The organism is Acidaminobacter hydrogenoformans DSM 2784 (assembly GCF_900103005.1).
GTDB lineage: Bacteria > Bacillota > Clostridia > Peptostreptococcales > Acidaminobacteraceae > Acidaminobacter > Acidaminobacter hydrogenoformans.
The window spans coordinates 55890-99851 of the sequence record NZ_FMWL01000009.1; the positions used below are offsets into that span (position 1 = coordinate 55890).

A 43962-nucleotide genomic window follows, 5' to 3' on the forward strand; every position below is an offset into this window, starting at 1 on the left:
AATATTGACGACGCCTTGTTCAGCAAGCCATCTGGCAGCATCTTCGCTGATACCAGTGTAGCGTGTTTGGAATTCGTCCCCGCCATAATATCCCAGAGCAGGTTTGAGAATTGCTTCTCCCGCCGGCTTACCATAATAACGTTCATGGTGGCCAGTATACATAAGAACAATGTCTCCTTTTCGAATATCTAGTCCTGCTTTTTTAACTGCGTTATCAAGGTCTTCAATTTCTATATAACGAGTCTCAGGAACATGACTGACATCCAAACAAATTGCATCTCCCCAGAACGTTGACATTGGCATATTTTCAATAGTCTCACCATCCGGTCTATATTCCCAAACCGCATCACAGTGAGTACCACAGTGTTCGCTGATTAACAGATTTCGAGCAGAAAAACCGAGTCGGCTGCCAGTTGCAGCTTGGCTTTTTTCATGTGTTTGATTGGTAACAATAAAAGTCTTCTGATGGATTGGGTAAAGTGACATACCTTCAAAAATTTCCTGAGAGAGATCAATAATTTTCCATTTTTGATTATGGTTCATGTCATTTCCTCCTAGTTTTGTTTTATTTTATTGTTGAAAGAACACAGTAGTTATTGGCGTCAATTACGCCTTTATCTGTAATTTTCCATTTTGGACTCGTTGATAGAGATAGAAATGCAAGATGCATAAACGGCGCGTGTGCTTTACAGTGAAGTTCTTTCGATGCAAGCTCATGCAAGTAAATCATTTTTTCTGTTAGTTCAGAAGCACTCAATTCATCTGTAAGCAATCCAGCGATCGGCAGTGCCATTTCACCAATGACTTGGCTGTCCTTTACCAAAACTACGCCACCTTGAATTTCGATGACCCGATTAACTGCTGATGCCATATCTTCGTAATTCGTTCCTACTACTATGATGTTGTGGGTATCGTGTGAAACCGTTTCAGCAAATGCGCCATACTGCATTTTAAAACCATTTACAAAAGTCTTTCCAATATCCATCTGACCATGTCTGCCAACGACAGCTATTGGAAGAAGGTCATCTTCAAGCATTGGAGATACAAAACCATTTTCGACCATCATTTCAACTTCAAGCGCTTCACTAAGATTCTGATCAAGAATCAGACCTATACAACGTACAGTCGCTTTCGATCCCTCTGCTGCTACTTTGAGATCATCCGCCGTAATTGGCTTTCTCTTAACAGAATTCTTAACTGAATCAGGGTATATGTATGGCTTAAGGTCAAAAATAACTTTCCCTTTTTCTGCAATTTTCTGTCCTTTTAGGAATACTTGATCAACATTCATGTCTTCAAGCTTTCCATCTATAATAGCAATGTCAGCAAATTTTCCTGGTGCTAAAACGCCAATCTCAGTCAAACCTAACCACGTCGCAGGGTTAATCGTTGCCATTTGAATGGCTTCAACAGGTGAAACACCTTCTTTAATTGTCCTTCGTATGATGTCATTCATATGGCCAGTTTTTGCGATGTCTTCAGCAAGCATATCATCAGTTGCCAAAATCATACGTCTGGAGTCTACCTTTTCCTCAGTCAATGCTTTAATACATTCTGGCATATTTCTCTGAGTAGAACCCTCTCTCATAAGTACATGTACGCCGTACCGCAATTTTTCTACGCACTCTTCTTTTGTTGTAGTTTCATGGCATGAAATATCCGTGCCAGCGCATATTATGTGAGAAGCAAGATCCTCAGCAAATAGTTCTGGTGCATTACCATCAACACCTTTACCAATACTTCTTGCATAGACTGTAGATACAATAGTGTCTCTGACTACATTGTAATTATTATCGTAAACAAATCGCATTGCGCTGATGCCTTGTGTTTCACCTATACCAGTGACAGTTGGATAATTAAGTGTCTCTGGAAGATCTTTAGAGGTGATGTCATATCCTGCAGTTTCAAGGCCTGGTGAATCTGGCGTAAGTGCTGGCACTCTGCAGTAGACATGATGTGGCATTAATGCAGCTTCTTCAGCCATTGCTTTTATTCCAACAGGACCAAGAACATTTCCAATTTCATGAGGATCAGAGATTAAACAAGTTGTACCAGTCGGTAATGACAATCTTGAAAATTCTGTAATCGTAAGCATTGCGCTTTCAAAATGCATATGCGCATCAATAAACCCAGGGGTGATGAACTTACCAGTAATATCAACGACCTCAGTTTTTGGGCCAATAAGCTTATCGCAATTTCCAACCATCAAGATATATTCGCCTTGGATCCCTACATCGGCTGTATATATTTCTCTAGTAATAACATTTACAAACTTTCCGCCTTTGAGAACTTTATCAGCAAACTTACTGCTGTCCATAAGAACATCAACACAATTTTGTCTGTCTGCAACCAATTTTAACTCTTTCACACCTAACATGTTTTCCCGTCCTTTCGACATTGATATCAATGTAAAACAATCGTTCATTGAAGACAATTCTAAGATGTATTGCTCCTATTCTTCATATTTTGCCCTCCCTGATATATTGTAGTGTTCTGTAATCAATTAATATGCAAGACCAATGCCAACTATAAGATTGTAATTTGAATTTTCTAAAATCAAGCAATTGTAAAGAATGTGTTAAATTACGAATAATATATTTCTCAATTATGAAAACAAGAAAGCGGAAAACTTTTCCTAAGAAGAAAAGTTTTCCGCTTTTTATTCGATCTCATATTCTTTTAGTTTGTTTCGAATTGTTCGATCTGTGACGCCTAACTTAAGTGCTGTAAGTTTCTGGTTTTTATTAAAAGCTTCAAAGTTCTTTAATATGACACGCTTTTCAACTTCTTTTAGCGGTTCTCCAATAAAAATCGGGATCAAATTTTCATCATGTTGCCATCTGTATCTAATTTCACGCATATATGCAGGTAGGTCTTTCTCATCTAATACTGCATTTTCGGACAGCGCAACCGCTCTTTCCACAACATTTTCAAGCTCTCTAATATTCCCTTTAAACTCAAAATTTTGTACGCAATTCAAAAATTCTGCTGTCACTTTTGTTACTGATTTTGATAATTCTTGATTATACTTTTTTATAAAGTAATTTACCAGATCAGGAATGTCTTCTCTTCTATCCTTTAATGGGGGTAAATGAATGTTGATTACATTGAGCCTGTAGTATAAATCTTCCCTAAATGTTCCATCGCTAATACTTTTACTTAAATCTCTATTAGTTGCTGCAATTATTCTAACATCAATTTTTTTGCTGCGATTTGAACCAACCGGTGAAATTTCCTTTTCCTGTATTGCTCTCAACAGCTTGCTTTGTAAAAGAATATCCATTTCTCCAATTTCATCTAAGAATAAAGACCCGTGATCAGCAATCTCAAAAAGGCCTCTCTTTTGCTTAATCGCTCCTGAAAACGCTCCAGCCTCATGTCCAAAAAGCTCACTTTCAAGCAATGCAGATGGTATAGCTGAACAATTAATTGCAATAAATTTTTCGTCTTTTCTTTTTCCTTGATAATGAATTGCTTTTGCAATAACTTCTTTTCCGGTTCCGCTCTCTCCTGTAATCAAAATATTAGTATCAATATCTTTTACTTTTTCTACCGTTTGGAGTATCTTTTGCATTGCTCGCGACTTAAATACTGTACCTTCTAACTCGCATTTTTTCAGTTTTTGATTTAAATAATGAATCTCGGACAATAATTTATTATGTTCTATACCTTTTTCTATCGTTAGTTCTATTTCATCTAAATCAATAGGTTTTGTAATGTAATCGAATGCACCTTTCTTTATTGCATCGATAGATGATTTTATCGTCCCAAACGCGGTCATTATTATAACTACAACATGCTCATTAAGTGATTTTAACTCATAAAAGAGAGACATCCCATCACTTTTCCCAAGTCTCATATCAAGCAATACGACATCAAAATCATATTGTTTAAACAATTTTTTAGCGATTAGTTCATCGTTGGCAAATGAGCAGTCATATTTTCTCCTAAAAGCGAACTTTAAGGAATCACAAACCGCAATATCATCATCAATAATTAAAACTTTTCGCATTTAAGCTTCACAACCTTTAAAGTTTAAAATAACTTTAGTCCCATTCCCATTGCTCTCAATGACTATCGATCCGTTATTATCAGAGATTAATTGATACGTGATATACAACCCAAGACCTGTACCTGTTTCTTTTTTTGTAAAAAACGGATCAAAAATATTATTTAAATCATCCTTGGATATTCCTATGCCATCGTCTTCGATAGTTATTCTTACAAAACTGCCAATGTAATTGGCTGAAATATAAATGCTGCCCTCATTATCAATAGCTTCAATGGCATTGTTGACAATATTCATCATAATCTGCCAAAGCTGTTTCTCATCCACATAGATTTTTACATTTTTTTCAATATATAACATAAATTCAATATTATACTTTCTATTTTTTTGACAGTCTAAGAGTGAAGTGAAAAAACTCGATAATTCAACACATTGAAAATGTGGAAGTCTTGGCGATGAATACGTTAACAATTCTTTGAGTATGTTATCAATGATAGAAACTTGATTTGGAACGTGCTTTAGCAATGAAGTTCTAAATTCCGGATCATCGATATTTTGGGGTAACAGATCAACAAAATTCTTTATACTTGTCAAAGGGTTCCTAATCTCATGTGCAACATTCAGTATCAATCTACCCAACGATTGCATTTTATCATATGTTTTTAATGCTTCTTCGGATTTCTTTTCAATTGTAACATCTCTTAAATTAATAATAATTCCTGTATTATTGTTGCCACTATCTAATAACGGACTGATGTTTATTTTTAGCCATTTTTTTTCATCAAAGTAATCATTAAATAAGATATCATTATGATAAACGTTTGAACTGTCATCAAGTGTTTTTTGAATAATGTCACCATCGATGAAGTTTATCAATTCCGATTCATAAAACGATTTAAAAATAGTTCTGTATTTGTTAATTCTAAGAAGTGAACAGGCTGAATTATTAATGGCTTTTATTACGCCAAGGCTATCTAAGCAAATAATGCCAGTACCTGTCGTTTCAATTATTTGGTTATCTATAAAATCGATTTGCTCTCCAAACCAATTATCATAAATTCTTTGATAAGTGCCGTCTTCTCTAATCTTTTGAATGCCATCATTAAATAATTTTAATAGATCTCGTCTATTTTTTCGAAACCCAAGTCCAAACTTTGTAATATTTATTGGTGCACCAACTGATTTTATCATTGATGCAGTTCCGGCATCCTTAGCATAATAAAGTATTACCATTCTATTTCCAGCAATTGCATCAACTTCTTGATTGATTAACATCTCCAGCGCGATCTTTTGATTTCGAACTTTTACAATATGGATTGGATGATTAATATTAGATTTCTTAATGATGATATCATAGCTAATGTCATTTTCTTGGACAGCAATTTTTTTTCTGTATAAGTCATTAATTACATTAATATCTGCCCTATTAGATAAAGTATACACAGAGTGAAAAACAGTTACATATTCCTTTGAGAATACAAAATCTTCTTTTCTCTCATTTGAAATCGACATACCCTGAATAGCTAAAAATTCATTTCTTTTAATGCGTTGAATTGCTTCTGTCCATTCCATCAGATTAAAAACGACTTCAAAATTCATTGCCTTTGCTATACTTTTAGTTATTTCAATGCTAAAGCCTTTGCAATTACCATCTTTATCATAATACTCAAAAGGAGGATAGTTTAAATCCCCACAGATTTCGATCGTTCGCAATGTTACTCACCTCAATCAATTAAACTTATAATTTCAACATATGTATTACAAATGTCATGTTTTCAACAATTGTATTATACCCTCTTTTTATTAATTCTCAAATGATTTAGACTACGTTAAACTGGTTCAAACAAAAGCTCAATTCGCTAAAAACAACACCTGACTTCATAACAAAATGCTCAAACCAGTCCACTTTTGTTAATTCTTTATCGCGTAGTAACACCTCAATCCTGTAGTGTAGTCCGGGATATGGTGTTTTTTCTTTTTCCAAATTATTTTCTTACATTTTCTTTGACTTCTTATTATTAAATTCATATTCAAGATTAATTTAGAATATCAAAATTAAAATACGCATTATTAAAAAATCTACAGTAAAAATTTTCAATCCAGGGTTCAAAAACCTCCCAAAATTGTCACGGTATATGAGAGATGAAATTTTCTCAACAAAAATCGTTCTTTGACAATTTCATAATAGAACTCCGGATCCCTTTGATGCATGGACCGAAAGGAAAAGCCAGGCGACTGGTACGCGACGACCTTCCAAAGTGAAGCGAGCGGTTAATACCCAGGTCCCAGGTTGATTGTGGCAGATCAGCCGGCCAAGACCTCATGCATCAGATCATGATACTTCCGTACAGTCACAGCCCGAGCGTGATCAAACCGTCCCCGGCAATGAGTACGGCCCGCCATCAGAATGGGGGGAGGTGAAAAACCTATGAAAGCGCCCGCCAGCGCTTGTCCGGCAGTTCGAAGAACCCAACTCGAAATAGCAGCAGCCCCACTGACAACGTCCTCATCCATAATGAGGCTCATGTGGTCAGTGGGGCTGCTTCAAACACTTGATGTCAAGGCTGTGGAATGGGGATTTTAAGACCCTCGACAACATTGAGACTGCCTACCGCTTTGTGCTACGCTCTCCTTAAGCAAAAAAGAGATCCTATGAAGCACGCTCACCTGATGCACTAAAGCCTGAAGATACCAGACCGCCGAATGATCTGCTTTTCGACGGCCTGGTATCCTCAGGATCTGATCCTGAGATTAAACTGTGTTTCGACACAATGTAACTGATGGTTTGCCCATTTGACACATCGACAAACTTCCCACACCAAAAAAGCGTGCTTATAATCATTATAAGCACCTCACTCGGAGGTGATTGTACATGGAAAATATCAAGAGTTTATCCCAAAATACAGTCGAAGCGGCTCAGCCTCACAGCACAATCGCGACAGCGAAAACAAAATCCTATCAGGATTTCATCAATGTGCTCTCGAAAATTATCGAAAAGCATGGCAACGAAGTGCTGAATGAGATAAACCGTGCTGAATAAATGGCTGTATTCATGTCATTGATGTTTTCCAATATTTATTGGAGGTTTGACCATGAATAGGAGCGGGAAAAAATGTGTGCTTTATCCCCGGGTTAGTACTGAAATGCAAGTGGATGGCTACAGCCTGGATGGACAGAAAAACAGCCTAAAACGTTTTGCTGAAAGAGAAGAAATGGACATCGTCAATATTTACGAAGATGCTGGCAAATCCGGCAAATCCATTGACGGCAGACCTGCCTTTAAGCAAATGCTGGCTGATATTGAAAATAGCTTAGAGCTTGATTATATCCTGGTGTACAAACTGTCCCGCTTTGGCAGAAATGCCGCTGATATTTTAACTTCCCTGGAGCACGTTCAGTCTTTTGGGGTCAATTTGATCTGTATAGAGGAAGGTATAGATTCCTCACAAACAAGTGGAAAGCTTTTGATCTCTGTACTCTCTGCCGTTGCTGAAATTGAACGCGAAAATATCATTGAGCAGACCATGAACGATCGAAAGGAAAAAGCGCGTCAAGGCGGCTGGAACGGTGGTTTTGCCCCTTATGGCTACTTTCTCAAAGATAAGCAGCTTTTTATTAACGAGGATGAAGCTGAAGCTGTTCGCATGATCTTTGAAAAGTTTCTAAAAGACAATATGGGTTTTACCAAAATTGCCAGATATCTAAACTTACAGGGGATTCAGAAGATACAACGAAACAACGGCACGCTCTCGCTGTGGAGTACACATTTTGTTAAAGCGATCATTGATAACCCTGTCTATTGTGGCAAAATCTCTTATGGCAGACGTGTCCGTGAAAAGGTAAAAGGAAGTAAGAACACCTATAAACAGATCCCGCAGGAAAATTACATCTTAGCGGAAGGTCAACATGAGGCCATTATTAGCGAAGAACTATGGAATGCAGCACATGAGAAAAGAGAACTGACAGGTGTTAAGTCCCAGTCTAAAATAGGCAGGGACAGAATCCACTTGCTAAGCGGCATTTTGAAGTGTCCGAATTGCGGCGGTCCAATGTATACTATCAAACGCGCTTGGACCAACAAAGATGGTACCTCGAAAGAAATTTATTATTATATTTGCAGCAGAAGGCGGGCAGCAAGAGGGAAAACCTGTGACTATAACGCACAGATCAGAAAGACAGACATTGAGCCCCTTGTCATTGATGCAATCCGCGAAATGATCACCAATCAGGATTTTGCTGTAGAAGTCAAATCGAGAATAGGAAAAGAAATAGACATCTCTACCTTAAACAGAGAACTGAAAAACTACGAATCCAAACTGAGAGAAGTGGAACTGAATAAATCCCGTCTTGAAAATGAAATAGACACACTGCCTGAGGACACGCGTTTCAGGGAACGTAAGCTACATGACATGACCCTCAGACTTGATGGACTCTATGACACCATAGTTGAACTTGAAGATCAAATTGAAGATGTAAATCTTCGTCGAAAAGCCGTAGAGCAAGAGGCGATCACTTTAGAAAACATCTATACCCTGCTGTCGAACTTCGACAAAGTGTACGACAAAATCAGCGATGAAGAGAAAAAATCTCTGATTTCTTCGCTCATCAAAGAAATAGAGATTTTTCCAAATAATACGGCTGAACAGCCTCTTAAATCTATAAAGTTCAATTTCCCTGTCTATAAAGATCCTGAAGATTTTGGTGATACAACTAGCGACAAAAGGACGCACGTCTCCACGTGCCCCGTCCCCCCAAAAAGATCCACCGGCTGCACCGCCACCAGCTCATAAGCCGCAGCCTCCAGTCCAGACTCTCCACCGCCGCACAGCACCTTCAGGTCCCGGGCCAGCGTGGAAGGCTTGCAGGACACATAAACAATCTTCTCAGGCTTCATATCCAGCAGCGTCCTCAGCACCTCTGGCTCACAGCCCTTCCGTGGAGGATCCAGCACGACCACATCAGGCCGCACGCCCTGCTCCGCCAGCCGCGGCATGACATCCTCCGCCCTCCCGGCAATGAACTCAACATGATCAAGGCCAGCCCGCTTGGCATTTTCGACCGCATCCTCAACCGCCGGTCTTACGCTTTCTATACCGTAAACCTTCTGAGCCTGCCTTGACAAGCTAAGGGAAATCGTCCCAATCCCGGAGTAAACGTCAAAGACGGTTTCACCACCGCTAAGCCCTGCAAACTCAACTGCTTTCTGATAGAGCACCCTGGTCTGTTCGGTGTTGACCTGGAAAAAAGACAGCGGACTGATCCCAAAATGGAACCCATCCAGCTCACCCAAAATCCGCTCGTTCCCATACAGCACTTTATTCTGAGGACCAAGTACCTGTCCCCCCGGCTTGGTGTTCGTGTTCAGCACAATGCTTTCAATCCCGGAAACTTCACCTCTCAGCCTTTCAACCAGCGCATCTGATCCCTGCAGGGTTTTCGAAGTCGCCACCAGCACCACCATCAGCCCGCCGGTCACATTAGAATGCCGGATCATCAGATGCCGCAGAATCCCCTCCTGGGTCTTCGGGTTATACGTAGAAACACCTGTTGATTCGGCCCAGTCCCGCACCACAGCAACGACCCTTGAATTTATCTCCGGCTGGATCAAGCAATCCGCAATATCGATTACTTCATGGGTACCGGCCTTAAAAAATCCAATCCGCACACGTCCGTTAACCCTTCGAATGTGATACTGCCCGTTATTGCGGTACCGAAAGGGCTCAGCCATCCCCAGCGTCAGTGGTACATCCACACCCTTAAACCCGCCAATCCGTTCCAGCGCGTCCTGAACCGTCACTCGCTTGGCCTCAAGCTGCCCCGGATAATCCAGGTGCTGAAGCTGGCAGCCGCCACACTCCGGAAAATACGGGCAAGGCGGCGAAACCCTCGAAGGCGACGCCGTCAGTACCCGGGTCAGACGGCCCCTGGCATAATTTTTCTTCTGCTCCACGAGCAGGCATTCCACCGTTTCCCCCGGTAAAACCCCAGGCACAAACACCGCCATGCCGTCGAGGCGGCCAATACCCTCGCCCTCCTCGCTGAGGGCCGTAATCATAAGCGTTTCAGGTTTTATCGAAATAGGATCCATAATTATTCCTCCAGTAGCATCATTTGGACTTTCCAGCCAAGGCACCATTAAATTGCCTTCATTCATAGGTGGCAATGCCTGTCATAATGAATTATAATGTAATTTGAGGCAAGTTCAAAGACTATGATCACAAGGAGGGATAGCGTGTCAAAATTTTTGTTTAATTTTGTCCTATTGACCGTCATGTTTTTTATACTGACCACTATGCCCGTTAATAAACAAATTCTCAATTTTAATTTCTCTTTTGAAGGCTTTACGGAGTGGGAGCAAGGCAAGATCCCGGAAGAAGAAGAGCCAGGGATAGTAGCCGATGGTCTCGGCGACGCCACCCTAACCACCAGCACCGCCTACCTCTTCCAGCCAGAATCCCTGGTCGTCCTCGTTGAAGGCACCGGCGAGGTGGTGGAAATGGCCTCTGACATAAGAAATCAAATGACGCTGACCATTTACGACAAGGATCGTCAGGTCGAGGTGCTGACCGGCGACCAAATTCCGTTCAAAGAGGACCGGCTGATCGACAAGTCCAAGGTGGAACTGGCGCTGGACATCCCGGCACTCGCCCTCGAGGCCGGCCACTATAAGCTTGAGCTCGGAAGCGAAAGCACCCATCTGGCAGCTGAAGCAAGCACAGTATCAGCTGAAATTTCCACTTTTGCAGGTAAGCGTTACATCCCGGCGCGTCAAGTGGCGAACACACGAAACGTCTCAATTCAGACCTATTACCCTGATCAAAACCTGATGCATCTGGTCCCGTTATCGCAAGAAACGGTTAACGACAAGGTTCTTCGAACTACCATGAATACCCTGACGTCACCACCGCCTGCGGGCCTTGGCCTGCTAAACGAAGCCTCCACATTCCGAGTACCGAATATTCAATATGCTCAGGGTACTTTAGACATGTATACCCGCTCTGCGGATCTGGCACCGTTTTCAACTGGCAGTACCCGCTCAATGCTGGCTGTCGAAGCGATCCGGCACACGTTTTTTAACGTAGATTATGTCCAGCGAATCAAGTTCCATATGGATGGCAAATCCACAGGTGCTTTTCTTCACGGTATGGATCTTGGAACCGTTTACGAGCGGGACAACACGCCAATGGCATGGCTGGGCGTCAGAACCAGTGGAGAACGGCTTCTCCTCGGTCCCGTCAAAGTCAATCCAGCCCAGTCAAATCCGGCTGAGGATGTACTGGCACTTCTCAAAAGCGGCATAGCTCAGGAAGGCAGCAGCGACGCGCTGATCGCGCCTCTGCCGTCAAACGTTATCGTGGTCAGTACCGCGCAAGACGGCGCGACCCTTAAAGTGGATCTTGGTATTGAAGGCGAGCTTTACGGCGGCGACCAGGCGCTCGCAGCATTTATGTTTGACGCGTTGACCCAGTCCCTGACCTCAATATCAGGTATTGACGCCGTCAGCTACACCATGGGTGGTGCGCCCATTACCAGCCTGAATGGCCTGAGTTTGACTGAAGTACAGAGGAAAAAAGCCTTGATTAACCCGCTGGAATAGCGGGTTTTTTTCATATTACCAGCTTTGGGCTTACTTCAAATAAAAAAAGTCCTCGCCAGTTTAATATCCAGCGCGGACCCTTTATCTTATCATAAATTTTAGACACCCGTCGCCACGTCTGCAGTCTCTTCGATCAATCGCTGACTTCCATTAACAAGCGAAGTCTGACCTTCCACTTCATACATAAGGCTGCAGATCATAGAAGTGAGTGGTGACACCATCACCAAACCAATACAGCCGACAAAGGTATGAAGAATTTCAGAGGCAATGGCTTTGGAGTTAAGGATATTCAACATAGGCGTGCCCTGAGCCATATAGACCATCATCACAGAAATGTAACTCCCCATATAAGCCAGGAGCAGCGTTGTCGTCTGGCTGCCCACGACAGATTTTCCTATCCTCAAACCCGACTTCATCAGCTCTGCCTTTGAAATGGCAGGGTTGCTCATGACAATTTCATCGAGCGCTGCGGATATATCGATGGCCAGATCCAGGATTGCCCCCGAACATGCCAGATAGATGCCCGCTTGAAAAATTCCGGTGAGGTCCAGCGACATAAAGCCCGCGTAGAGCAGGGATTCCGACCACTGCATCACGGTACCGTCAATCATGAAGTACTTTGTGAAAGCCACTGCCATAAACGCTGTCACCAGCGAGCAAGCGACAGCAGCCAAAATTGCTGCATAGGCTTTCTTCGTAAAACCCGCCACCAGTAACAGGGTTGACACCGTCAGAACGTTACCGATCACCAGTCCAACCAGCAGCGGATCATAGCCTTTGAGCATCAAAGGAATCAGGATTTTCCATATGCTGATCAACGCGAAAGCAAAGGACAAGATGGTTCGGACGCCTGTGAATCCAGAAAACAGCACCAGCAGACCCGCAAAAATTGCAATCAGAATCAGTTCTTTATTGATCCGGTAATGGTCAATGAGATTGGCGAAAATGATGTTGCCCTCCTGATCAAACTCCAATAGCGCCCATACCTCGTCACCTGTATTGAACATTTTATCAAATTCATTTCTTCCGGTGAGAAGATTGACGCCTTCGACCTGGATGCCCTTGTGGGTGCCGGATTCAATCTCAATAACGCCCCTTTGTTCACCTTGAGCAATCAGTCCAATATTATAAACGGTTGATTCGTCAGTTTCGAGCACTCTGGCCCTAACCCCTTCGGAATTAAAATAAATCTGCTTCTCGAAGCCGGTCGGCAGCGCCGCAACAATGCCTATGATCACCGTAAATAAGACGACGAAAATCAACTCTTTCTTATCCATTCTCTTTATAATGCCATACATAGTCTCACCTAAAATCCATTTTTTATGTTAAATCCCGTGATGCGCTCCAATTTGAAAGGTGTAAAAAGGGCTGGAAAAATTCCAGCCCTCTGCCATGGGCATAGACTATCTGCCTGATTTTATTTGGGTCACTTCTGCCAATTTATTGAAGATGTCCGTGTTGTCATAGGAACCATTAAACTTATACGCGCCTACACCGACTGCGTAAACACCGACTGGAACGCCAGTGTGGGAATAAGAGGTCCAGCCAACGCCAGCCTTGTTGTTGAGGATATGTGTAAGCGTCACTGAAAGCGGATCATATCCACCGTACATCAAGTACGCTTCGTCGCTTTCATCCCGGTCGTCTTCCGCAAGCATGGATTCTGCGAAAGCCGCTTGAAGCTTAGCGTACTCGCCTTCTGTCATTTCAAGCGCGTTGTCATCAATCGAAGCATCCGGTGCGAAAAGTCCGAAGTTCTCAGTGATCGCTGGCATGACGTCATCGAAGGTGAGACCATCGGCATCTTCTTCTTTCATCTCTTTGATCATGCTGTCAAATGCGACATAGGACATTTCCTGCTCTTCAAGAATATCGAATGCCGTGCTGTAGCCTGTAGCTGCATAGCCAATTGTCATGCCGCCCGTTTCGTGGTCACCAGTGACAATGATCAGCGTCTCCATTGGGTGCGCTTCAGCAAAGTCAATAGCTACCTGAATTGCGTCTTCAAAAGCAAGGACATCGCCGATGGTCGCTTTCGCATCATTCGCATGGCATGCCCAGTCTATTTTTCCGGACTCAGTCATCAGGAAGAAGCCATCTTTGTTATCCAGGACATCGATGCCTTTTCTCACAAAGTCCGCTAATTGAAGGTCGCCTTCTTCAGTGTCAATCGCATACGGCATCGCGCCGCTGTCCTGAAGTACAGGGCTGACTGCGTAAGCTGGGCTGGATTCGCTGTTAAGGGCTTCAATTTCTTCTTTGGTATCTGCGATCATAAAGCCTTTCTCTTCTAAAATAGTATAGGCGCTTTTTTGATCTTTCTCTTTGCCCGTCGCCTGGTTGATCGAGCCGCCGCCAAAGTAATCAAAGCCGGAATCTGCCATCTGAAGCGCGATGTCATAATAGTTATTTCTTGAAGCTGTATGTGCATAATAAGCTGCTGGCGTCGCGTGGTTGATCGTGACGTTGGAAACGACACCAATCTTCATGTTCTTTTGATCCTTTAAGAGCTCTGTGATCGTTGGTACAACAGTTTGCTTATCTACCGCCATACCAATGGTCCCGCTGTGGGTTTTCACGCCTGTAGAAAGGGAGGTCGCTGTGGAAGCAGAATCCGGACAAAAGGACGTGGAATCCTGTGTTGTCGCGACACCTGCGACTGGAAACTGTGAGAAGTTCAGCATGTCTGGGGCAACTTCGCCTTTTGTGTTATTACCTTCGCAAACCTGTGCTGCATTTGCCTGAACAAAGCTCAGACCATCACCAATAAACATGAATATGTACTTTGGCGCCTTACCAAGGTTTGACTTTTTGACCAACGTTTCGCTGACACTTGGCGCTTCTTTGGCTGCTGGGCTTAAATTGACTTCCGAGAAACCTGATACGGAAGTAATCAGCAGCGCCGAAAGAACGGTGAAAATAATTGCTTTGTTGGATGTGAACTTTTTCATATGATCCTCCTTTAAAATGATGTCTGCACCATCATCATAAAGTTTGAAGTTTAAGTTTATGAGTGATTAAAGTTAAGAACCAGTAAATTTTGGCATTTGCATTTAGATTGATTCATTGTGAAATTGTAGATTAGCATCTTGACTATCATGTGTGAGTTTCTTATTTCCAGGGGTGACATTGTTATGTTAACTATGTTATGATGTATAAAGGATTGTTTACACCTATCTATCCCAGCACAATCCAAAACTTACATAAGAAAAGGATACCCTGACCTATGAGAAAACTTGGACGAATGCTGCTTACCCTTGTACTTATGGTGTCCCTGGCGGCACCCGGAACCTTTGCCTTTGCTTTTGAGGATACACAAGGGCACTGGGGCCGCGATTACATCAGCACCCTGGTGGACTATGGAATCGTCAGCGGTTACCCGGATGGCAGCTTTAAGCCGGATGCCCGGGTGACGCGCTCTGAATTCCTGGTCATGACGCTGAAGTCTCTCGGTGAAAACGTGAGCTCTGCCTCATCCGGGGAGTATTGGGGGACGCCGTATATAGAACGCGCCCGTGCCCTTGGACTGATACAGTCCGCTGATTTCCCGACAATGACGGCTTCAACCTTTGACAAGCCTATTCTGAGAGAAGAAATGGCCGGGATTGTCGCCGCAGCTTACCTGAGATCCAACGAACGGCCTGCGGCTTCCACACTGACCAGCGCGGCCAGCATGATCCGGGATTTGGAAGACGTCAGAGACTGCTACCAGGAGCCTACGCTGGTGGCTTATGCCGTCAAGCTCCTCAGCGGGTACACGGACGGCAGCTTCAGACCAGCAGGCTCGGCCACACGTGCAGAGTCCTCAGTGGTCACTGCAAAGCTTCTGTCTGACCGGCTTGGACTGGGTGACATTGTCGTTACGGTACCGCCGGTCACTTCACCGACCTTCAAGGTGGCTGGGATCAGCATTGGCGACACACTGGAAAAAGTGACCAGCACGCTGGGGACGCCTGTTCGCAAAGACCTCAGCGAGTATGGGTTTGAGTGGTATGTATATCATAAGAGCTATGAAAATTATGTCATGATTGGCATCTCCTCTGGCCGTGTTGTGGGGCTGTTTACGCATTATGGGCCGCTTGAGACGACCATCGGCTTAAAAATGGGCAGTACCAGGGGTGATGTGCAGGCAAAGTACGGCACGGGCCTGACGAAAATTGACAAGGGTACGTTTACATTTTTGATTCAAACCAGCGAAGAGTTTGACCTCTATAAGCTGACACCGGGGTACGCGACGTTTTATTATGACCTGGCGGACAGTAAAAAGATCGTTGGCTTTCAGCTGATCGCGCCTGTGGCGGAGGAGGGGCTGAAAAGCCTGTACGGGCCTGCGAGCGCGGGTCTGCGTACGGCTTATGAGAAGCAGACCTTCGATCTGGCCAATGTCTTCAGGGTCGCCAAGGGTAAAGCGGCCGTCACCTATAGTGCCACGGCGTCCAAGGCGGCGTACAGCCACAGCCTGGATATGCTGAACCGAAGCTTTTTCGACCATGTGAACCCGGACGGGAAAACACCATTCGACAGGATGCAGGCTGAGGGGCTGAGCTTCTCGGCAGCGTCTGAGAACATTGCGGCAGGCTATATCAACGCCATCACCACTCACATGGGCTGGGTCAATTCTCCTGGTCACCGGGTTAATCTCCTTGGCAACTACACGCAGCTGGGGACAGGGGTTGCCTTCGGTGGTGAGTATAAACAGTATTTCACACAGAATTTTTTGACGCCGCGGTAAAGGCGGGTATTGATAAAAAGAAGCTGGGGTAAAATTCGCCCCAGCTTCTTTTTATATTAGAGAAGACGTTTGGTTGGGGACTGTCCCCAACCAAACGCCCTTTTTGTTCAGGTCTCAATTCTGTGCCTCCATCAGGCCACTTTCCCCGTAAGCCCCCAGCACCCGCAGCGCTCTCAGCGTATTGAACCTGCTTGGTTCTCCTGTTTTTTCCATTTCAAAATGAACTTTGCCGGGATGTTTCAGCTGCACCGGCCAGGTGCCGTCCTTTAGTCTTTTGTCTCTAATTATACTGAGCGCATCTTCCATGCGAGGATCATAGGGTCTCCCAGCATCAGCGAAGTAAACCAGCGCCCTGAGAATATCGTAACGCCAGCGGGACGGAAAGGACAGCATACACCACCGTTTGTCAATGATCTCACCCGTCTTGTCCGACCTGAACAGCTTATGCGCCAGCAAAAATGCCTCAGCTTGTCCCCTGGCAAGTTCAATATCTGTCTTTCGGTAGTCATGCCCGGCTTTAACAAATTCCCAAAGACCCTCAAGCACGGAAATCGTAGTATGCATGGAGCTGTGAACAGCGCCATACCTCTTCAAATTACAATTAAATCCACCATCCGGCATAATGCTGTCAAGGATAAAATCCACGATTGACCTCAGCGCTTTCTCCGGAATTCCAAAGAAAGAAGCATAATTCAGAAACATCCCGTTCACGCAGAGATCGCCAGACGGTATAGTATGTGATTCGTTGATACTGCCATCTACGGATTTGCAGGTGCGAAGAATGCGTTCAAGCGTGTCCCTAATGGGCTCTGCCGGCTCAATTTCCAGCGCCCTGAGATCCAGCAGCGTATAGTGGGAGCTGATCCATTTGACCTGGTAGAAATCACGACCCCAGTGGCCGCTTGGGTTTCTGGCGGCGAGGAAGGCTTTCCCCCAACCATCGGCCGCAATTCTTTTTCGGAGCAGGTCAAGCTCATCCTCAGGCTTGTGCAGGAGGTATTTACACGTCAGGTACTTAAGACTAATGTCACCCGACATCAGCCATTTAATCAATGCATCCATAGCTCAACACCTCTTTCAATAGCCTTCTACCCATAATTTAGCCCTGCGTTCTCCCTCTCAAAGAATTTTATTTGCCGATGGTTGTGATTCTACACCGCACTCACCTCGAACAATTTCAATTACACAAGAGAAATCTCAATAAAAAAGACGTCTTCCAGCAGGAACAGACGTCTTTTTTATCACACATTTTCCTTAATCAAAACCACCATCAAATCATTGACGTTGGTTCCGGTCGGGCCGGTTATAACCAAGTCCCCGCTGACTTCAAGCGCGTGATAGGAATCATTCTCAGCGAGAAGCTGACTTGGATTAAAGCCCGCGCTGCGAATCCGTGCCAAGGTTTTGCCATCTACCATGCCCCCTGCCGCATCCGTAGGGCCATCCGTCCCATCTGAACCCACAGAGAAGATCACGACGTGCTCCAAATCCTGAATGCCAAACGCCGCAGCTAAAGCGGTTTCCTGATTGCGGCCACCCTTGCCCTTTCCTTTAAGGTGAACAATCGTTTCACCTCCGGCAATAATCGCACATGGCGGGTTCAATTTATAGGGACTTTTTGTCCCTTTGAGAATCTCACGTGCAATAGATGACATCATTCGGCCGAGCTCTGAAGCTTCACCTGTCATTTCAGTCGAGAGGATGAATGGTGGATACCCAAGCGCCTCGCAGACCGACGCAGCTGCATCACAGAGTTTGGTGACACTTCCGGTCACAACACTGTCGCAGTACCCAAGAGCTTTGGGCGTTTCATTTTCAATTGCTTTTTTGATTTCAGCACTACAATAGATATCAAACTTGTCAAGAACTTTAAACGCCTCTTCAGAGGTCGATGGATCCGGAAACGCCGGTCCGGAAGCAATGACATCCAGAGGGTCTCCTATAACATCTGAAAGCACGACGGCATAAAGTTCTGTCGTACCACATGCCTCGGCAAATCTTCCGCCCTTGACTCGGGACAGGTGCTTTCGAACCGTATTCATTTCTTTGATATCTGCACCCCGCGACAGCAGAAGATCCGTAACGCCAATGACGTCCTCAAGAGTCAGGCCGGATTGCGGCAGCTCAAAGAGCGCAGAACCGCCGCCCGATACCAGAAACAGGATGAAATCCTTTTTGTCATCTAACGAAGATACCATTTTGAGCGCTTTGGAAGCACCTGTCACAGAATTTTCATCAGGAATGGGATGCCCGGCTTCAATGATTTTGAAATTTGGGATTGGTCCCTGTGAATGATCATATTTTGTGATAATCAGACCTTGACGAATTTGATCACCAAGCACCTGGAAGGCGGCGTTTGCCATTCTCCAGGCAGCTTTTCCAATAGCAATAACGGATACTTCTTTGTCTATTGATTTGGCTTGCAAAGCATCCCGCACTGCCTTTTCAGGCAATACCGCTTCAATGGAGGCCTCAACAATCTTGAGCGCATCCTTTCTGAGTTTCGTCACAGTCACACCCACCTATTTAAAGCTCTCATCCACTTTCTTCAGCATATTCCGAATAGGCAAATCATATGGGCATCTTGATTCGCAGATGCCGCATTCCACGCAATCCGCAGCTTTAATTTCCATGGAGCCATAGCGCGCCTGCGCCCAATCTTTAAGACCATAGCGCTTCAGATACCCTTCCATTAAGAACAGAGTTGGAATGTCAAGTCCCTGCGGACAAGGGAGGCAATACCCGCAGCGTCGGCAAAAGTGTTCGCCCATTTCCTGTCTCACGACCTCCATATTTTTGAGGTCTTCCTCAGTGTAATTAAGCTCCGCACTGCCCATAGCCGCATTTTCAGAGACCTGCTCTGGGCTGTCCATGCCTGGAATTGCCACTGAGACATGCGGGTTGTTCAGGATGTATTTCAAGCTGAGTGGGCCATTCGAAATGGCGCCCCCTGCCAGCGGCTTCATCACAATGATACCCATACCAAGCTCGTGGGCACGCTGAAAAAGTCTCTCACCCTGGTGTTCCACCAGATTATAAGGGAACTGAATGGTTTCAAAGCGACCGTCTTCAATAATTTTCTCAAGAAGCTTGTGATCGTGGCTGGTGATGCCTATGTGCCCTATCAGCCCTTCGCGTTTAGCCTCCAGCATAGCCTCGTAACCGCCCTGCTGGATCAAGGCATCATACGCTTCCTGGTTGCGGACGAAGTGCGCCTGATAAAGCTCAATGTGGCTGGTCCTCAAGTTGATCAGGCTAATGCCAATATCGCGCTTCATGTCCTCATAGCTCTTCGCCATGGTTTTCGTAGCGAGAACGAAGCTGTCGCGGTGCCCTTCAATTGCGGCGCCAATCATTTCTTCACTGGTGGTGTAGCCCCTGGCGGTGTCGAGAAAGGTAACCTCACGCCTGAGGCACTCCATCAATATGGTTTTGACAGTTGGAGCATCGACACGCTGAATGGGGATGCCGCCAAATCCGACTTCGCTGACCATTAATCCAGTTTTGCCTAAGAGACGTTTTCTCATGGATGCATCTCCTTCTGAGTGGTTTGTTTGTCTATGTGTGAGAATGGGAGACTATAAGTCTCCCACTGGCTCTTGTTCTTAACGAATGCGATCGCCTTTGCTTTACCTTACTCTATCCCTTACGACTTGCCTTCCATAGCGTCCTTGACCTTCTTCACGAAAGCCTCATCCAGCCGGTTGACTCTGAGTGGACGCATTTCTTTGTCAACGAAGGCGTGAAGGGTTCTTCCCTCAGCCAGCAGCAGTCCGGTTGCCTTGTCCAGCAGCTGGTAAAGAAAAGAAATTTTGACGCCCTTGAAGGTCTCAATGACAGTGCGAATAATAATCTCCTGATCGTAGAGGATCGCGACCCGGTAACGGCAGCTGCTTTCAACGACAGGCAGGATGATCCCCGCCTCTTCAAGGCCCCGGTAGGAATACCCCAGGGCCCTCAGGTACTCACAGCGGGCGACCTCAAAATACCGGTAGTAGTTGCCATGCCACACCACACCCATCTGATCCGTTTCCTCGTAGCGTGGGCGCATTTCAACGTCAAAGTGATTCATGATGGACTACAGCATCCTGGTGCGGCCGGCATAGACAATGCCCTTAGTCGCGTCCACAGTCACCGTAGGTGCACCTTTTAAAAGCTTGACCGCGTCTGCAGCGCCTACAACGGTAGGAAGGCCCAGGGACAGAGCGACAATAGCCGCATGGCTGGTGTAGCCGCCTTCTTCGACAATGAGGCCTCTGGCCTTCGTAATGAACGGCATCATATCCCGGTCTGTCGTAGCACTGACCAAGATATCCCCTTCTTTGAAGCTGGCCTCAGCCTCCTCTGGTGAGTTGGCAATGCAAAACGCGCCCGTAGCCGTACCTTTGCCAATACCCGTGCCCTTGATCAGCACTTCGCCCACCAGATGCACCTTGATCATATTGGTCGCACCCGCGACACCTACTGGAATCCCCGCCGTCAGGACCACCAAATCGCCTTGCTCAATAAAGCCCTCTTCCTGGGCACTCTTCATGGATTTCTCCATAATTTCATCCGTAGAATCCGCCTTGCCCAGGGAAATGGACTCGACACCCCACACCAGGGCCAGCTTGCGGCGAACCTGCTCTGAAGTTGTCGCTGCAATGATAGGCGCCTTAGGGCGGAATTTTGATACTTTACGAGCCGTAAAGCCGGAGGATGTCGCGGTCATGATCGCGCTGGCTTCCAGCTCAAGGGCTGTCAGGCAAGTGGCGTGGCTCACCGCGAAGGTCACGCTGTCATCCTCTTCCGACTTGTGAACCCGCTTAAGAAGCGCCTCATAATCCAGGCTTTCCTCAGCGGCTTTCGCGATCACTGCCATGGTCTGGACGGCCTCAAGAGGATACTTACCCGCTGCGGTTTCGCCGGACAGCATGATGGCATCCGTGCCGTCGAAAATGGCGTTGGCGACATCCGTGGTTTCTGCACGGGTAGGGCGCGGGTTGCGGATCATGGAATCCAGCATCTGTGTCGCTGTAATGACAGGCTTGCCGGCACGGTTGCACAGGCGGATCAGCTCTTTCTGAACCAGCGGAATGCGCTCCGTTGGAATTTCAACGCCAAGATCCCCACGGGCCACCATGATGCCGTCTGAAACCTCGAGGATCTCCTTCATGTTGTCCACACCCTCCTGATTCTCGATCTTGGAGATGATGTGAATGTGATGGCCACTGTTTTCCTCAAGGACTTTGCGGATCTCCATGACGTCCGCAGGCTTACGGATAAAGGAAGCCGCAATAAAGTCAATGCCGTTGTCTATGCCAAAGATGATGTCGCTGATGTCTTTTTCCGTGATCGCCGGCAGCTGAATGCTGACCCCCGGGACGTTGACGCCCTTGTTGCTCTTGACGGTTCCGCCGTTCAGTACCCGGCACTCAATGTCTGTCCCAGTCACTGAGACGACCTCCATGCCCACGAGACCATCATCGATCAAAATTTTGGTCCCTGGAACAACATCTTGGGGCAGCCCGGTGTACGACACCTGGCACTTCTCCTGGTCGCCAAGATAGTCCTGCGTGGTCAGCGTAAACTTCTGGCCTTCAACGAGCTCTACTTCACCGTCAAATTTTCCGGTGCGGATTTCAGGACCTTTTGTGTCGAGAAGAATCGCCACGGGCTTCTCCAGTTCTGCGCGAACCTTTTTGATCATCAAAATGCGGGCCAGGTGCTCTTCATGACTGCCGTGGGAAAAATTGAGCCGCGCCACATCCAGGCCGCTCTCAACAAGCGTCTTGAAAACTTCTGGATTCTCGCTGGCTGGGCCAATCGTACATACAATTTTGGTTTTTTTCATCTAATCATCTCTCCTACTTGGTTGGTTCACATCTGGGTTCATATTGCACTATTTTGAATCTAAAAAAATACTATATTCATGAAAAACTACAACTCCAGGCAGAATGCCTGTCTCCAACAGTCTAACACAGAATCATTATGCTTATGTTAAGCCAAAGGGACATGCTCTCCAAAGCAGCACACAGCTAAACCAGTTAAACCGTCCTGCAGCGCAGCCTACAGGGAGAGAATTTCCGCCAGGTCATACTTATCCTGGTCAAATCGCTTGGGCTCATTCAAAGCCTCTTCAATAGCCATATCCATAATTTTATTGTCTCTGATCCCGACAACGCGTCCAAATTTGTCCTCAAGCAGAAGCTCCACAGCCCGCTGGCCAAACTGCGCCCCCAGGATTCGGTCTGTCACGGACGGCGTGCCGCCCCGCTGGAGATAGCCGAGCACCGTCACCCGCACCTCCTGATGAATCAGTGCCTCGAGGCGCTCGGCAATCTCATAGGACTTCCCGACGCCCTCAGCGATCAGAATGATGCTGTGCAGCTTGCCCCGGCGCCGGCCCTGAAGAATTTTCCGAGCCACTTCATCCAGGTCGAACTTGCGCTCAGGCACCAGAATGTCCTCGACGCCCCCTGCCAGACCCGCAAACAGCGCAATGTCCCCGCAGTGGCGCCCCATGACCTCCACAATACTGACCCGGCCATGAGACGACGACGTATCCCTCAGATTGTTTATGGCTGAGACCACCGTGCTGACTGCCGTATCAAATCCAAGGGTCAGGTCCGTATAAGCAAGGTCATTATCTATAGTGCCTGGTATGCCGATGGTCGGAAACCCCATATCCCACAAGCGTTTAGCCCCCTTGAAGGAACCATCTCCCCCAATGACCACCAAACCGTCGATCTCAAACATCCGCAGCACATCCAGCGCCCGCTTCTGTCCGACCTCAGTCATGAAATCCTCCGACCTTGCCGTCAGCAGCTTCGTGCCGCCCCTGTTGATGATATCACCGACATCCACAATCTGCATGTCGTCTATATCTGCCTCGATCAGACCCTGATAGCCCCTGCGGATGCCGGAAACCGCCAGCCCATTATAAAGCGCGATCCTCACCGTAGACCGAATCGCCGCGTTCATGCCTGGGGCGTCTCCACCGCTGGTAAGGACGCCAATGCGCTTGATCTTCTTTTCAGCCTCTTTCTTTTTGACGTCTGCCATGATCGTTTGACTCATTCACATCACCTCATTCTATTAGCGTTGAAATCCATTTTCTCGCTTTGGATTAACAATAGCCTCACTTTATCTTCACCGCGTCGTGGCCAAGTTCGACGCGCAGCTCCGTAAGCAACCGGTCCGCTGCCTTTACCCACAGCTTCTCCTGCGTTCGAATAGTTTTCTTTTCTTTCTCGAGGTATAAGACGACTTCCATCTCACCCGGATACTTCTGGAGGACCTTCTTGACGCGCTCCCACAGCGCAGCCTCCAAATGCTCCATTTTCAGAAAAAGCTTAGGATCCGGCACTTTCTTGAAGCGCTTGATGGTTTCAAGGTTCAGCGGATAAACCGCGTCAGCAATGAGCTTAGGCGGCTCATCCTCCCGCAGACTCAACCGGCCCTCCACAATAATGAAACCGTCCTCATTCAGATGCAGCTCATAGCGGGTCAACATCATGGGAAACACCATGACCTCAATGGCAGCATAAAGGTCCTCAAGGCTGAGGAAGCACATTCTGGCGTTGCTTCTGGTAATTTTGTCAGTGCGCTTGGCAATCAGGCCGGCGATTACAACCCTTTCACCGTCCGCGAACTGCCCTGTGCCCTCTTCCCAGCTTTCAAAGAGATCGCTGAGTCTCAGGCTTGAGATATTATCCACTTCGTCTTTGAAAGCTGAAAGCGGATGTCCGCTGAAATAGATCCCTAAAACTTCTTTTTCGAAAGCGAGGATGGTGCGGACGTCGAACTCCGGGACGTCCGGCAGCAGCTCCGGCGGTGCCGGCGGGGTATTGGCCTCAGAACCACCGGCAGAAGCACTGGCTTCTCCGGCCATGGCCATACTCAGGCCGGAAAACAGGCTGACCTGACCGGCCGCGTTGTTGCGTTTTTCCCTGTGGGCGCTGTCCACAATCCGCTCAAAGGAGGCCAGCAGTTGGGAGCGGCGTGCCCCCATGCCATCAAAAGCGCCGGCTTTAATCAGGCTCTCTACCGCCTTCTTGTTCAGCTCGCCGGATGGGATCCGGTCGCAAAACTCCGTGAAGTTTCGAAATGGGCCATGAGCCTTGCGCTCAGCCTCCAGCGCCCGAATGATGCCACTGCCCACGTTCTTGATCCCCAGCAGGCCGTAGCGGATCGCGCCGCCTTCCACGGAAAACTGCTCCACACTGTGGTTGACGCTTGGCGGCAGCACTTTGAGGTTCATGCGCTGACACTCGACAATATAAACCGCCAGCTTCGTCTGGCTGCCCATAACGCTGGACATCAGCGCCGCCATAAATTCGACGGGATAGTGTGCCTTCAGCCAGGCCGTCTGGAAGCTGATCAGCGCGTAACCCGCCGCGTGACTCTTGTTGAAGGCGTATTTTGCGAAGTCAATCATGTCGTCAAAGATGGCGTCCGCCGCTTCCTTGGACACGCCATTGCGCAGACAGCCGGCAATCTCAACGCTTCCCTCATCATCTAATTTGCCATGGATGAAATAGCGCCGTTCTTCTTCCATAACCGACATTTTTTTCTTGGACATGGCCCGGCGAACCAGGTCGCTTCGGCCATAGGAATAGCCCCCCAGCTCACGAACGATCTGCATGACCTGCTCCTGGTAGACCAGACAGCCATAGGTCACGCCAAGGATGTCCTTAAGCTTGGGGTCCAAGTAAGTGATGAGCTGTGGGTTGTTTTTGCTTTTGACATATCTGGGAATTGAGTCCATCGGCCCCGGTCTGTAAAGGGAAATGCCCGCTGTAATATCTTCCAGGCAGGTTGGCTTTAGCTCCCTCATAAACCGTGTCATGCCGGCGCTCTCCAGCTGGAAAATGCCCAAGGTTTGGCCACTGCCAATCCCGGCGTAGCTCTTGGGATCATCCGTTGAGATCTTTGAAAAATCTATGTCGAGATCATAATTCTCTTTAATCAAGTCCACCGCGCGCTGAATGACTGTCAGGGTCCGCAGCCCGAGGAAGTCCATTTTGAGAAGGCCAAGCTCCTCTAACAGCAGCATGCCGAACTGGGTCGTGACGTTGCCGTCCTGGACTGTCAGCGGTACATAGTGGTCTACGGGCGCCTTCGAAATGACAACCCCAGCCGCATGGGTCGACGAGTGCCGCGGCAGACCTTCGACCTTTCTGGCGAAGTCGATCAGACGACGCGCCTCTGCATCCGTGTCGTAAAAACCTTTAAGCTTGGCGTTCATCTCAAGGGCTCTATCTATCGTCATGCCAAGGATCGTTGGAATTTCCTTCGCGATCTTGTCCACGTCCGCATAGGGGAGGTTAAGGGCCCGGCCTACATCCCTGATGGCTGCCCGGGCAGCCATAGTGCCAAAGGTTATAATCTGAGCGACGTGCTCTTTGCCGTACTTCTTGACCACATAATCAATGACCTCCTGACGCCGGTCGTCCTGGAAATCTATATCTATATCTGGCATGGTGACACGCTCAGGATTCAGGAACCGCTCGAAAATCAGGTCATAGGCCAAGGGATCCACATCTGTGATCTCCAGACAATAGGCCACCAGGGAGCCGCCAACGCTGCCCCGGCCGGGACCAACGAGAATCCCTTGTTCTTTCGCGAACTTGATGAAGTCCCAGACAATGAGGAAATAGTCCTCATAGCCCATGTCGTGAATGGTCCCAAGTTCAAACTCCAGCCGCCGGATGTGCTCAGGGGTCACGTGGTAACGCTTATGCATCCCGTCATAGCAAAGCTGCCGGAGATAAACCTGGGCCGTCACGCCTTCTGGCAGCTCAAATTCGGGGAGATGGAGGCTGCTGAAGTCAAAATCGAATTGGCAGCGCTCTGCAATCTTGACCGTGTTGGCCAAGGCCTCTGGCGCATAGGGAAACAGCCGCTGCATTTCCTCCGGTGATTTCAGGAAAAACTCCCGGGTTGGAAAGGTCATGCGGTCTTGATCCGCCACGGTTTTTCCCGTCTGAATGCACAGCAGAACGTCGTGCACCTCGTGATCCCCTGGGTCAATATAGTGGACATCATTCGTTGCGACAAGGGGAATGCCGGTCTCTTTGGACATGCGAATCAGCTGAAGGTTGACCTTCTTTTGCAGCTCAATGCCGTGATCCTGCAGTTCCAGATAATAGCGATCCGGCCCAAAAATCTCGTAAAATTTGAGTGCCAGTGCCTTGGCCTCACCGTAGCGGTCTTCAGCGATCAGCGCCTGAACATCCCCGCCCAGGCAGGCGCTAAGACAAATCAGCCCTTCAGAGTGCTTCGCCAGAAGCTCGAGATCTATGCGGGGCTTATAATAATACCCTTCTATAAAGCCCCTGGAAACCAGGTGAATCAGATTTTCGTAGCCCTTTGCATTTTCCGCAAGGAGCACCAGATGCCCCCGGTTCTTATCCATAGAGGCGTCCTTGTCATGCATGGATCGGCTTGCCATGTAGACCTCGCAGCCTATAATGGGTTTAACCCCAGCTGCTTTGGCAGCCTTGTAGAAGTCGACCACGCCAAACATGACACCGTGGTCCGTGATGGCCACCGCGTCCATGCCCTGCTCTTTTACACGTTCAAACAGGCGGTCTATGACTGTAAACCCGTCCAGCAGGCTATATTCCGTATGCAAATGTAAATGGACAAATTTGCTCATCAATCAACGCGCCTTTCCTGCATGATCCTTGCTGCCGTCTGTGTTTTTTTCAAGCCTTTTCCCCAAGCTTTCCCCTGAGGTCAGCCGCAATTTTCTCTATTTTTCTGAAACGATGGTTTATGCCGGATTTGCCCACCGGCGGATCCAGCATTTCTCCTATTTCCTTCAAGGTCGCTTCCCTGTTTTCAAGCCGCATTTCAGCCGCTTCACGAAGGTTCTCCCCAAGGTAATCCAGACCTACCCGCGAATTTATGAATTCTATATCCTCAATCTGTCTGTAGGCAGCGTCCACGGTCTTGTTGAGGTTCGCCGTTTCACAGTTGACCAGTCTGTTGACGTCATTTCTCATCTGCTTGACAATACGGATGTTCTCAAATTCCAGCAAAATAGTGTGGGCACCTATGATATTGAGAAAGTCGACAATCTGATCGCCCTCTTTGATATAGACAACCCAGTGGTTCTTTCGCTGAATGATCTTAGGGGTCAGCTCATAGCGCTCCATCAGATGACACAATGCCTCAGCATAAGCCTCATCATTGGTGACAAACTCCAGGTGGTAACCCTTTTCCGGGTCACTCAGGCTGCCGCCGCCTAAAAAGACACCTCTGAGGTATGCCCTGACACAGCATTCTTTTGTCGCGATCCCTACCGGGATGCCTTCCTCAAATCTATAAATACCATCACTATGGTCTATGATCTTTAATGTCGTCAGAATTTCTTCTGCACCCTGTACAACAATTAAATACGTGTTGGTTTTCTTCAGCATGGGGTTTTGCTTGATCAGGATCTCCGCGCTCAGACCAAAAACCCGCTTGAAGGAGGAAAAGATGCGCCGGGCAATCGCAGGATTTTCTGTGGTCAGTGTCAGACTGAGCCCTTTGCCCCTGGCATAGCCAATGGAGCCGCTGACCTTAATCAATGCAGAAAGCTCTGCAATCTGGCAGCAACGATCCTCGCCCCGGATCTGGCAGAGCTCATTCTTGGTTGTCGATGAAAATGACATAGTCTCACCTGTCTTTATATGCTCAATATACTTTATCATTGTAGAATTGTTTGATAATTTGTTTGTTGATTTATTTGATGGATGCGTTGTCAATGGTGCTGTCATCAAGGCCCAGCACGGCTTTCCCCTTGCGAACCATCTCCCGCTCATCACTGTAGCGCAGGAAATTTTCAATCTCATTGACATCCACGAAGCGCCCGTCAATAAACCCTTCTTCCTCCAGCGGGACTATTTCCGTGGTCACCGCAATCATGGCATACCAGTGGACCCGTTTTATGATGAGCTCCTGCTGACTCCAGATATTTCTAAACCGGTAACCTGTTTCATCCAGGTACCTCAGCACCTGAGCCGTTACGCCGGTTTCTTCTGAGACCTCCCGGGCAGCGGCGTGCTCCGGAGATTCCTTGGGCTCGACTTTACCCTTTGGGAGTACCCAATCCCCATTCATTTTTTTCAGAATCAGAACCCGCCGTCCGTGAAAGACGACACCGCCTGCGCTCGTCACATATTTCAAGAGGCTTCACACCCTTATGGTCTATGCCGGATTTTAGTTTCAATTTCAGGCTGCGGGACGGATTCACAGTTGTACATTCAGAATTTATCCCACTTTCAGTGAACACATAATCATCCTTTAGTATACCACAAAATGAGGGGTATCATGTGGCGCAATTGCATCTTCAGCTCTTTGGATTAAAAAATTCAAAGTTTGATTTGACATCTGAATTCTGTTTTACAATACATCCTTAATAACCTCTGTGATAAGATAAGGTTGACAGGTAAAGATGACTTCCGCTTACAAGTGTAGCTTCCTTGTCGCTTCGACAAAAATTGTTCGCCAAATGACGCCCACCTACGGAGGAGACCCCAATGAAACAGTTTGACGCCGACTTTTATATTTCCATCCTCGAAGCTTCCCATGACGAGATTTATGTCACAGACGGCGACGGTTTTGCAGTCTACTGCAATAAAACCTTCGAGTCCAATTATGGTCTGACACGTGAGGAAATCATGGGCAAGCATATCAGCTTCCTCCTGGATAACCAGTATTGTGACCAATCTCCTTTACCCATGGTCATTGAACACAAAAAAGAAGTCAGCATCCGCCAAAAGACAAAGATGGGCAAAACACTCTTGATTACGGCGACCCCGTCCTTTGATGAAAATGGCAAGATTGAATTGATTGTCGAGAACTGTCGCGACGTCACAGAAATGGAAGCCATCAAGGCTGACCTTGAACACACCAAGGAGCAGATGAACCGCTACAAAAGTGAAATCGATGAGCTCAGGCGAAATGAACTGAAAGATACCGAAAACCTGATTGTCAACAATGCCAAAATGAAGGCGATCACCGACATGATCGACCGCCTGTCAACGATCCACTCCACCATCTTGATTTCAGGAGAGTCTGGCACCGGAAAAAGTATTCTCGCAAAGTATATCCATTCAAAAAGCATGCGCAGCGACGGACCTTTCATCACCATCAACTGCGCTGCCATTCCATCAAACCTTCTGGAATCTGAGCTTTTTGGATATGTCTCCGGCGCATTTACCGGCGCGGACAAAAAAGGTAAAGTTGGTTTAGTAGAGCTGGCTGATGGCGGCACGCTCTTCCTTGACGAAATTGGCGAAGTGCCGCTTTCCCTGCAGGCAAAGTTTTTGGAGCTCATCCAGGATAAACGGTTTATCCCCGTGGGCGCCACTAAACCAAAGTCTATTGACGTCCGCATAATTTCAGCGACAAACGCAGACCTGATGTCTCTTGTCAAAGCCAAACGTTTTCGGGAAGACTTATACTATAGGCTTAAAGTTGTTGACCTTCAGATCCCACCCTTAAGAGAAAGAAAAGAAGATTTGAAGGATATGGCTTTGCTGTTCCTGAACAAGTATAACAAAGAATATAAACTGAACAGGGTGATCTCTGGCGGCTGTATGGACATCCTTCAGAATTACCGCTGGCCAGGAAATGTCCGTGAGCTGCAGCACGTCATAGAGCAGTTGGTGGTCACTGTACCAGGCAAAGTCATAGAACCCCACGACCTTCCTATGCATTTGTTTCGGGATGCCCTCGTGCCCATAGACCCGGCCCAGTCAGAGCTGCCTGCTTTAAACAGCGCACTGGAGGAAATTGAAAAAACGCTGATTCTTAAAGCTTTTGAGCACTTTGGAAGCTCTTACAAGGCAGCGAAAGCGCTTCACATTTCGCAGAGCAAAGCGAGCCGGTTATACAGAAAATATACAGAATAATTCCAGAAAAAAGACCTGCCTGAAGCATGTGTCCCCCTCGGCAATCGCCGGTAAGATACGCTTTCAAGCAGGTCCTTTTTTTCAAAATCCATCGACAAACAAAAACCAGTCACTTCATTGACTTCAGGACTTCAAGCAAGAATGCCCACGTCTTCATCACCGAAGGGATACTGAGATGCTCATTCGGATTGTGGACATCAAAGAGCTGCGGTCCAATGGATATCGCATCCAAGCCCTCGATCTTCTCAATCAGCATACCGCACTCAATGCCCGCGTGACAGGAAACAATTCTCGCTTTCTCACCAAATCTCTGCTCATAAACCCGCTCGAATAACGCGCGAAGTTTAGAATTTGGATTAAAAGGCCACTCGGGATAGGCTTCAAAGCTCTTGCATGACGCACCCAGTACCTCCGCGAGGATCTCAAATTTATCCATTAAGACCGCCCTCTGGCTCTTCACAGCGCTTCTGACCTCAGTTTCAAAATAGACAGTATCCCCAAGTGTCTTCAGCAGCCCCAAATTTGACGAGCTCTCAACGAGTCCTTTCATTTCAGCGCTCATAGTATGCACCCCGTCGGGCATCAGCGCAATGGCTTGTATCACTTTGACAGCACTTTCAGGTTTCATTTTTTGCCGATAGTCACTTTCCCCAAACCAAGCTTCCTCCCGGCTCCATTCCAATCTCAGCTTCGGATCCTTCACATAGAATTCCCGCTGCAACGCTTCCTGCAGCTCTGACACCCGTTTGCCAAATCGTTCGTAAGCCTCCTCAGGGATCAGAAGAATCGCTTCCGCCTCCCTGGAGATCGCGTTGCGCTGGGATCCTCCCTCAAGCTGAGCAATCGCCGCGCCTTCTTTCATCAAAGCTACCCGCCGCCTTCTTTCCGGGGCAGCTCTTATTTTTTGGACGCCTCGCATAAAACAGGAAACCCGACCCAATCAGCAGTGTCAGAAGCAAATATTCTGATGGCCAGCGCAGTGCACCCGGGCTTGAAGGCAGGAGCATGGCCAGGGCGAGGAACAGTACCACACCTATGCCCAAACAGTCGAGGACACGAGCTGAGGGGGACTGCAGCTGACCATCGGAAGCGCCCTTTCTGAGTTGATGGACGGAAAACACCGTAGAGCCCCATAAGATGATGTAGAAAAAAGCAGCCACATTGACGAGGGAGGAAAATAACGCGCCTCCCACAAATGGGGTTATGCCTGTCACAAGAGCGACAAACAGGATTGCGTTGACTGGCGTCTTGTAGACAGGGTGAACCAAAGCGAAGCTGCGGGGGATCAATCCGGCTTTACCCAGTGCATAGAGCGACCTGACCGCACCAAAGAACATGCCGTTAAAGACGCCCATAATATTGAAAACAGCGGCTGACAGCAGCATGCCTTTAAAGGCAGGCACACCTGTGAGTCTGACCAGGCTGTCCGAAAAAGGAATGGCGGTGGATGTCATTTTCTGCCAGGGCATCAGGCCTGCCTGAAGGAAGAGCAGCGCGCCGTACAACAAGGTGGAAATGATAATGGACAGCAGCATGGCCTGCCCAATCCGTTTGACACTCAGGCTTACGCTTGCCTCCTCCACACCTTTAGAGATGTTTTCCCAGCCGGCGATCGAGAACGGCAGGAGGACTAAAAGCGAGACCGTACCGTCAAAGGCTGGCTTGATGGACAGCGGAACTAAATTCTGGGGATCGAAGAAAACCAAGCCTGCGACAAAGGCCCCAACGACCATGGTGATGACGACTGCCATCAGGGCGACTTGAACCCTTGCAAAGAATTTTGTGCCGCGGTATTGTGTCCAGGCAATGCTGCTGACGAGGGCCAGTCCAATCAGCACACTCCAAAGCGTCACCGGCTGTCCACCGACTGCGTATAGAATGCTGTGACCCTCAAGTGACAGAAATAGTACGTTGAGCATTTTTGAAATGGCCAGAGTCTGCCAGGCACAGATCACGCTGTTGACCAAAAATCCGCTCCAGCCGGCTATAAGCGCAGCACGCTGCCCAAAAGCACGGCCGGCGTAACGCATCTCCCCTCCGCCTTCCGGGAAGAGCGGCATGATTCTCGTGTAGGAAGAAGCCATGACCAGGATCATAATGAGTCCAACGATAAAAGCTAAAAGTGCGTTGAGAGGTCCACCGGACGCGTCCATCCAGATTCCCGTCATTAAAAGCCACGAGGAGCCAAATACACAGCCAATCCCCATTCCTAAAAATCCTGCGAAGCCTATGGTGCGTTCAAGCTTTATGGGCACTTCGTTATGATTCATGTTGCTGCCTCCCTGCGTGACTGTCAGATGCACCTTTAAAGTTTGACGTCTGGTTGCTTGATTTAATATGCAATTATCGTGCCATAATCATGAAGCGTCATCTCAGTCCATTTTCAGATTCAAGGCTCAAAACAAATAAAAAAGATAAGGATTTACTGTATTTTGGCTATGTTTTTAATGTGTTCAGGTCAAAAGTCAGATAGATTGAGTCATTCTTAACTCACTCAATACCGTCGAGCTTTCTTTAAATTATGCGGCCTTCAGGGTTTCACAAAGGAAAACGAGTCACTTTCAACTCGTTTTAACTAAATGTACGTTTTTCAATTACTCTTCCAGACATTAAAATGCTCAATTTCCAACCTTCAAGCGCTTTCTCATCCGGCCAAATCGTAGTTTCATATGTTTTGATCAAGTTATATTTGACTCATTTTTCCTTGCTTCGATTAATACAGCGTATGAGCGCAGCAAAAAAACCTCCAAATGGAGGCCTTTTTTTGATTCTTATTCATTTTGAAGATTAACCGCAATCATTCACTTTTCTTCTCAATCGACAGCGCATGCAGCCCCGTCAAATAAAATGACACAAGGCCTGCCAGGGTGCCGATGGTCGCGGCACGAATAAAATACGGCATCACCACGCTCTTCGCGCTGACGGCAATGCTGCTGCCCATCTCCCCGCCCACAATCAGGGCTGCCGCGAACATCAAGAAGACAATGCCGCCACCCAGGATGGCGATCAAAATGAAAATGCTGAAAATTGCGCTGACAACGTCTTCAATTCTCTTTTTCATCTGAAACCCCTCCTATAGGAAGACAATCGGCAACAGTCCACCGAGTATCAGAATCGCGACGACGAGATGTACCGCGATCCAGACAAAAGCCAAAGTGGAGGTTTCCCGCATGCCGGACTGCGCAATGCCCATAGCGGCGTACATGGCCAGGGCCAGGGGCGGCGTCATGCCCTCAAGGGCGCCGGTGATGGCTGGCAGTATGGCTGCGGCCAGAAGCGGATTAACACCCACTGCAACGAGCCCTCCCACAATAGCCGCGCCAAAGATCGCAATCTGGGAGGAACCTGGGAGAAACATCCCAAGGAACATGGTCATCATCGGAATGAAAATCACGAGCTGCAGCCGGGTCAGATTCAGTTGGTGTATGTAGTCGCCAAGAGCCGCCCCCACTTTGGCATCCCCAAAAACATAGGAAATGCAGTAGGCGAAGTAGACCGTCGCAGCGACAGGTGCTATGTGGAGCATGGCTTTTCTGAACAGATGGAACAACCGAACCGGCGACAGGTTTTCTTTCTTTTCGCCCATACTGATCAGCAGCGTATAGATCGCCGCCACGCCAGGCGTGAAGAGGATTACCGAGCTTGAAAACGCGCTGGCGCCTTCTTTTCCAATGCGCTGTGTTATCAGGGTCGGACCAAATTTAAAATCAATAAAGAGCGGCAGAAAGATGATTGCCGGAACTAAAAGCGCTTTCCAGCCTCTTCTGAAGGCCTCTCCCACTTTGGGAATCTCCTCGGAAGGTACCGGCGAAACCTTGTAGTATCTGCAAAAGGCATACAGCGTTACAACACGCTGCAGGATAAACCAGATGCCTATGCCCCAAACCACCATCCAAAAGCTCGACAGTGTGTAGGTTTCAGGATAGATGGTATCCAGAACGCCAAACGCCAGCAGGATTGTTCCAGAAGGTGGGATCATGGGGCCAAGGGAGCTCGCGGACATCTCCACCGTCGCGGCCAGCGCAGGCGGAAATTTCGTCCGGATCATGGCCGGAATGGTAAAAACGCCTGTGGCGGCAACATTACCGGGGCCCGTTCCCGAAAGAGAAGCCATAAAGGTGCTGGCCAGCAACGAAACATAACCCGCACCGCCCCTGAAACGACCGACTAAAGACAAAATAAAATCAATAATGTTGGAGACGACATTGGTTTGTCCAAAGATATACGCCAAAGACAGAAAGGCCACAATGGCATAGAATAGCGTATTCGTTGAAGGCCGGATCAAATAAGTGGAAAACTCGGCCAGCTTCCCCAGAATGGCCAGCATAACGACGAAGCCTATGAACATAGCTTCATAAATGGGACGTTTCAGCAGTACAAAGACAACGAGGATGGTTCCCAAAAGCGCCAGAAGGTACATCAGTTCAACAGGCAGTCCGTTCATTTGATTCCTCCCCATACATCAGCATGCCATGCTGAGGCGTCAAGCACGGTGTCCTTAACGTATTGCCTGCTCTACCACGAGCAGGTCTTTTCAAACCCACCTATTTTTCCTTGTGTTTGGTCAGCGCCATAACCAGCATCTTTTGAATCAGCGACTCATAGGTATACCCCGCGGCTTTCGCGACCCTTGGAAAGTCACTGTACTCCGGCTGCATTCCCGGAAGTGTATTGATTTCGAGGAAATAAGGCGTTCCCTCTGCATCCAGACGCACATCTATGCGCGCATACTCATCACAATACAAAGCTTTGTATGCTTTTGCGGCATAGTCCTTGATTCTTTCAGCCACCTCTGGCTCAAGATCCGCCGGGCATTTGACCCCCACCGCGTCTCTTGCTTTGATGTCCACCGTCATAAAGCCTTTGCCATCCGTTGTATCATAGATAATTTCCTGGATTGGCAGGACTTCAGGGTCATCATTGCCCATAACGCCAACCGTAAACTCCCGGCCCGTGATGAATTCTTCGACCAGGGCAGGCTGATTAAAGATCCTGAATACTTTTTCAAGTCCCTTCCTAAGCTGCGCCTCATCATGAACGACGCTGTCCTCGGTTATGCCAAGGCTTGAGCCCTCATGCTCCGGTTTTATGATCAGTGGATATCTTAAAGAGGGCTCCACGGGCTCTTCACCAGTATAAAATACCTGGAAATTTGCCGTTGGGACGCCAACGCTTCGAAACAGCCGCTTGCTGATATGCTTGTGCAGCCCAAAGATATGGGTGGAAAGACCGGAGCCTACAAATGGGATCTCCGTCATCTCCAGCATTCCCACTACATTGGCCTGCTGCATTTTGTTCGTTATGCCAGTGCAGGCGTTGAAGATCACTTCCAGGCCTTCTATGGCTTTGATATCCCTTAAAAGGTCAATGGTCGCCGCTATACGCGTCACCTTATGGCCATTTGAAAACAATGCCTGCTCGATCGCCTTAACTGTCAAATCCATCTGTTCAGAGCCATGAGGGTCTATGGAAATGTCCCTCTTTTTCCCTATATCTGCCGGCGTATACAAGAGTCCAACATGCATGAAAAAACCTCCTCATTTAATGTCCACGATGATAAATCTTAATATCTGCTAGGGCCTCTATCCTCAGCGAGACCTTAAGTGCGTCATGGCGTATGTAGCCCTTTACCACTTCGACATAATCATCCAGCAGCAGCGCAATATCTTTTGTTTCAAAATAAAGCCTGTCGGCAGCCGTCATCTGCACGGGCGCAGCCCACTCTGCCTTATAACGGGATACAATGGCCTCGTCAATGACTGCATTGTTGAACAGCACATGAGTCACCAACCCCGGACCCGCATGAGCCTCCAAAGCTCTATGATAATCCGCCGGACTATAGCCATCCGTCTCCCCCCGCTGAGACATGAGATTTATTATTAAGACCTTGGGCGCGCGCGAGCTTCGAATCGCGTCTGCCACGCCCGCCACCAGCAGGTTTGGCAGAATACTGGTGTATAGGCTCCCCGGCCCCAGCACAATGACATCCGCCTCCGCAATGCTGGTCAAGACCTCATCCAAGGCCTTTGGCTTTTCCGGGACCATACAGACCCGCTCAATCCGGAGTCCGGCGGCGGCTGATTCAAGAGGGATTTTGGACTCCCCCTCTACTACCGTCCCGTCAGACAAAAATGCCTTCAGCCTTACATCCTCCAGCGTCACGGGTAAGACACGCCCCGTGACTGCGAAAATTTCATGGATGAGGCGAATGGCCTCTTCAAAGCTGTTGGAAATGTCGCTGAGAGCGGCAATCATCAAATTGCCGAGATTCTGCCCTCTTAGATGCCCTTCCTTGAAGCGATAATTTAACAGGTCCAGCAGCACCGGCTCCTGGTTCGCCAGGGCGACGATACAGCTTCGAATATCCCCTGGCGGCAGCATGCCCAGGTCCTCCCGGAGAACCCCGGAACTACCGCCGTCATCCGACATGGCGACGACGGCCACTACATCCCGGGTGACCTGCTTGAGGCCACGCAGCAACACAGAAAGTCCGCTGCCGCCGCCGATGGCCAGGATTTTGAGGTCTGAGCGCGGAACTATCAACTCACTTTCTCTTGAAATTGGCGCCCCGCTCATTGTCCGTCAAGCTCCCTGTGATAGACTGCCACCGTCCGCCCCCGGTCCTTCAGCGTCTGCGCCAGCAAATTCCCAAAGGTCACCGACCGGTGTTGACCACCGGTGCAGCCTATGGCCACGACAAGCTGCGGCCGCTTTTCCTTGATGCAAAGCGGAATTAAAAAATCGACCATATCCAGAAGCCGTTCATAATAAGACAAGCTATCCCGGAACTTCATGACGTAGTCCTGCACCTCGAGGTCGTTGCCCGTGAGGCTTCGCAGCTCCGCAATGTAAAACGGGTTGGGCAGCATCCTCACGTCGAACACCAGGTCCGCGTCCAGCGGAATCCCACGCTTGAATCCAAAAGTCTGAACGGAAATACTCATGCTGTCCTCGATCTCCTCAGGCTCAAAAGCCTTCTGAATCTCCGTCCTGAGCTGAGCTATAGTCTTCTGTGTCGTATCAATGATCTTGTCCGACTTCGCCCGGATCGCTTCAAGTCGTTCCCGCTCCATCTCAATCCCCCCTTCAATGCTTCCTGTAGGATTGATAGGATGCGTGCGCCGCGTCTCCTTAAACCGCTTGATCAGCTCCGGCGTCGAGGCCTCAAGGAACAGAATCTGCACTGAGGTGCCACTTTGCCTCAGACCTTCTATGCCGTTTTCGAGGTCATCAAAAAATCGGCCTCCCCTGATATCCGTCACCAAGGCCGCCCGTTCAATGGGTTCCGACTGGTTCTTGACCAGCTCCGCGAACTGCGGAATAAGCGCCGGCGGCATGTTGTCGACGCAGTACCAGCCCATGTCCTCAAAAGACTTCATGGCCTGGCTGCGGCCGGCGCCGGATAATCCAGTGACAATCACGTACCGAATAGGCGTTCCAGTACTCACCGCCATTAGACTTCACCTGCCTTTTCAAAATGAGCCATAACGACGTCCTCTTCTGCGCCTTCTTTAGCGTTCGTGTTCACGTTTGTGTTCGTGTCCGCATCCTCTCCGGTACTTCCATCCGACTGCAGGCAGTTTATAATCCTGCCGCACGGGATTTTTGCCCTGAGTACCCTCTCAATGGCCGGCTCAAACCGCCCAATCATTTCCGGGCGGTGGGCGTCTGAATTGATGGCAAAACGGCATTCGCTGTTTCTGAGCAGGAACAAATCCTCAAAGGTCAAGTGGCCGTGCCGGTTTGCGTTGACCTCCAGCGCCGTCTTTGTCTCAATTGCAGCCTCCGCCGCTGCCAGCACATCAATAGCGCCCTTGGCTCCGGGATGGGTTAAAATTTTTATGTCGTAGTTGCGCATGGCATTGATCACCGCTTTTGTATTCATTTCCTTTGCTTTTTCCGCCGCTTTCCTGGAGAACCGCCCCTCGAAATTCAGGCGGTGCAGGGTGCTGGTGCCCTTGAGGTCTCCGCTGAGGCTCCCGAAATGATAACCCGCCAGCAACACATCTGCCATGCGCAGCATACCCTCGTCCACGTCCAGTCGGCCGTCAGGGTCCATGATGTTGGCCTCCACCCCCAGGAGTGTGCGGATCATGGGATATTTGGCGTTCATTTCATCAATGATCCCACGCATTTCCGCGTATTTCTTGCGCTTGATGCCGTAGGTCAGGTGCTGGGGACCGTGGTCGCTGATCGCCAGAATTTTGAGCCCCCTGGCAATAGCGGCCCGGACGTTGTCCTCGATCGAGCCCTTGCCGTCGCTGTAGGTCGTGTGTGTATGATAATCTGCGTAAATTCTGATCACGTTCAGTCCTCCTCGTGAGGCGAAAAACAGGTGTCTTTGGTGGGGCTGGCTGGCTGGTGTCCGGTGGAATTCTGCCTGGTGTGTTTGGGGATACTCGACCATCGGCATATAAAGTCCTCAGCGTTTAAAGCCTTATAACAAAGTCTTTGCCGATGGTCCCTCTTACCCAAGCACCGCACCCAGCTCACACCTGCTCCGGAACCTCCGGAATGATGCGGACTTCTGGCTCCAGCGTCACCCCATAGATATCCCGCACTGTCTTGCGAACCACGTTGATGAGATGGAGCACCTCCGCTGCCGTCGCGCCGCCATTGTTGACAATAAAGCCGCAGTGCTTCGGACTGACCTGGGCCTTCCCGTAAGAAAGGCCTCTCAGGCCGGCATCCTCAATAAGCTTCCCGGCGAAATGACCCTCCGGCCGCTTAAAGGTGCTGCCGGCGCTGGCTTTTTCAAGGGGCTGCTTTGAGGTTCGCTTTTCTGTCAGGTCGTCCGTTTTCGCCTTGATATCTTCATACATACCCCGGTTCAGCTTCAGACCAACACGAAGGACAACACCCCCCGCTTCCATAATTCGGCTGTGACGGTAGGAGAAGCCCAGCGTGGCGTTGTCAAGGGTCTCAATTTTTCCGTTTGGCATGAGGACATCTGCCCATTCCACGACGTCCTTCATTTCGCCGTCATAGGCACCCGCGTTCATGTAGACCGCTCCGCCCAGGGTTCCCGGGATGCCGGAGGCAAATTCGAAGCCGGCGAGGGACCTGTCCATGAGCTGGCTTGCCAGCTTGGAAAGGAGGATGCCCGCCTCTGCCACGACACGTGTTTCATTGATTTCGACTTTGGTGAGGTTATCCGCAATTCTAAGGATTGCGCCCCGGTAGCCTTTGTCCGAAAACAGCAGATTGCTGCCGTTGCCTATGACCATGTAAGGATAGCCGGCATCCTTCAGCGTGGAGATCGCGTCAGCGGCGCCTTCCACCGTTGCAGGCTCTATCAGGACATCCGCAGGTCCGCCAATCTTAAAGCTCGTCAGCGCGCTGAGGGGCGCGGAGGCTTTGACTTCCTGCCGGGTCAGAGTTTCAAGGAGCTTATTGATCATTTCAGTTGCCCGGGTTTCGTAGTACTCGATATTTAAATTATAAGTCGTCATGTCGACCTCCAGATTAAAAGTAATATTCAAAGAAGACTTAAAAGAAGAGTTTTCTCATCTCAGTTTACCACAGGTTAGCTCCGGCGCGCTATATAAAGGCGGATGCGCAGGGCGGCCCATGCCGGGCGCACCGCAAAAAACCCGGGGGAAGCTGGTTTCCCAGCTTCCCCCGGGTTTTTGAACTTACACTTTAAATCAAAGGGCTCTTAACCCTTCCGCTTCTACAGTGATTGCGTCGCCGGCCTTAATGTCCCCTGCCTCGAGCACTCTGCAGAAGATCCCCTCACGGGGCATGACACAGTCGCCAACCTTGTTTCGAATCTCACAGCCCAGGTGACACTCTTTTCCAATTTGAGTGACCTCCATCAGCGTCTGACCAATCCTCAGCTTGCTCCCAATAGGCAGCTCGTGGAGTATAAGACCCTCCGTCGTGAGATTTTCAGCGAAATCTCCAGGCTTCAGTTCAGGCATGCCGAGCTTTCTCACTTTGTCAATGCTCTCCTCTGCGAGAAGACTGACCATTCTATGCCAGGACCCGCTGTGGGCGTCCCCCACAAGTCCCAGGTCCAGCTCAAAACGCCCAGCTTCAACGGGCTTCTTGACCGTACCCTTTTTTTCGCTGATGTTAACCGATATTATTTTCGCCATAGTCTCCTCCGATTTTCCTCCAATTATCCTCCGATTTTATACATGCCCCTTACAATTGGCACATAGTCGCTTTCTTCCATATGGTGCCGCTCCGGCTTCAGACCAACAGCCTGCTGAATGATAGGGGCGACGTCTTCGCCAGCCCGGATCGCTGCCAGCAAATCAATTTCCTTATCCGAATGCAGACACGGTTTGAGTTTTCCGTCCGCTGTCAGGCGAATGCGGTCACAGTCCGCGCAGAAATTGCAGGAGACGGGCTGTATCAAGCCAATTCGTCCGCTGGCGCCTGGCAACCTGAAATACCTCGCGGGCCCGTCATGAGCTTTTGCAATGTCCGGCACAAGCTCAGGCAGCACTTCGAGAATGCGGTCCGTGGAAATAAAGTGCTCCTCCGTCCAGGTCGCCGCCTCGCCTATAGGCATCAGTTCAATAAACCTCACGTCATACCCCTTCGTCCGGGTCAGCTCTGCAAGTGCCCGGATCTCCGAGTCATTTTCTCCCCCAATCAAGACGCTGTTGAGTCTGATTGGCCAGATCCCGACTCGCTCCGCTTCCTCAAGTCCTTTAAGCACGCGGCTTAAATCACCGCCGCGGGTCATTTCCTTGAAACGCTCCGGATTTAATGTGTCCAGCGACACATTGATCCGCCTGAGCCCAGCAGCCTTCAGCGGCGCCGCCATAGTGTCCAGCAGCACGGCATTCGTGGTCATGGCAAGATCCTCAATGCCCGGAATAGCCGCAAGCTGCGCCACGAGCTCAATAATCCCTTTTCTGACCAGCGGCTCCCCACCGGTCAGTCGGATTTTGTTGATCCCAAGACCCGCCGCCACCCTGGCGACCTCAACGATTTCCTCATTCCTGAGAATACTCTCATGTCCCAATTTATCAGGCATCCCAGAAGGCGGCATACAGTAACGGCAGCGTAAGTTGCACCTGTCCGTCACGGATATTCTCAAATAACGGATTGTTCTTCCATAAGCGTCCTGCACGGGACACCTCCCTTTCTGGACTTGATGCCGTCTTTGCGGCGCTGCGTCCCTCTATAGCAAAAATACCTTCACCCGACTGCCTGCCTTGACTTCGCCTGTTTCAAGAGGCACAACAACATAACCGTCTGCGTTGGCAATGTAAGTAATCAGGCCGGATTTCCCCCGAAGCGGCGCGGCTTCCATTTTCTCCTCACCTTCGGTGAGTCTGACCATGTGATAAGTCGTTCGCCCGTCCTCTGCCCCAATGGTCTCCATTAACTCAGCGTAACAAAAGGGGTGCTGGATGTCAAAGCCAAACTGGTTGACCAACTCGCTGACGAGGACAATGAACCCAACGACGGTAGAAACGGGGTTGCCTGGCAAGAGCACAACGGGTTTCCCCTTCATGGCTGCGACGCCAATGGGCTTGCCCGGCTTGATATTCATCCCGTGAAAAAGCAGGCCATGATCCGACAAGCTTTGGACAACCGCAGGTATATAGTCCTTTTTTCCAACACTGCTGCCTCCGGAGGTAATCAGAATGTCGCACTGGTCGATTTCGCTTTTGACATAGCTTTCAACCGCCTCATAAGTGTCCTCAAGCCGCGTCAGCTTCACAGGCCCCAGTCCCCACTCACGGGCAATGCCAGCGAGCACAGTACCGTTGATGTCCCGTATTTTACCAGGACTCAGCGGCGCGTCAATGTCCACCAGTTCATCCCCGGTTGTCGCAATGGAAAGGCTCGGCGGCACAATGACTTCAACTTCCTTAAAACCCAGCATGCCTAGCACGCCAAGGTCATAGCGCGTCAGACGTCTGCCCCTTTTGATAATCTTGTCTCCCGCCTGGACATCTTCGCCTTTGCGTATAACGTTGGTACCAGGCTGCAGCTGAAAAACGGGCATAGACTTGTCGCCGCTTTGATTCATAAGGTTTTCGAAGCAAATCCGGCCATCCTTTTGTTCTATTTCCTCCAGCTTCACAACCGCGTCAAATCCCTTTGGCAAAAAGCCGCCGGTTGGAATATAAATGCAGCTGTCTTCGAGGTCCACTTCTTCGATTGCCACCTCAGTGCCCATGACAACTTCTCCAACCAGTCTCAGGGATGGACATCCATTTGAAAGGTTCTCCCCACTGGTCAGCTTCCTATGAAGCATTGACGTGTTGACCGCATACCCGTCCACCGTAGATTTATCAAAAGGCGGCATATCCTGGTCCGCATTTAAGTCCATAGCGAGGTAGCGTCCCAGAGCTTCAAACAACGGCACCCGTTCTTTTTTGACGGGACGTTCAGAGAAATGCTGGCGTATCAGTGCTCTTGCGTCATCAATTTCTATCAGCGGACGGATTGGCTTCATGAAAAAGGCCTCCTAAGGGATCAGATCTGTATGTATGGTCAAATGGTTAAATGGTTATATGTTGAATCAAATCGTCAAAATTTTCGATACCTTTATCTAATAGAATTTTAGTATAGTCCGCCCTGAATGTAAAGGCGTTATTCTCCAAAAAATATAGCGAATTCTTGTCACTTTCCAACAAACACTGAGGTATAATAAAAGGGAGCATGCTGGTTTTGCTTAGCAAAGCTAAAAACTTAAGCCTATAGAAATTTAAACGGAGAAGGAGGCTACCTTATGCCCACAAAAACTGCTTATCGCGTTGCCGTCCTCACTGCCAGCGATAAAGGCGCCAAAGGCGAGCGCGAAGATGTCAGCGGCGATTTGATCCGCGCCACCATGAACGACGAGGGCTACGAAATCGCAGAGTCCATATTGGTTGCGGATGAGAGGTCGGAAATCGCGGCTCACCTCAGGCGTCTCAGCGACTCCGGTGACATTGACCTCATACTGACTACGGGAGGAACCGGTTTTTCTCCGCGAGATTTTACGCCAGAAGCGACCAAAGATGTCATTGACCGGGAAGTGCCAGGAATTCCTGAAGCCATGCGACAGAGCAGTATGGAAATCACACCTCGTGGCATGCTGTCCAGAGCTGCTGCCGGGATTCGGGGCAGGACGCTTATCGTGAACCTTCCAGGCAGCCCAAAAGCCGTCGCGGAAAACCTCGAGGTGCTTCTCCTCTCTCTGGAGCACGCCCTGGACATTCTCGTAGGCACCGCCAGGGACTGCGCCAGAGACCGGGAGCAGGAGCAAGACCATGCGCATGGCCATGCGCACGGCCACGAAATGAAGCATCCACATTGAGCGGTTTAAACAAATTTAAAGCATTTTTTTGGGGACAGTCCTTCAGCTTTTCGGTTGGGGACCGTCCCCATTGATTCCCCATTGGTTTGGTTGGTGCCTGTCCCCAACCAAAAACGGCTCTATAATAAATGTTGGGGTGGGTGATTCCTCCCCAGCATTATTTTTTTCAAAAAAATAATGCACTTATATCTTTTGCTCCTTAAAATGTTAGTTGACTAGACAAACATTAAAGAAAGGGGCTTGGATATAAGTGCATCCTCATTCTACCAGTAAACTCTTAGATTTGAAAGATTGTATTATCAACAAAATCGACCATTCTGATTCTTTTATAAGAATTACAATCTCAACCAAGGCCAAGGAGGCTCACTGCCCGGCTTGTGGCAAATTGACTTCAAAGATTCACGACTATCGACATCAAACAATTAAAGACCTCCCCTTGATGTCTAAAAAGACATTGCTGAT

The 43962-nt window shown here is 48.5% G+C and carries 36 protein-coding genes (1 of these 36 cut by a window edge); 7 read left to right on the top strand and 29 right to left on the bottom strand.

Annotated features, from left to right (window positions below; translation table 11 throughout):
- The 5 genes from BLP63_RS09825 to BLP63_RS16710 all read right to left on the bottom strand — a co-directional run.
- Positions 1-543, bottom strand: the 5' portion of a protein-coding gene (locus BLP63_RS09825) for a cyclase family protein (protein ID WP_092591046.1). The gene continues 213 nt to the left of window position 1, outside the view; only the first 543 of its 756 coding nucleotides appear in the window; it begins with the start codon at positions 541-543; its stop codon lies beyond the left edge, outside the window.
- A gap of 22 nt (positions 544-565) precedes the next feature.
- Positions 566-2377 carry an adenine deaminase gene (locus BLP63_RS09830; RefSeq protein WP_092591048.1) on the bottom strand — a complete coding sequence of 604 codons (1812 nt, stop codon included), beginning with the start codon at positions 2375-2377 and terminating at the stop codon, positions 566-568.
- A 282-nt stretch (positions 2378-2659) separates the two neighbouring features.
- Complete coding sequence (locus BLP63_RS09835; RefSeq protein ID WP_092591050.1) at positions 2660-4012, bottom strand: sigma-54-dependent transcriptional regulator; 1353 nt, start codon at positions 4010-4012, stop codon at positions 2660-2662.
- A complete protein-coding gene (locus tag BLP63_RS09840) occupies positions 4013-5722 on the bottom strand; it encodes a transporter substrate-binding domain-containing protein (protein WP_092591052.1) in 1710 nt (569 codons plus the stop codon).
- Between the two features lie 591 nt (positions 5723-6313).
- The gene (locus BLP63_RS16710) at positions 6314-6523 is read right to left on the bottom strand and encodes a hypothetical protein (RefSeq protein ID WP_139159808.1); all 210 of its coding nucleotides are present in this window, start codon (positions 6521-6523) and stop codon (positions 6314-6316) included.
- A 358-nt stretch (positions 6524-6881) separates the two neighbouring features.
- Between BLP63_RS16710 and BLP63_RS16865 the strand changes: the two genes are divergently transcribed.
- The gene (locus tag BLP63_RS16865; protein WP_170829391.1) at positions 6882-7049 is read left to right on the top strand and encodes a hypothetical protein; all 168 of its coding nucleotides are present in this window, start codon (positions 6882-6884) and stop codon (positions 7047-7049) included.
- A 52-nt stretch (positions 7050-7101) separates the two neighbouring features.
- Positions 7102-8799 (top strand): recombinase family protein, encoded by a 1698-nt coding sequence (locus BLP63_RS09845; protein WP_092591054.1) that lies wholly within the window; start codon positions 7102-7104, stop codon positions 8797-8799.
- On the opposite strand, the gene rlmD is transcribed toward BLP63_RS09845, so the two are convergent.
- Positions 8688-10097 carry a 23S rRNA (uracil(1939)-C(5))-methyltransferase RlmD gene (gene rlmD, locus BLP63_RS09850; protein ID WP_092591056.1) on the bottom strand — a complete coding sequence of 470 codons (1410 nt, stop codon included), beginning with the start codon at positions 10095-10097 and terminating at the stop codon, positions 8688-8690. The genes BLP63_RS09845 and rlmD overlap by 112 nt on opposite strands.
- A 144-nt stretch (positions 10098-10241) precedes the next feature.
- On the opposite strand from rlmD, the gene BLP63_RS09855 reads away from it, so the two are divergent.
- Positions 10242-11606, top strand: a complete 1365-nt coding sequence (locus BLP63_RS09855; RefSeq protein ID WP_170829392.1) for a GerMN domain-containing protein — start codon at positions 10242-10244, stop codon at positions 11604-11606.
- A 98-nt stretch (positions 11607-11704) separates the two neighbouring features.
- Here BLP63_RS09855 and BLP63_RS09860 read toward each other — a convergent pair whose 3' ends face one another.
- A complete protein-coding gene (locus tag BLP63_RS09860) occupies positions 11705-12883 on the bottom strand; it encodes a YibE/F family protein (RefSeq protein WP_092591111.1) in 1179 nt (392 codons plus the stop codon).
- Between the two features lie 126 nt (positions 12884-13009).
- On the bottom strand, positions 13010-14557 hold the full coding sequence (locus tag BLP63_RS09865; protein WP_092591060.1) for an alkaline phosphatase: 1548 nt from the start codon (positions 14555-14557) through the stop codon (positions 13010-13012).
- Positions 14558-14832: 275 nt separating this feature from the next.
- Here BLP63_RS09865 and BLP63_RS09870 point away from each other — a divergent pair, with 275 nt between their 5' ends.
- The gene (locus BLP63_RS09870) at positions 14833-16338 is read left to right on the top strand and encodes a CAP-associated domain-containing protein (protein WP_092591062.1); all 1506 of its coding nucleotides are present in this window, start codon (positions 14833-14835) and stop codon (positions 16336-16338) included.
- A gap of 114 nt (positions 16339-16452) precedes the next feature.
- Here the strand turns inward: BLP63_RS09870 and BLP63_RS09875 are convergent, their stop codons facing one another.
- The 9 genes from BLP63_RS09875 to BLP63_RS09915 all read right to left on the bottom strand — a co-directional run bounded on the left by BLP63_RS09875 (position 16453) and on the right by BLP63_RS09915 (position 28488).
- Positions 16453-17400 carry a prenyltransferase/squalene oxidase repeat-containing protein gene (locus BLP63_RS09875; RefSeq protein ID WP_092591064.1) on the bottom strand — a complete coding sequence of 316 codons (948 nt, stop codon included), beginning with the start codon at positions 17398-17400 and terminating at the stop codon, positions 16453-16455.
- Between the two features lie 179 nt (positions 17401-17579).
- Positions 17580-18848, bottom strand: coding sequence for a glycerate kinase type-2 family protein (locus BLP63_RS09880; protein ID WP_092591066.1), 1269 nt, complete (start codon positions 18846-18848; stop codon positions 17580-17582).
- A gap of 12 nt (positions 18849-18860) precedes the next feature.
- Positions 18861-19865, bottom strand: a complete 1005-nt coding sequence (locus tag BLP63_RS09885) for an aldo/keto reductase (protein ID WP_092591068.1) — start codon at positions 19863-19865, stop codon at positions 18861-18863.
- A gap of 119 nt (positions 19866-19984) precedes the next feature.
- Entirely contained in the window at positions 19985-20410 is a 426-nt protein-coding gene (locus BLP63_RS09890) for an acyl-CoA thioesterase (RefSeq protein WP_207646448.1), read from the bottom strand.
- 6 nt (positions 20411-20416) lie between these two features.
- The gene (gene pyk, locus BLP63_RS09895) at positions 20417-22171 is read right to left on the bottom strand and encodes a pyruvate kinase (protein WP_092591070.1); all 1755 of its coding nucleotides are present in this window, start codon (positions 22169-22171) and stop codon (positions 20417-20419) included.
- A gap of 215 nt (positions 22172-22386) precedes the next feature.
- Complete coding sequence (gene pfkA / locus BLP63_RS09900; protein WP_092591115.1) at positions 22387-23346, bottom strand: 6-phosphofructokinase; 960 nt, start codon at positions 23344-23346, stop codon at positions 22387-22389.
- A gap of 112 nt (positions 23347-23458) precedes the next feature.
- Positions 23459-26980 carry a DNA polymerase III subunit alpha gene (locus BLP63_RS09905; RefSeq protein WP_092591072.1) on the bottom strand — a complete coding sequence of 1174 codons (3522 nt, stop codon included), beginning with the start codon at positions 26978-26980 and terminating at the stop codon, positions 23459-23461.
- A 49-nt stretch (positions 26981-27029) separates the two neighbouring features.
- Entirely contained in the window at positions 27030-27983 is a 954-nt protein-coding gene (gene whiA, locus BLP63_RS09910; protein ID WP_092591074.1) for a DNA-binding protein WhiA, read from the bottom strand.
- 70 nt (positions 27984-28053) lie between these two features.
- A complete protein-coding gene (locus BLP63_RS09915) occupies positions 28054-28488 on the bottom strand; it encodes an NUDIX hydrolase (protein ID WP_242870869.1) in 435 nt (144 codons plus the stop codon).
- A gap of 362 nt (positions 28489-28850) precedes the next feature.
- Between BLP63_RS09915 and BLP63_RS09920 the strand changes: the two genes are divergently transcribed.
- The gene (locus tag BLP63_RS09920; protein WP_092591078.1) at positions 28851-30227 is read left to right on the top strand and encodes a sigma-54 interaction domain-containing protein; all 1377 of its coding nucleotides are present in this window, start codon (positions 28851-28853) and stop codon (positions 30225-30227) included.
- Between the two features lie 109 nt (positions 30228-30336).
- On the opposite strand, the gene BLP63_RS09925 is transcribed toward BLP63_RS09920, so the two are convergent.
- The 12 genes from BLP63_RS09925 to BLP63_RS09980 form a co-directional block, all read right to left on the bottom strand.
- The gene (locus BLP63_RS09925; RefSeq protein WP_170829393.1) at positions 30337-31092 is read right to left on the bottom strand and encodes a zinc-binding metallopeptidase family protein; all 756 of its coding nucleotides are present in this window, start codon (positions 31090-31092) and stop codon (positions 30337-30339) included.
- Positions 31058-32497, bottom strand: a complete 1440-nt coding sequence (locus BLP63_RS09930) for an APC family permease (protein WP_092591082.1) — start codon at positions 32495-32497, stop codon at positions 31058-31060. Before BLP63_RS09930 ends, BLP63_RS09925 begins: the two co-directional genes overlap by 35 nt.
- 527 nt (positions 32498-33024) lie before the next feature.
- Entirely contained in the window at positions 33025-33288 is a 264-nt protein-coding gene (locus tag BLP63_RS09935) for a hypothetical protein (protein WP_092591084.1), read from the bottom strand.
- A gap of 12 nt (positions 33289-33300) precedes the next feature.
- Positions 33301-34671 (bottom strand): TRAP transporter large permease subunit, encoded by a 1371-nt coding sequence (locus BLP63_RS09940; protein ID WP_092591086.1) that lies wholly within the window; start codon positions 34669-34671, stop codon positions 33301-33303.
- Between the two features lie 100 nt (positions 34672-34771).
- A complete protein-coding gene (locus BLP63_RS09945; protein WP_092591088.1) occupies positions 34772-35752 on the bottom strand; it encodes a D-alanine--D-alanine ligase family protein in 981 nt (326 codons plus the stop codon).
- A gap of 16 nt (positions 35753-35768) precedes the next feature.
- Entirely contained in the window at positions 35769-36803 is a 1035-nt protein-coding gene (locus BLP63_RS09950; RefSeq protein WP_092591091.1) for a gluconeogenesis factor YvcK family protein, read from the bottom strand.
- Positions 36800-37681 (bottom strand): RNase adapter RapZ, encoded by an 882-nt coding sequence (rapZ, locus tag BLP63_RS09955; protein ID WP_330387134.1) that lies wholly within the window; start codon positions 37679-37681, stop codon positions 36800-36802. Before rapZ ends, BLP63_RS09950 begins: the two co-directional genes overlap by 4 nt.
- The gene (locus tag BLP63_RS09960; protein ID WP_170829394.1) at positions 37681-38532 is read right to left on the bottom strand and encodes a PHP domain-containing protein; all 852 of its coding nucleotides are present in this window, start codon (positions 38530-38532) and stop codon (positions 37681-37683) included. Before BLP63_RS09960 ends, rapZ begins: the two co-directional genes overlap by 1 nt.
- Positions 38533-38716: 184 nt before the next feature.
- Positions 38717-39679: a UDP-N-acetylmuramate dehydrogenase gene (gene murB, locus BLP63_RS09965; protein ID WP_092591095.1), complete on the bottom strand. Its 963-nt coding sequence runs from the start codon at positions 39677-39679 to the stop codon at positions 38717-38719.
- 195 nt (positions 39680-39874) lie between these two features.
- A complete protein-coding gene (locus BLP63_RS09970) occupies positions 39875-40327 on the bottom strand; it encodes an MOSC domain-containing protein (RefSeq protein ID WP_092591097.1) in 453 nt (150 codons plus the stop codon).
- Between the two features lie 23 nt (positions 40328-40350).
- Positions 40351-41316, bottom strand: coding sequence for a GTP 3',8-cyclase MoaA (gene moaA, locus BLP63_RS09975; protein ID WP_092591099.1), 966 nt, complete (start codon positions 41314-41316; stop codon positions 40351-40353).
- A gap of 51 nt (positions 41317-41367) precedes the next feature.
- Positions 41368-42654: a molybdopterin molybdotransferase MoeA gene (locus tag BLP63_RS09980; protein ID WP_092591101.1), complete on the bottom strand. Its 1287-nt coding sequence runs from the start codon at positions 42652-42654 to the stop codon at positions 41368-41370.
- A 276-nt stretch (positions 42655-42930) separates the two neighbouring features.
- Here BLP63_RS09980 and BLP63_RS09985 point away from each other — a divergent pair, with 276 nt between their 5' ends.
- Positions 42931-43500 carry a MogA/MoaB family molybdenum cofactor biosynthesis protein gene (locus tag BLP63_RS09985; RefSeq protein WP_092591103.1) on the top strand — a complete coding sequence of 190 codons (570 nt, stop codon included), beginning with the start codon at positions 42931-42933 and terminating at the stop codon, positions 43498-43500.
- A gap of 250 nt (positions 43501-43750) precedes the next feature.
- A partial coding sequence (locus BLP63_RS09990) for a transposase family protein (protein ID WP_139159756.1) occupies positions 43751-43962 on the top strand: 212 nt, incomplete at its 3' end.

Bases quoted from the DNA above. Each gene is read 5' to 3' on its own strand.
- BLP63_RS09830 (WP_092591048.1), bottom strand. From the start codon at position 2,377: ATGTTAGGTGTGAAAGAGTTAAAATTGGTTGCAGACAGACAAAATTGT.
- BLP63_RS09835 (WP_092591050.1), bottom strand. From the start codon at position 4,012: ATGCGAAAAGTTTTAATTATTGATGATGATATTGCGGTTTGTGATTCC.
- BLP63_RS16710 (WP_139159808.1), bottom strand. From the start codon at position 6,523: ATGGATGAGGACGTTGTCAGTGGGGCTGCTGCTATTTCGAGTTGGGTT.
- BLP63_RS16865 (WP_170829391.1), top strand. From the start codon at position 6,882: ATGGAAAATATCAAGAGTTTATCCCAAAATACAGTCGAAGCGGCTCAG.
- BLP63_RS09845 (WP_092591054.1), top strand. From the start codon at position 7,102: ATGAATAGGAGCGGGAAAAAATGTGTGCTTTATCCCCGGGTTAGTACT.
- rlmD (WP_092591056.1), bottom strand. From the start codon at position 10,097: ATGGATCCTATTTCGATAAAACCTGAAACGCTTATGATTACGGCCCTC.
- BLP63_RS09860 (WP_092591111.1), bottom strand. From the start codon at position 12,883: ATGGATAAGAAAGAGTTGATTTTCGTCGTCTTATTTACGGTGATCATA.
- BLP63_RS09865 (WP_092591060.1), bottom strand. From the start codon at position 14,557: ATGAAAAAGTTCACATCCAACAAAGCAATTATTTTCACCGTTCTTTCG.
- BLP63_RS09870 (WP_092591062.1), top strand. From the start codon at position 14,833: ATGAGAAAACTTGGACGAATGCTGCTTACCCTTGTACTTATGGTGTCC.
- BLP63_RS09875 (WP_092591064.1), bottom strand. From the start codon at position 17,400: ATGGATGCATTGATTAAATGGCTGATGTCGGGTGACATTAGTCTTAAG.
- BLP63_RS09885 (WP_092591068.1), bottom strand. From the start codon at position 19,865: ATGAGAAAACGTCTCTTAGGCAAAACTGGATTAATGGTCAGCGAAGTC.
- BLP63_RS09890 (WP_207646448.1), bottom strand. From the start codon at position 20,410: ATGAATCACTTTGACGTTGAAATGCGCCCACGCTACGAGGAAACGGAT.
- pyk (WP_092591070.1), bottom strand. From the start codon at position 22,171: ATGAAAAAAACCAAAATTGTATGTACGATTGGCCCAGCCAGCGAGAAT.
- BLP63_RS09905 (WP_092591072.1), bottom strand. From the start codon at position 26,980: ATGAGCAAATTTGTCCATTTACATTTGCATACGGAATATAGCCTGCTG.
- whiA (WP_092591074.1), bottom strand. From the start codon at position 27,983: ATGTCATTTTCATCGACAACCAAGAATGAGCTCTGCCAGATCCGGGGC.
- BLP63_RS09920 (WP_092591078.1), top strand. From the start codon at position 28,851: ATGAAACAGTTTGACGCCGACTTTTATATTTCCATCCTCGAAGCTTCC.
- BLP63_RS09930 (WP_092591082.1), bottom strand. From the start codon at position 32,497: ATGAATCATAACGAAGTGCCCATAAAGCTTGAACGCACCATAGGCTTC.
- BLP63_RS09935 (WP_092591084.1), bottom strand. From the start codon at position 33,288: ATGAAAAAGAGAATTGAAGACGTTGTCAGCGCAATTTTCAGCATTTTC.
- BLP63_RS09940 (WP_092591086.1), bottom strand. From the start codon at position 34,671: ATGAACGGACTGCCTGTTGAACTGATGTACCTTCTGGCGCTTTTGGGA.
- BLP63_RS09945 (WP_092591088.1), bottom strand. From the start codon at position 35,752: ATGCATGTTGGACTCTTGTATACGCCGGCAGATATAGGGAAAAAGAGG.
- BLP63_RS09950 (WP_092591091.1), bottom strand. From the start codon at position 36,803: ATGAGCGGGGCGCCAATTTCAAGAGAAAGTGAGTTGATAGTTCCGCGC.
- rapZ (WP_330387134.1), bottom strand. From the start codon at position 37,681: ATGGCGGTGAGTACTGGAACGCCTATTCGGTACGTGATTGTCACTGGA.
- murB (WP_092591095.1), bottom strand. From the start codon at position 39,679: ATGACGACTTATAATTTAAATATCGAGTACTACGAAACCCGGGCAACT.
- BLP63_RS09970 (WP_092591097.1), bottom strand. From the start codon at position 40,327: ATGGCGAAAATAATATCGGTTAACATCAGCGAAAAAAAGGGTACGGTC.
- BLP63_RS09980 (WP_092591101.1), bottom strand. From the start codon at position 42,654: ATGAAGCCAATCCGTCCGCTGATAGAAATTGATGACGCAAGAGCACTG.
- BLP63_RS09985 (WP_092591103.1), top strand. From the start codon at position 42,931: ATGCCCACAAAAACTGCTTATCGCGTTGCCGTCCTCACTGCCAGCGAT.